Source organism: Loktanella agnita, from assembly GCF_046640325.1.
Taxonomy (GTDB): domain Bacteria; phylum Pseudomonadota; class Alphaproteobacteria; order Rhodobacterales; family Rhodobacteraceae; genus Yoonia; species Yoonia agnita.
The window spans coordinates 222488-278677 of sequence record NZ_JBJMBF010000001.1; the positions used below are offsets into that span (position 1 = coordinate 222488).

Here is a 56190-nt window from a genome sequence, read left to right on the forward strand (position 1 = left end):
GCCAAGGATTTCATAATGTGTCTTGCTCCCGCGAAAGCTCAGCCCCATCGGGGCCACAGTTGCCACGATGTCAGCGGTCACGCCACTTGCGAGAATTCCCTGCGCTTCGATGGTGAAGACTGGTGCCTCGGCCCCGCCCAGCCAGACCGTCGCCGTACCAAGCTGCGGCAATGACATCCCGTTGCGCCGTCGGTCGAGTATCATGCGCACATCGCCTGGTCCGATACCGGGCACAGCCGCAAGGACCGACGCCGACGCGGTGGCAAGGTTGATCTGCGCTGTGCCGCTATAGGTGGTCAGCGACTGCCGCGCGCGTCGGCTGGCATCCTGTGGCAATCCGAGCGAGGTCAGTAGTTGCGGCAAGGGTTGCATGTTTTCCGCTACCTGTCCGTCGCCCCGCTGTGAGACAATGGCCTGCGCAATCGTGGCCGCATCAAATGCATCAATCCCGCTGTTTTCTCCCAAATGCCGCAGCATCGGCACCAATAGCTGGGTGGGCGCGTGGTTAATGTCCAGCTTGCCGCCCTCGTCCCAGATCCGATATGTTGCTCGGCCTTCCGCCATCGTCAGCGTCATCGGTGTCCCGTCGCGCAGGGTGCGGGGGGCGTTTTCATCGGAGCGCCCAAGATCGGCAAGGGCGACATTGACCGCACTGCGTGCCAGTTCAACCGCCCGGCTTGTTTCCAGCTCTGCCCGTGTCGACAAAACGACCTGCCGCTGGGTCACCAGATAGCTGGAGGCCGCAAGCAGTAGACCCAGCCCCATCCAAAGAACCGTAAGCAGGACAAAGCCGCGCTGCCTGCGTCGTGATAGGCGCGCTATTGCAATGTGCATTCGCGATCCCTCAACCCTGCCTCGCCCAGCCGCGAGACGCATAAAGCGCTCAACGTCGCAGAAAGCTGGGCAACAATCATCCTGTCGCTACCTTGCTCTATGGCAATCGCAAAGGGTAGCCCATGCTCTGGCCCCGGCTCGTACGTCCATGTTTGCCCCGGAATGTCATCGGCCCGCGCCACCAGATAGCGGAACCGCAAGGGCGCGTCAGAGACGATCAGGCGGCTTTGCCTTGGGTCGTCGGCGGCAAGACGAATGTCGCGCACATCGAATACCCGCGAGGCGGACAGGTGATAAAGGCCCGCCTCTTCGACGATATCAAGCCCGACCATCATCGGTCGCGCGGTACTTGTCGTTCCATCATCTAAAATCAGACGGACCCGCGCCGGTCCGCCCAGAAACCTGCCTTCGCTTTGCTTGTAGCCCGCAGCGGTGGCCGAGGCTGCCCATGCCTGCAGAACCCGGCGCGCTGTCAGCCAATCTGTCGCCTCTTGCTGCAACGCATCAGGCCGCATCGCAGTCTGCCGCAGACCCCAAGTCGCGCTGGCCAGCAGTGCTAGGGTGACCGCCGCAATCGAAAGCGCCACCAGCGCCTCTGCCAAGGCAAATCCGCGGGCCTTGTGGCCCCGTCTGTACCGACGCCGGATCAAAGCGGCGTCTCGCTATAGCGTATGCCGCGCAGGACCAGTGGGTCTGCCGTGCTGCCCGCCCTTGCCACTGTCACGTAAACATAGACCAGTTCACCCGCTTGCAGCGGACCCAGCCGCATATCGTCGGTGCCCCGTTCCGATATGGTCAGCGACCAGTCTAAGCCGCGCAGGCTGCCGCTATCCTGCACGCCGGATCGTGGCACAATATCCACGCCGACCCGGTCCATGATTTGCGTTGCGATCAACATCTGCTCTGCCTGATCATTCGCGCGCCGCTCCATTGTGAGCCCCAGCGACAATGATGAATAGAATCCGGTGATGGCCAGCGCCGCGATGGAAAGCGAGACCAGTGTCTCGATCAGGGTAAACCCGCGCTGTCCGCCCCTGCGTCTCATTGTACCAGCCTTACTTGGCCGGTGAGCCAGTCCAATTCCACCTCGCGCGACAGATCACCCGAGACGAGCACCAGCACCAGCCCGTCATTTTCGCCGGACGGGCGGATCGTCAGCTCTGCATCGTCATTGGGGCTGCTGACCCTGCTGCCAAGCGTGTGGCTTTGATAAGGTGTGGTCAGCGTCTGCGTGCGGCTGGCATAGCTGATCGCGACCGGCCTGCCCCGTTCTGCCGCCAACAAACGGGCCTGTTGCAGGACCAAGGCGATATCGGCCACCTCAGTCTGTAATCTGGCGCGGTCCGACCGGCCCAGCGCAGTGATCGAGATCGTGCTGACGATGACGACGATTGCCACCGTGACCAGCACCTCGACCGTTGCGAAGCCAGCGTCGGACCGCCTGCGCGGGCAGCGTTTAGCCTTCCACGTCGGCATCATTACCTGTCCCGCCGGGCCGTCCGTCCGCACCCAACGAAGAGATACGTACCTGCCCGTCATTCAGTGAATAGAGATAGGTACCGCCCCACGGGTCGTTCGGGATTTGCCCATCCCGCAGATAAGGGCCGTTCCAGCCGGGGATCGCGCCGCCGTTTGCAAGGACCACCAGCCCCTCATCCTCGTTCGGGTAGCGGCCAGTGTCGATCAGGAAAATATCCAGCGCGCTACGCAGCTGGATGATCTGGGCCTCGGCCGCCGTCACACGGGAACCTTGTAATTGGCGGATCGCCGAAGGACCGACAAGCGCCACCAGCAGGCCAACGATGGCGACTGCAACCAGCATCTCGACCAGCGAGAAACCCTTCGCGCTGCCGCGTCGCCGCGTGGGCCGACGCCTAGAACGAGATGGAATTGACAGAAACGATAGCGGAAAAGAGGGCATAGAGGCTGACTCCGATCATGAGGCCGACACCTACAATCAGGGCCGGCTGGAACAAAAGAAGGAAACGCTCAAGGTCGCGATCTGCGGCCTCGCGCATATCAAGAGAAGTGCGGCTTATCATGCCGCCAAGATCGCCGGCTTCTTCACCGATGCGGATCATTTCGATAGCTTCGCGCGGCAGCAAATCCTGCGCACTTAGCGCAGAAGACAAGGCAGCGCCGTTTTCAACCTGCTGCGTTGCTTCCAGCATGGCGGCGCGTAGGGTACCCGCAGGCGCCGATTTTGAGACGACGCGCAGGGCACCGCTTAACGTGATCTCGCGACTTAACAACGCGCCCAGCACATGCAGGATTAGCATCACCTGATTGCGCAGCAACAGGCGGCGCACGAAAGGAATGCGGTTGCCGATGGTTAATAGCCCGCTCATCAACACACCGCGTTTCGCGGCGATATATGTTGCACCGCCGGCCGCCAGTAACCCCGTGAGCAATAGCGGCCAGAGCGAGGTCAACATCGCCGAAAAGGCAAAGACCGCACGCCCCATGGCGGGGACCATTTCCATCCGGTCTTCGACCAGCGGGCGGAACTGCGGGATAATGGCAATCATGATCAGCCCAACCGACATCAGTGCCACGAAAAGCAGGATGGAAGGATACATCAACCCGGTCATGATCCGACGCCGCACGGCCAGCTTGTTCTGCAATATTTCCGCAGAGGTGGCGAGTGCGCTGCTCATTTCGCCAGAAACCTCGGCCCCGCTGATCAGGGAAAGCGTCACAGCATCGTCAATCCCTGCCTTGTCGTGCAAAGCCTTGGACAGCGGCGCGCCCTCGCGCAGGCTGTCACGCACCCGCAACGCGGCCCGTGCGATCGGGCCATCGCCCCCGTCGCCCATAATCGCCAGCGCACGTTCAGACTGGATCTGACGCCCCGAAAGCTTGGCCAGACGGGCAAGGAAATCGCTCAGCTCTTTCGCGCTCAACTGATCGCCGCCGCGTGTCTTGCGGCTGCGCACCTGAATGGGGGCGGCGGCACTTGCCTGTTCCAGCGTAATCGGAAAAAGGCCCTGCGCCCGCAAGGCGCTGGTCGCCTCGCGCAGGTCCGCCCCTGCGATCTGACCCGAACGGCGTGCGCCGCTGCTATCCCGCGCCGTATAGCTGAATGTAAGCTGTGCTTGTTCCACCTTTACCTACATTCAAAAATGGTTGGCGCCGAGGACGCGCAAAATTTCTTCCACCGTGGTCTGCCCCGCCGCGATCAGCCGAATACCTTCCGAGCCCATCGTCTGAAGCGCACGGGCTTGGGCACTGCCCTCTGGCAAAAACAGCTGATCCGGGGTCATTGCCTCAAACAGCGCGGCACGACCGCGAAAGCCTGTGTGATTGCAGGCATCACATCCGACTGATTTCACAAGCGTCCACGTCTTGGGGTCAGTTTGCGACCCGGTACGCTGGTCCAACTTGGTGAAGGTCTCGCGCAGTCTGGTATTAGATGACAGGTCAACCGGCTTGGCGCAGGCCGGGCAGACGCGCCGCACCAGACGTTGCGCAGCCACCAACCGGGTGACGGATTTCATCAGATATTCTGGCACACCCAGATCAATCAGCCGTGTCCCGGCCTCTGTCGCGCGGTTGGTGTGCAGGGTAGAAAAGACAAGGTGGCCGGTCATGGCAGCCCGCACGGCGAGCTCTGCAGTCTCGCTATCCCGAATTTCGCCTACCATGATCACGTCAGGATCATGGCGTAGAATAGTGCGTAGCGCGGCGGCAAAGGTCCAGCCTAGCTCTGGGTTCACCTCAATCTGCTGCAACCCCGGAGTTTGGATTTCGACCGGGTTCTCGATGGTGACGATCTTGCGTCGGGTATCGTTCAACTCGTTCATCGCAGCATGAAGCGTCGTCGTCTTCCCGCTCCCGGTGGGACCGGTGACAAGGATCAGGCCATTGGGTTGTTTGATCGCCGAACCCAGCCTTTTGGCCACATGCGCGGGCAGTTTCAGATCGGCGAGCTTTGACAGGCCTTCATGATTGTCGAGCAGACGCAGCACCATCGTTTCACCGTGGATCATCGGCGCGCTGGCGACACGCATGTCAATTTCGCGGCCTGCAAGCTTCTCACGCAACCGTCCGTCCTGCGGCAGACGGCGTTCGCTGATATCCATCCCCGCGAGGATTTTCAAACGCGAGACGACACCTTCATATAGTCCGCGCTCTGGCGGTTGCGCCTCGACCAGATCGCCATCAACCCGCATCCGCACGCGCGCCGAGTTCGCGCTGGGCTCCAGATGGATATCCGTGGCGCGCAGTTCGACGGCCGTATCAAAGAGCGTATCAAGATAACGCACAGTGGGTGCATTGTTGGCAAGTTCGGTCAGCTTGTCCGTATCAAGATCAAGCCCGGCCATGTCCCGCGGGCTGACACGTGCGCCAGCGATATCCTCACCGGCAAGCGCCTCTGCGCTGCGGGCCATCGCCAATGTAATGTCACGGTCAGTCGCCACCGCCAGTTCAAGCGCCGTGCCGAAAATCATCTCAAGCGCTGCGATGGCGCTGTCATCATATGGGTCCGCCACCGCGAAATAGGCGCGGTCTTCCGCGATATGCAGCGGGGCGATGGCGTTACGCTCCAGATAATCGGCTGACAGGCGGGGATCCTGCGGCAGCCGTTCGGGCATATCGTCCAAACCAACCAGTTGCAGACCAAGATGGCTGGCGCTGGCGCGGGCCCATTCTTTTTGCGGCACAAGACCAAGGCGATCCAGCACGACGCGTACCGACTGACCTGTATTCGCCGCCGCATCCATGACCTGTGTCAGGTTAGCGTCGGACAGGGTTCCGTTTTCCAAGAAAATCGTGGGCAGTTGGTTGCGCTTTTCTACATCTATTAACACGTGTCATCGCTTTCAGGTTTTGCGCCGCCCCCAGCGCGTCGATTCTCTACCCCAGAAATAGCAGCACCATCCACGTAACCCTAGTCATGGGCCCATCCGATATTATGGCGAATTCAAGGCATTGACGCCCCTAACAGAACATATGTCCAAAGTTCCGCAAGAATGTTCCCAACCCTGCAACCAAGTTAAGCACATTTACGCCGATTCTGACGCAGGGTCAGGCGTTTGTTGTGTGGAAACAAGAACTTCGCGCAAATCAATTTCGACAGCGGACATCCGTCCACACAACCTAAATTGAGAGAGCCTGATAATGAATGACACTGGTAGAAGACTTCTCACTTTAACGCCGCTGATCTTGGCCACTGTGACCGGGACAGCGTTTGCACAAGAAACATCAATCGCGGCGATCAACGCGCGGTTCAATAGCAGCGCGTTGCAGCAAGAGGCTGAAACAAAAGCCTCGCTCAACCTGAACGCACCTGTCGCAAGCACCTATTCTTTCAGCGCACCGGCAAATGCGGCCCTGCAACTGCGCGTCGATGGTGACATCGTGCTTGACCTGTCTGCGCCAAGCAACAGCAGCGAAGCGGTCACCGCATTGGTCAGCTTGTCCGCCGGCGATCATGTAATTGAAGTGAGCGGGACGGCGATCACTAACGCCAAACTGGCAACCGTTCAAATCAATCAGGTCGGCATGGCGCCGACCAGTTTTGCCACACTTCTTAGTGTCGCGAATGAAGAGAAACAAAACAACGCACAGATCTTTCCTAGCCCACAAAGCAGCGTGGCCTCGGTCCTGAACTCTTCCAGCGCGCTCAGCACCACCAGCAAGGCGAGTCTGTCGCAAACCCTATCAACCATTGCCGCATCGGCAACGCTTACCAACCGTGAGAGCAGCGAGCCGAACACCGGTAGCAACAATCAACAACGGAGCAGCTCCGGTGGCGTTGCCCGGTCAGCGATCAGCGGTGCAGTTGGGGCAATTCTTGCTGCGCGCGAAGCACAATCAAGCGGCGGCGGTGGCGGCGGCGGTGGAAGCGCGCCCGATGTTCCGGTCGACATTCCTGCTGGTGCGGCGATCTCCAGCCCGCTCAGCCCTCCGGTCTCAGTCGATCTGACTCAAGCTGTTGAAATTGTGGCCGGACCGACGGACGAAGGCATGGTCGCTTCAAACGGTCAGACTTTGTTTGGTGGGGTCATGGACCCTGAAACCTATGACACCGTTACGGTGACGATTGCAGAGTCCGAAAGATCGTTCGATGTTGATGTCGGACCAACGACAGGTCAATTCGCGGTGCGTCTCTTCCCCGAGGACCTGACAAGCGGTCAAGCCAGCCTGACACTGACCGGCACCTCCAGCAGCAATGACGAAGTCATGACGATGCCAGTCAGCTACACGTTCCAAGCCGCGACCGTGAATGACGGGCTATCGCAAGCGCTGTCACGTATTTCTTTTGGACCCGAAGCGGATCTTTACAACCGTGTGCGTATGATTGGCTTCACGGCGTATGTTAACGAACAGCTCAATCCGGGCAGCATCAACGACTCATCCTTCGAAAACACCGATCCGGATGGCATGCTAGAGCTGACAACACGCAATGTAGGTGTGATGAACCGTAGCATCATGCGCCACAATCTTGCTTATGCGGCCTTTTCGGACAAACAGCTGAACGAGGTGATGGGCGAATTCTGGAACAACCACTTCTTCGCCTCGACCAAGGGGACAGATATCCGGCGTCAGAATTTCGATGATCGCGATTTCTACCGCGACAATGCGATGGGCCGGTTCGAAGACCTGCTGCTGTATTCCGCTCGCAGTCCGCTCATGTCGCAATTCCTTGACAACGATCTGAGCCGCCGCGGAAACATCAACGAAAACTACGCGCGAGAAATCTTGGAACTGCATACGGTCGGCGTCAATGGCGGCTATAGTGCGGAAGATGTGATCGCAGTGGCGCGCGTCTTTACCGGTTGGCGCTACCGCCGGACAAATTCGGGCGATGTGGCCAGCATCTACGAATTTGAATTCCAGCCGGACCGACACGACGCTGACGACAAAACCATCGCGTTTCTGGACACGACCATCGCTGGACGCGCTGGTGACGCAGGGGTGCAGGAAGGCGAAGAACTGATCGCCCTGCTCGCCGCTGATCCGCGGACGCAGAACTTTGTTTGCGGCAAGATCGTGCAGCGGTTTGTGGCAGATGTCCCACCGCAAGAGTTCATCGATCTGTGTGTCGCAGCATGGGAAGCCAGCGATGGCAGCAGCCGCGAAATGCTGCGCGCTATCCTGACGGCACCAGCCTATATCGAGAACGCTGAATATCAGCGCAACAAGACCAAGACACCCTATGAACATGCTGCATCAGCAATCCGCGCCCTTGGTGCCCGCCCTGCGGCTAATGATGCCGACGGTAACTTCTACCAGCGTTTCGTCGAGGTCAGCACAGACGGTGGTTACGACCCGCTGGAATTCGACTTGCCGACTGGTTTGCCTGAAACAGCCGACGCGTGGGTCAGCTCTGCCTCTCAGATCGCACGCTATCGCAAGCTGACAGACATCGTGGAACGTCAGGACGAATATAACATCGATATCGGTGCTCAGATTGAAGATGCTGGTCTGGAAACGGCTGAAGAGGTGGCCGCTTATCTGCTGACCATTGCAACCGCCGATCGCTTTACCCGCGAAGAGTACGAAACGCTTGTAGGTGTCCTGAAGGGTGAAGACGGCATCTTTGAGCCCAACATGACGAACGAAACAAGCGCCTTCAACCGTGCGACGGGCATGCTCGTCGTCATGCCAAGCTTCGAACTGCAGTAATGTCAGCTCTTCCAAATTCTGAAAGGTATCCACAGTGAAAACGCGTAGAGAATTTCTAAAATCATCCGCCATGGCCGCAGCAGCAAGTATGGCTGGTGTCGCAGGCGCCCCGCAGTTTGCCTTTGGTCAGTCGACAGGCGGCAAAACTTTCGTAAAGGTCTTTATGCGGGGCGGGGCTGATGGCCTTCACCTGTTCCCCGCAGTAGGCGATCCCATCTACTATCAACACCGCCCGAACATCGCAATCGAACCCCCCATGGGCAATGATGGCAACCGGGCCATTGATATTGGCGATAACTATCGCGGCATGAACCCGAACCTTGCACCACTGATGGAAATTTGGGACGCGGGACGCATGATGGTCGCACCGTCCACCGCAATGGACGATGGCAACCGGTCACACTTCGACAACCAGCGCTGGATCGGCACCGGGGCCCGCAACGACCTGATTGATGGGTATCTCAACCGGTATATGCAGAACGTCGATGGCCCTAATCACCCGCTGCGCGGTGCCGTGCTCGGTAAAAACTCCATCAGCACTGAAGCCAGCGGTCAAATCGTGGTACCCGCGATCAGGGATCGGAACGGTTTCTCGCTCGACAACCGCAACCTATGCGCCGGTAACGGCTGCGAAGATAACCAGATGACTGATTTGATGCGGGAAATCTCTTCGCATGACGTCGATCTGTCAGCGGTCGAAGGGCAAGTGCGCGACAACCAACTGATTATGCTCGACTCGATTGCAGAGGTACAGGCAGCCGGTGCGGACTACACCACACAAGCTGGCGGTCTGGAATATTCAGGTTCGTCGCTGGGCAGAGGTCTGAGACTCGTGGCGCAACTGCTCAAGGCTGGCGTGCCACTGGAAGTGGCGGCTATGGATTGGAACATTGGCTGGGATACCCACGCCAACCAGATTGCCGGAGGCAACAACCCCTTCAGTGATCCGAATTTTGGCTACCACCGCCGCATGCGCGAGGGTGCCAACGACTTCCTGACCTTCTACCGCGATATGGGCGCTGAGCTTGATAACGTGGTTGTGCTGGTTGTGACAGAGTTCGGACGGACTGTGATCGAAAACGGCACGCAAGGTACCGATCACGGGCATGGCTCTACCTGGTTCTCCTTTGGTGGACCCACCGCAGGCGGCGTCGCCCCGGATATTTCCACCCTTGCGGTCAATCAGCTGCGCAACAACCGATACGTGCCGACAGTCACGGAATACCGTGATATCGTTGCAGAAATTATGGTGCGTCACATGGGGATGTCTGAAAACCTCATTTCGACGGTCTTCCCAAACCACAACTTCGTGAACCACAATTTGTTCAGCAGAATGTCCTGACCAACGCTCACATGTTGAAAACCGATGCGCTGAAGGGCTACATGTCCTTCAGCGCAATTTTTTTCCAAGGATCTCTTCCGGCATGACCAAATCCAGCGATGCGTCAGCCACAACATCCGCCACCCAGCGGTCCGTCAATACGTTGACCAAACTGCGCAATCTTGCTTCGGCGGCACTTGCCGCGCTTGATGCTGCGGCACAATTCAAACCCAAGGCCCCGCCCCCACAGATCGTGATCAACGATGACGGCTTTGCCGTGGCGCTTGATGATGAGATGACGCAATTCAGCGACAGGTCTGCCTTGGCCGCACAATTGGCCGCATTGCCCGAACGTCGTTTGGATATTGTGTTCGCGGGTCGATCGGCGCTGGACCTGAACTTTACGGTCCCAAATGGCCCGTTCCGGGATGTTGAGGCGATGATCGACAGCGAGCTTGCCTTCCGATCCCCGTTTCAGCGCGATCAATGCCGTTGGTTCTGGGTGGCCCATGAAACAGATAATGGCGACTGGCAGGTGCAGGCGGCCATTGTGCTGAACACCTCAATCGATTGGGTGCTCGACGCGTTTTCCGCCCATAAAAAGCAGGTCTCAACCGCCCGGCGCCATGCGGCAGACGGATCCCCGCGTCTGACCGTGCATCCGGATTGGGCCACCGGCAAAGCCTCGCATACAGATTTGAGCAAGCCCGCACATATCTGGCGGACGATCCCGCGCGTTCTGCGGCTTCCGGTCATCAGCTTTATGCTTCTGGCAGTCTCGACCCTCGTATGTGTCGTGGCGCAGAGCGTCCGCTACAATGACGCCGAAAACAGAGCCGTCGCCGCCAATGCCACGATCAGCAGGCTGGCCGCCTCTCAGGCTGCCACCCGTGCCTTGCAAGACACGCGCATGGCGGGCAATGCCAAGCTGGCTCTTTTAGGCAATCTGGCGGTGTTGCTGCCCGATGGTGTCTGGCTGGAACAGATCGCGATTGAAGATGACCGTTTGACGATCACCGGCTACGGCCCCTCGGCGGCAGAGGTCACGCGCCTGCTTGCTACGCTTGACGGGCTAGCCGAGATTGAATTCGGCTCGCCCGTAACCCGTGACAACACGCAAAATCTGGAACGCTTCCGGATCAACGCCACGCTGACGGGCGCGCTATCATGACCGGATTTATCTTTCGCGATACCGCGGCTGTGTGGCGCATGGCGCAAATCATCGTTCTGGGCAGTTGCGCGGGGTTGATCGTGCTTGGCTTTTGGGTCTGGGGCATGGCCGCAGACCGCCAATCAGAGATTGCAACGTTGGAAGCGCGGATCGCGCTCGCCGCACAGGTCGATACGCAGGCCACAGCGCTAGGCGACGGGATCAGCTTTTATGAAAGCGAAACCTCGCAGCTCGCCCAGTCTGAAATGCAAAGCGACATGCAGGATCTGGCCGAAGAAAATCAGGTCAGCCTCGAAGTGATCCGCGCCGATCAGATCGAAAGGGTGGGCGCCAATGTCCGTATGACGCTGACACTGAACGGTGTCGTCAATGAAACCCAATTGGGCGGCTATCTGCGCGCGCTTGCCGATCATAACCCAATGATTGTCGTAGACGCGATCAGCTTGCGCCGCGCACGGTCTGTGGGGCGTGGCAATGACCAAAGGCCGCTTGCGATCCAGCTGAAACTGATCGGATTTGCCAAGCAATGACACCTTATGTCGATCATATCCAACGCTGGGCACCAACCGCCACAACTGTGATCTGCGTCGCGCTTGCGCTCGCGCTTTGGCTGCCATCCGGCGATGATACCGCATTATTGAACCGAAATGCGACACCCGCTGTGGCCGAGGAAGGACCAGAGATCGAGCAAGTCCTTGCCATGGGGGCCGAGGCGCTTTTGGCCCGCCCGCTCTTTCACGTCACACGCCGGCCGCCAGTCCAAGCCGCCACGGCGGCACCCGCCGCACCAGCAGAGCTGACGCTCAGCCTGATGGGAATTCTGAACAGCGATGACGTGCAAATCGCACTGATGCGCCTGTCAAACAGTCCCGAACTACTGCGCCGCCGCGTCGGAGAGCAGGTCGGCCCGTGGCGCGTGGTTGAGATCACCCAAAGGGCGGTGACCGTGCAATCTGAGGACGGCAATCTGCAAGCGCTGAACCTGACCTCTGGCAGGCCCTGAGCGACTATTCGGCGATGTCGGTCGCTGGACGCCGCCGCTGTTGTGTCAGCGCGGCAAGGATGGACAGGGCAATCTCCTCGGGCGTGATCGCGCCGATATCCAGTCCGGCAGGGGCTTGCACGCGGGCGATCCGATTTGTCGGGACATTCTCCGTGGCGAGCTTGGCCGAAAGTGCCGCAAATTTCAGGCGACTGCCGACAAAACCCACATAGCGGGACGGGCTGGCAAGCGCTGTTTGCAGCGCCTGCAAGTCGCCCTGGCCTTGGGTCGCGATGACGATTGCGCGCTGGCGGCTCGTCACGTTCTGCGGCACCTGCCCTGCATCAAGACAGCGCGTGGCCCAGTCAAATCGCGGGGCTAGATCGGCGAGTGCTTGTGCCACCGGCGATGCCCCAAAGACCACAAGTTCCGGTCGTGGCAAGTAAGGCTCGACAAACATATCAATCGTGCCGCGCGATGGGCAGCCATTGCGGGCGAATGCCACCCCGTCGACGATTTCCCCAACCTTATGCCCCTTTTCGGACAGTACATCGTCTGGCGCGATCGAGATCAGCTGCGGTTCACCTTTTTCCAGTGCCTTCAGCACCGCAGCTTTCACCGCGCCACGGATGCAGCCCCCCCCAGCCAACCTTGCATGATCGTTCCGTCGCCGCGCAACAGCGCCTTCGCCCCCGGCTTGGCCGCCGTGAGACCCGCCGTACGAATGACCGTGGCAATGGCAAAAGGCGTGTCCTGCGCGCGCAGCGCCTCTACTGCTTCGGCCAAGCTGGGATCAAAAACATATTTGCTCATCATAGGCGCGCAAGCTCCGGTTCTAATGCCGCCAGATCGGCCAGCATGTTCGCGGCGGCGAACAGGTCCAAATGCGGGCGGGCCGCCTCCATGCCCCGCGCCGTTGCCGTGTAATCGCGCCAGCCCTTGAGCGGGTTCAGCCAAATCACCTTGCAGCCCCGTTTTTTCAGCCGCGTCAGCGCAGCATCAATCAGTTCCGGCGGGTCCGTGTCATACCCATCCGACAGGATCAGCACGACCGTGCGCCCATCGACGAACTGTCGGGCATAGCTGCGGGCAAAGTGATCCAGGCTGCCGCCGATCTTTGAACCACCCGCGAACCCATGCGCCATCAGTGACAATTTCGCCAGTGCGCGCATCCCGTCTTTTTCACGTAAGGCGTCGGAAATACGCACTAATTTTGTATGGAACAGATATGCATCCGTCCGTGGATCCACCCGCATCAGCCCTGTCAGAAACGCCAGAAATATCCGCGCATAGACGCTCATTGATCCAGACACATCGCAAAGTGCTGCGATTTTGCGTGTCCTGTCCGGGCGGCGCTTTTTCGGCAGGTGGATCGGATCACCGCCACTGGCCAGGCTCTGCCGGATGATCTTGCGAAAATGCAGTGTGTCGCCCTTGCGTGCGGCGATCCGGCGGCGCGAGCGGCGGTCGCGCAATGCTGCGCCCAACCTGCGTGCAACCTCTTCTGCGGCAAGGATATCTTCGGCCTGCACTAGGTCGCGCAGATCCTTGCGCATCAGATTTTCCACCTCTGTCGCGACCAGTTTGCCTTCACCGTCGCTTTCTGCTTCGCCTTGGGCCCCATCAGGTGCTGTGGCCTGTCCTGCGCCGCCAGAAACGCCGGGAGTATTGCGCGAGGAATGGACGTAATCGCTGCCGCGATCACTAAGCTTCGGGACCACTTTCTGCCGCACTCTGCCCCCGTTCATCCAATAGGCATCGAACAGCGCGTCGAACCGTGTGGCCTCTTCCTTGGTGCCGGTACAGACCGCCTTTAATGCGCGTCGGACTTCTATCGGACTTACAGCGGACACATGAGACAAAGCATCAAGCGCCAGCCCCGTTTCGGCAACGCCCAATCGCAGGCCATTTTCACGCAGATGCGCCAGAAAACCGCTGACCCGTGCTGCCGGGCCGGGGTCGCGTCCGGCGAAACGGGTGACCCGGCTCATGCGGCGCGCCCCGCGATCCGCTGGGCCACCTCGGTTGTGATGTGCGACCGGTCGCTTTGCGTTTTCAGCAGCGTCGTGAGCGTACCCTGCAACACCGCAGGGTCACTGGTCAGATCGGCGATGCCAAGCCCCATGAGTGCCGCAGCGAAATCCAGCGTCTCGGCAATGCCGGGCACTTTTTCCAGCGTTTCTTCACGCAGTGACTGCACAAAGCCCACAATTTGTCCCGCCAGACGGGCGGAAACATCAGGACAGCGCACGTTCAGAATGGCAAGCTCTGTCGCCCGGTCGGGATAGTCCAGATAGGTGTAAAGGCAGCGTCGGCGCAGCGCGTCGGACAGGTCGCGCGTCCCATTCGAAGTCAGCACGACAATAGGATGTGTTGTGGCAGTGATCGTGCCCAATTCCGGAATTGTGACCTGATAATCGGCGAGCACTTCCAGCAGGTAAGCTTCGAATTCTTCGTCAGCGCGGTCAACCTCATCAATCAATAGCACTGGCCGGGTCTCTTGCCGGATCGCGGCGAGCAGCGGGCGTTCCAGCAGATAGGTTTCTGAGAATATCCGCGCTTCGACGTCGTTCGCCGTCTCGCCTGCCTCACCGGCGGCGCGGATGGCGAGCAACTGGCGCTGGTAGTTCCATTCGTAGATTGCCTGCTGCGCATCCAAGCCTTCATAGCATTGCAGCCGGATCAGCCGCGTGTCACGGACGGTGGCGAGCACACGGGCGACCTCTGTCTTGCCCACGCCTGCGGCCCCTTCCAACAGGATCGGGCGGCCAAGAGATAACGCAAGATGCAGCGCCACCGACAGATCGTCAGATGCGACATAGCCATGGGTCGCCATGGCGGATTGCAGTTCGGTCCAGTTCATCAATACCTCCTCAAAAGGGCGGGGCGCTATCGCCCCGCCCTCCCTACTGCTACCCATGCAGGCCCAGATCTTTGGCGATCTTCCAAACCCGCCAATGATCGTGGGGCATATGGGCCTGCCGCAAGCCGAATGCGCGGAACGCATCATGCACCGCATTGGAAAACGCGGGCACGCCGCCGACATTCGGGCTTTCGCCGACCCCCTTTGCACCGATGGGGTGGTGCGGGCTGGGGGTAACTGTGTGATCGGTGGTGTAATGTGGTGTCTCGACTGCGGTGGGCAGGAAGAAATCCATCAGCGTCGCGGTCTTGACGTTTCCCATATCGTCATAAGCAATTTCCTGGCCCATCGCGATGGCCAGCGCCTCTGTCAGGCCGCCGTGCACTTGGCCTTCGATGATCATCGGGTTGATCCGGGTGCCGCAATCATCCAGCGCATAGAACTGGCGGATTTCGTGTTCGCCAGTGTCCACGTCGAGTTCCATCACACAGATATAGGCCCCGAACGGGTAGGTCATATTGGGTGGATCGTAATAGCTGACGGCCTCTAACCCCGGCTCCAGCCCCGGAATGGCTTGGTTATAGGCGGCAAAGGCAATTTCTTTCATTGTCTTGAACCGCTCTGGCGCGCCCTTGACCATGAACCGATCCACGTCGAATTCCACGTCATTGTCATGCACTTCGAGTAGATAGGCCGCGATCATCTGCGCCTTGGCGCGGATTTTGCGCCCAGCCATGGCGGTTGCCGCCCCAGCGACAGGGGTGGAGCGTGACCCGTAGGTGCCCAACCCATAAGGCGCTGTGTCGGTATCGCCTTCTTCAATTGTGATGCTATCCGCAGGCAGCCCGATTTCAGTGGCGAGGATCTGGGCAAAGGTCGTGGCATGCCCTTGTCCCTGACTGATCGTTCCCAGCCGCGCGAGGGCGCTGCCGGTGGGGTGGATGCGGATTTCGCAACTGTCGAACATGCCAAGCCCAAGGATATCGCAGTTCTTGACCGGACCGGCCCCGACGATTTCGGTGAAATGGGTCAGACCGATGCCCAACAGCTTGCGGGTTTTCCCGGCTTTGAAGTCAGCCACGCGCTGCGTTTGTTCGGCGCGCAAGCCGTCGTAATCGACCGCCTTTAACGCCTTGTCCCATGCTGTGTGATAATCGCCGCTGTCATATTCCCAGCCCAGCGCCGATTGATAAGGAAACTGATCGGCCTTGATGAAATTGATCCGCCGCAGCTCTGCCGCGTCCATGTTCAGTTCAATCGCCAGCACTTCGATCATGCGTTCGATGAAATAGGCGGCCTCTGTCACCCGGAAAGAGCAGCGATAGGCGACCCCGCCGGGGGCCTTGTTCGTATAGACCCCATCCACGGCCAGATAGGCGGTCGGAATGTCGTAGGACCCGGTGCAGATATTCATGAAACCGGCGGGGAATTTTGTCGGATCAGCGCAAGCATCAAAGCCGCCGTGATCCGCCGTGGTGTGGCACCAAAGCCCGGTGATCTTGCCTTCTTTCGTTGCGGCGATCTTGCCCTGCATGTGGTAATCGCGGGCGAAGGCGGTGGTCATCAGATTGTCCATCCGGTCTTCGATCCATTTGACCGGTTTGCCCATGACGATGGAAGCGACGACAGAGCAGACATAGCCCGGATAAGCGCCCACCTTGTTGCCGAAACCGCCGCCGATATCAGGGCTGATCACCCGGATGTTGTGTTCTTCAATGCCAGAGATCAGGGAGATGACCGTGCGGATCGCATGGGGCGCCTGAAACGTACCCCAAAGGGTCAGCTTGCCATTCACCTTGTCCATGCTCGCCACGCAGCCGCAGGTTTCCAAAGGGCACGGATGGGTCCGATGGTAATAGATCATCTCTTCGGCGACCACATCCGCCTCTGCCAGAACCTGCTCTGTCGCGGCTTGGTCGCCTGCTTCCCATGTGAAAATATGGTTGGGGTGTTTGCGCGGCCCATGTGCGCCGTCAACGGTCGGGTCCAGATCTTCACGCAGGACAACATCGGATGTCAGGCTTTCGAATGGGTCGATCAGCACGGGCAGTTCTTCGTAGTCGACCATGACCGCCTCGACCCCGTCGGCGGCGGCGAAACGATCCTCTGCCACGACAAATGCGACTTCCTGCCCTTGGTAAAGCACCTTGCCATCGGCCAGCACCATCTGCTTGTCCCCGGCGAGCGTGGGCATCCAGTGCAGGCCGAGCGGTTCCAGATCTTTCGCCGTCAGCACGGCCAGAACACCGGGGATCTGAAGTGCTGCCTCTGTGTCGATACTGGTCACACGGGCATGCGCGTAGGGTGAGCGCACGAAGTCCCCGGCCAGCATCCCATCCAGCGTGAGATCGTCGACATAGTTGCCTTTGCCTTGGGTGAAGCGGGCGTCTTCCACCCGTTTACGCTTGCAGCCCAGCCCCTGAAGACCATCGATACGCGCTTCGCGTGTTGTCACGTCGTCTTTCATTCTGCGGCCTCCTGCGATGCATTCATCACCGCCGCAGCGGCGAGAACGGATTTCACGATGTTCTGGTAGCCGGTGCAGCGGCACAGATTGCCTGCCATGCCGAAACGGACCTCTTCCTCAGTCGGGGTTGGGTTTTCCTCTAGTAGCTTGACCGCGCGGGTGATCATGCCCGGGGTGCAAAAACCGCATTGCAGCCCGTGGTGTTCGCGAAACGCCTCTTGCAGCGGGTGCAGCGCGTCCGGGTTGCCAACCCCTTCGATTGTAGTGACATCGGCCCCGCTGGCCTGTGCGACGAACATCGTGCAGGATTTGACGGATTTACCGTTCAGCAGCACCGTACAGGCCCCGCAATGAGAGGTTTCGCAACCGATATGTGGGCCGGTCAGGTTCAGCCGTTCACGCAATGTGTAGATCAGCAATTCGCGCGGCTCTGCTAGGAATTCTTCGGCTTTGCCGTTCACGGTCATTTTGATGTGCATTTTGTCAGACATGAGCTTCCCCCTTAGCAGTGCGACCAAGCGCGTGTGATCGCGCGGGTCAGGATGATGCCAGCCACGTGGCGCTTGAAGGCGACCGGGCCGCGATTGTCTTCTGCCGGATCAATATCGCCAAGCATCGCGGCGACGGCGGGTTTGATCGCCGCGTCATCGACGGCGGTACCTATCAGCGCTTCGCCTGCGGCTTCAGAATAGACCGGCACATCGGACAGGTTTGTCATGGCGATAGAGGCCGCCACACATTGCCCACCATCCTTGCGCAGCTGCACCGCAGCGGCGGCGGTGGCGTAATCGCCGATTTTGCGTTTTTGCTTTTCATAAGCGTGGCCACCCGATGGGGCCGTAAAGCTGATAGCGGTCAGCACCTCATCATCTGCGCGGGCGGTCATATAGGCTGACTCGTAGAAATCCCGCGCTGCAACGCTGCGTTCGCCATCAGCCCCGACAAGCGTAAATTGCGCATCCAGACATTGCATCACAGCCGGCATATCGTTGCCAGGATCGCCATTGGCCAGATTGCCGCCCAATGTCCCCATCGCACGCACCTGCGGATCTGCAATTTGCAGAGCGGCAGCGCGCACGATGGGGGCAGCGGCGGCTAACCCGTCATCGGCAATCAGATCGGCTTGCGTGACCATCGCCCCGATCCGGATCTGATCGCCGTTTATCTCAATCCCTGACAACCCTGCAACATCCTGAAGGTCAATCAGATGCGGCACATCCGCCATGCGCAGCTTCATCATCGGGATCAGGCTGTGGCCTCCGGCCAACACCCGTGCATCATCCCCATATTCGTGCAGCAGGGCAAAGACCCCTGCAAGGTCCGTGGGCCGATGATAATCGAACGCCGCTGGTATCATTTGCTTTCCTCCCGATCAGCAAAATGTCTTGTGACGGGATTAGCTTGCCTGCGGACCAGCGTGGGACCTTGCGTTAATCAATGAAATTCGGCGAATTTGCACGAATTGCATCAAGCGGCGCACGAAATACGATTGGTCATACGCCAAGCGCGGCGCGGATCACTTTCAGATTCGCGCGGCTGACCGGGACTGGTGGCAAATCAGGAATGTCGAAACGGCACAAGCCGTTGTCTTTCAATCGTTCGAACTGCTGAACATGGGCAGGGTTGACCAGATAGCTGCGATGCACCTTCAGAAAACCCTGTGATTTCAAACGCTTTGTCGCTTCAGTCATGGACCATATGCAGAAGTGATGGGCTAGGTGGGTATAGACTTGGGTGTAATGCCCCTCTGCCCTGAGAAAGGCGATATCAGCGGGGTCGATGAATAAGGTCCGCCCGTCTTTTTCGCAGGGAATACGCAAAGGCCGCGGGGATACGATCAGATCATGCGCGGGCGTCGTTTGCGGCACCAGAAAGGCGATCCCCACCCATAGGAATGCACCGAAAATCACAAAGCTGGACATGATCACGGCAAGGGCGAGCACTTCATTGCTTATGACCGGGCCGACCTCGTCGAAAGACGGCACAGTGACAAAGTTTGTTCCGCCAACCGCAGTAAAATGCACAGTAAATACCGCCGTCGCAAAGCAGAGCGTACCGAGCAGGATATTCCACCGCGATAACTGCCCATAGGCGACCCAGAAGGCGGCAATGCATAAGACCACGGCGACCATGGTCACAAAACCAAGCCCCCACGGCGTATAGACCGCCTGACAAAGTTCCAGCCCTGCCATGCCCAGATAATGCATCGATAAGACGCCAAGCCCGACGATGCCCCCGGAAATCGTGATCACCAGCGGTGTCCGTTCCAGGAAATGCAACAAAATCAATGCCGTGCCCACCATCAGGACCGCCAGCAAAGCAGACGCCAGAGTAAGCGCCGAATCGTAATAGAATAGAATCGGCAATTGCAGCCCCAGCATAGCCACGAAATGCATCGACCAGATGCCACCACCAAGCGCGATGGCCGCCATTGCAATGGCTAACTTGCGCTGTCCTAAGGTTTTAGAGGACAAATCCCGTGTCAGCGTCAGCCCTGTAAATCCCGCCGCCAAGGCCACAATGAAAGAGGCCGCGACGAGGCTTGGATGATGGCTTGCCTCAAGAAATCCCATGGCGACAATTGACCACAATGTGCGCGATCTGCATAGCAATAACACAACCCTTGCAACGCATCTGGTCTGAAAAAATCAACCGACCCGCATACACCGCAGACGTCAGCGTAGACTTTCCCCCGTCGTGCAGATCATACTCTGGCCAAGAGTGTGAAAGGGAATGAGTGTCATGGAAAGCCTGTTTGCGGCAGAGTGTGTGGAAACTGTCAGCATTCTTTATGCCATTGTTTTCGGCGCGGACGGGGCCTGCGTTCTGATCAGCACATGGTCTTTGCTGACCGCCTTTGCCGCCTTCATGGTGCTTGTCGTGATCGCGCAGTTTTTTGCGCGCAAGCTTTGGGCGCGCCTTACGCGGCCCACGCCCCGGCCAGCCACACAGGATGAGACGCCACGTGGCGCAATCACTGATGACCCCAATTATGCCGACAGCGCGATCCGCTCTTCCCGTCGTTAACGCGGTCTCTTTACCCTTGCCAATGCCAGACGCGGCCACCTGTGCAGGCGGCCTCATCCATTCCCATGCCGGCCTCGGTCAGATTGACGAACTTGTCCATACCGGCTCCTGATCTGGGTTTGGTTGCGGTGCTGTGTTTAGCTAGCTGGTGGAACCGACTGACGCAACGCTCTCGCCAAGGGCGATTGACTGACTGCAAGGCATGCTGAAAGGTAGATACGTGGCGCCGAGAATTTACTACTCGCAGGTGGAGAGTTGCGTTTGGAGGAGGCTCGTCATTGAGCGATTTTGCATCACGATATGGGTATGTGCCGGTCGCCGTCGATCTGGCGGAAACTGAAATGCCTTCTAGCCTTCGCTCCGGTCTTTGGGATGTAGTTAGTAATTTCTACTTTTCAGACATTCACGCTCAACATAGTATTGTCGGCGGCACTTACTCTAAATACTTTAGCAACTTAACCAATGATATTTGGTTCAACTACTTTCGAGAACCCGCCGACTCGAGACCGAAGTATTGTGGGGATGCGGTAAAACTCATTCGTGGCCGCTTTTTTGAATGGAAGTTCTATGAGGTATACGAATTTGTAGAGTTTATTAGCGCCCGGACACCAGTAAACGGGAAAAGCAAATCGCGCTTCACTGAGTCTGCAAATTTCATACTTTCCAGAGAAAAGTCAGCCTTCAGGTTCGCGGGAAATTTTTTGGTTAAGTTGTCTGATGAAAATCAGCTGGTGGAAGTTGCCGCAGCATCACAATCGGCCTCTGAGGCAGTCAACGAACACATCAAACTGGCAGCCAAACACTATAGCAACACAAATAGTCCCGACTACCGAAATTCCATTAAGGAGTCCATTTCAGCCGCCGAGGCAGCAGTATCTTTCGTAACAGGCCGCAAGCCCAGTGGAATAAGCAGACCGCTCAAAAACATTGCAGCCACATACCAAATTCACCCTGCACTGCGGGATGGTTTCGAAAAAATCTACGCTTGGACTTCGGACGACTCCGGCATTCGTCACAGTCTCATGACAAAAAGTACAGTCACTCAAGAAGAAGCGCGTTTCATGCTTATTTCATGTAGTGCCTTTGCAAATTACCTCCTTGCATTAAGAATAAGGTTTGGCGAGATCAGTGAAGAGTGACACTTTTTTTGCCTCGCCCGGCATCGCCGGGCAGCGCCCGGGCCGGGACCTCGCAAACTGCATGACTTTTGCCGATTGTTGACAGGCTCCGCAATGCGGATAGGAAGGTGCGCCCGCCCCTAGGTCCGGGCGCCACCCTATGTCGCGCGAGAGTTTCGTCGCCCCCGACATCATCGGGGGCCGTTTGGTCACTTATGGCCAGCCATACCGCCCGAGATTTCATCGGGGCCGTCGATATCCTCTGGCAGGAGCAGGTTCAGCACAATCGCGATCAACGCCGCAGGCAAGATGCCAGAGGCCGCCAGCACGCGCAGCCCGTCAGGCAGGAACTGCAACGCATTCGGCGCGCCGGGGGCGAGGTTCATCACCTCGAGCTGCAAACCCAGCCCAATGGACAGCGCAATCGCGAAGATCACCATGTTCCGCTTGTTCCAGACCACGTCGGACAGCATTGATACGCCCGCTGCCACAACCATCCCGAACATGACGATTACACCGCCGCCCAGCACTTCGATCGGCATGGCACGTACCACGCCGCCCACCTTGGGGATCAGCCCGCATAGGATCAGGAAGAGCGCACCAATCGTCACCACGTGGCGGCTCATCACGCCGGTCATCGCGATCAGCCCGACATTCTGGCTGAAGGACGTGTTTGGCAGCCCGCCAAAGATGCCGCCCAGGGCGGTCCCCAGACCATCCGCATAGGTCGCACCCTGAATTTCCTTATCTGTCGCCTCGCGGCCTGCACCGCCTTTGGCGATCCCTGAGACGTCACCCACGGTTTCTACGGCTGAGACAAAGGCCATCAGGCAAAAGCCCACCAACGCGGCAAAAGAGAATTCGAACCCGTATTTGAAGGGCATCGGCACCATGAACCACGCCGCGTTGTTCCACTGCTGTGCCACAAAGCTTGTGGTCTGCACCGGCGTTTCCCAGAAAAGCGGCGTGATAAACAGCGCATAAAGATAGCCTACGATGATCCCGATTAGCACCGCCGAGACCGCAAGCATTCCGCGCGCAAAGAATTTGAGCGCCAGCGTCACAACGATCACAACCAAGGCCGCAGACCAGTTCATCCAACTGCCATATTCGGGGTTATCAAAGCTTTTCGCGGGGACCCCACCGGCGGCATATTCAATGCCGACCTTGACCAGCGCCAGACCGATCATTGTGACCACCAGCCCGGTCACAAGCGGCGGCAAAGCAAAACGGATTTTGCCAATCACTGTGCCCAGTAAGGCGTGGAACAGCCCCCCCAGAAAAACGCCGGTCAGCAGCACGCTCATCGCTTCTGGCCCTTTGCCCGCAGCCAGCGGGATCATGATCGGAATGAAAGCAAAGCTGGTGCCTTGCACGATGGGCAGCCGTGCCCCCACAGGCCCCATGCCGATAGTCTGGAACAGGGTTGCGATGCCAGCAAACAACATCGACATCTGGATCAGATAGGTCATGTCGGGAAAGCCCAGCGCGCCCTGATCGGACCCAAAGCCGAAGCCCGCTGCCCCCGCGATGATGATGGCCGGTGTCACATTGGACACGAACATGGCCAGCACATGCTGAATGCCCAACGGCACTGCCCGTGCCATGCTGGGGAAATAATTTGGATCCCGTAATTGATCCGGCGTTCCGATGCTTCTGTTTGCCATATTGTCTTTGTCCCTTGTTGTTTGCCGGTCTTTTGCGCCGGTCCATCTTTATGAAATCACGCGATAAGGCGTTTCGAAATAATGCTCTTCCAAATTGGGGCCGTCATTGATCCGGTCCACCACCGCAAACAGACCCGGCCCGGAGAGCGGCGTCAGCACCCCGTGCCAAGTGCCACGGTGGAAATTGATCGCCTCACCCGGTGCGGTGACAAAAGCGCGCGGGATCAGGTCATCCGCCGCGACGATGACCAGAAACGGGTCCATGCTCATCGGGATAAAGGCCTGACTGCCTAGCGGGTGCCGTTCCACCATGTCCAGCGTATAGGGCAATTGCCGCAGTTCAGACCGGAACAGGCTGATCCCAACCTTCCCGTCGTCATCCAGATCAAGCTGTGCGCGGTCGTGAAACCGCCCGCAAAGTCCCGCATTGATCATCTTGTCGGGCACACCGGCGCAGTTCATCACATCGCCAAAGGGCGCAAAATCCTGCACCGTCAAAGGCGCTATGCGAATATCGCGGCTCATCGCGGCAGCATATCCTTCAATCGGTGCAAGGCAATGCGTTCAACTTGGCGACAGGCTGTAGTGAACTCTGTCGCCCGATCATTTTCCAGCCGTGTTGCGAATGCAGCTTTAATCGACGCTTTGTCATGGTCGCGCACCGCAATGATGAAGGGAAAGCCGAATTTTTCCACATATGCCGCATTCTGCGCCGCAAATTCCGCGCGTTCATTGTCTGTCAGCGCGTCCAGCCCGGCGCTGGCCTGCTCTGCCGTGCTTTCCGCCGTCAGCCGTTTTGCCGCCGCCAGCTTGCCCGCCAGATCGGGGTGCGCGATCAAAACGCCCAAACGCTCTTCTTCGCTTGCGGACCGGAACGCCCGGCAGAGCGCGTTATGCAGCCCCACCACGCGATCATGCGCCGGACCCAGTTCAAGACCATGGGCGCGTTCGGCCACCCATGCTGAATGCTCAAACACACCGCCATAGGCAGCCACGAATGCCGCCTGATCCATCTGCGAGGGGCGGGCATAGCGTTCATGCGGATGGGCTGTTGCCCAGTGATCGGCGATCCGTTCACGAGTCGCGAACCAGACATCTTCATGCGATTTCACGTATGCGATGAACTGGCGCAGCGCCTCGACCCGTCCGGGTCGCCCGATCAGCCGACAATGCAGCCCCACCGACATCATCCGCCCGCCTTCGCGGTAAAGCGCATCAAAGCTGGCCTTGAGGTAGTCAAAGAACTGTGTGCCGGAATTGAACCCCTGCGGCGTGGCAAAGCGCATGTCATTGGCGTCCAGCGTGTAGGGCACGATCAACTGGTCGCGGTCCCCAACTTCAGCCCAATAGGGCAGGTCATCATCATAAGTATCGGCGACATAGGCAAATTGCCCGCTTTCGGCGGCCAGCCGCACGGTGTTTTCCGAACAGCGCCCTGTGTACCAGCCGCGTGGTGGTGCGCCGGTCACTTCGGTGTGCAGCCGGATCGCCTCGGCCATATCTGCACGCTCTTGCGCCTCTGACGCATCTTTGTATTCGATCCACTTCAGGCCGTGGCTGGCGATTTCCCAGCCTGCATCCTGCATCGCAGCGACCTGTTCAGGGGATCGCGCCAGCGCGCTGGCCACCCCGTAAACCGTGATCGGCAGATCCTGCATCAGCCGGTGCAAGCGCCAGAACCCGGCCCGTGCACCGTACTCATAGATGCTTTCCATGTTCCAATGCCGCTGCCCCGGCCATTGCGCAGCGCCGACGATTTCGGACAGGAACGCCTCTGACGCGGCATCGCCGTGCAACACGTTATTTTCGCCACCCTCTTCGTAATTCAGAACAATCTGCACCGCGATCCGGGCATTGCCCGGCCATTGTGCTGCCGGTGGGGTGGGGCCGTAGCCGATCATGTCGCGGGGATAACGGTGCAAGATTTCTCTCCAGTCTTTAGGGTGCTTTGGGGGGATCATCCTGCCTTTGCCTGGGAATGTCACGCCACAGCTTTGCGCTGCCTGCAATCATGCATACGGGCCCCGACAGAGCGGAAAAATCATCAAGCGACGCCAAAATCTGCTGTTATTCCGGTGGCAGATCGCTTTTATCAAAAGCACGCAACACGATCTGTCGGGGAAACCATCATGTATGATATCGCAATTTTATGGGATTGGATCGCCTTCGCCCTGCGCTGGCTGCATGTGATTACAGCAATCGCCTGGATCGGATCGTCGTTTTATTTTATCGCCCTTGATCTGTCGCTGAACCGCGATATCGACGGCCCTGCCGATGGCGAAGAATGGCAGGTCCATGGTGGCGGTTTCTATCACATCCAGAAATATCTGGTTGCCCCTGACGCGATGCCAGAGCATCTGACCTGGTTCAAATGGGAAAGCTACGCCACATGGCTTTCCGGTGCGGCGATGCTGGCCGTCGTCTATTGGGCAGGGGCAGAGCTGTATCTGATCGACCCCAGCAAAGCTGACTTGGCGATCTGGCAGGGTATTTTGATTTCTGCTGCCTCGCTTGCCGTTGGCTGGGTTATCTATGACCAGCTATGTAAATCGCCACTAGGCGAGCGGCCCACCGTGCTGATGCTGCTGCTGTTTGTGCTGCTTGTGGTGATGTCATGGGGGTATAACCAAGTCTTCACCGGTCGCGCTGCACTCCTGCATCTGGGGGCCTTCACTGCCACGATCATGACCGCGAATGTGTTTTTTATCATCATGCCCAACCAGCGGATCGTTGTCGCTGACCTGAAAGCTGGCCGTGCGCCTGATCCCAAATACGGCAAGATCGCCAAGCTGCGGTCCACCCATAACAACTATCTGACCTTGCCGGTCATTTTCCTGATGCTGTCGAACCACTATCCGCTAGCCTTTGGCACGCAATATGCGTGGATCATCGCATCACTGGTCTTTCTGATGGGGGTGACGATCCGGCATTATTTCAACTCTATGCATGCGCGCAAAGGCAAGCCAAGCTGGACCTGGGCGGTCACTGTGATCCTGTTCATCATCATCGCGTGGCTGTCCACAGTGCCCGGCCATGACACCTATGAAGAGGCCGAGGCGCGAGCGCTGACACCCTATGAACAGCGTTTTGCCAGCGCTGCCGGGTTTCAAGAGGCCCATGACATTGTGATCGGGCGCTGTTCCATGTGTCACGCCCGCGAACCTGTCTGGAACGGAATGCATTGGGCGCCCAAGGGGGTCTTTCTGGAAACCGAAAGCGATATCGCGCATCACGCCCGCCAGATTTATTTGCAGGCCGGTGTCAGCCACGCCATGCCCCCCGCCAATATCACCAATATCTCTGCCGCCGACCGTGCGGCGCTTATTGAATGGTATCGGGACGGGAGCTGATCCGCGCCCGCCACCAGCGCCAGACTACCAAAGCCGCCAGATTGATCACCAGCAAACTGCTGAGCGAGGGCACAACCGCCGCCTGCCCCGCCGTACCGCCTGATCCCAAGCTGACCACGATCTTGAGCAAGGTGCCAAGGTTAATCAGCAAAAGCCCGTACCACAGATTGCGCTGCCAAAATGCATAGAAGAACAACGCCAGAAACACGACCACAGCAGCAACAAGCGCCACAAGCGGTGCCTTGTTTTCATTGACGAAAAACATCTGTTTTTCCCAATCCAGATAGCCGCTGATCGCCGCAGGCACCTGGTCAGGTGGCGCAAACCAGAACAGGCTGGTGCCCATCAACGCCATAAAGCCAATCACATGCCACAGCTTGCGCCGATAGGCGTAATAGGCCGCTGGCAGGATGAACAGCGGGCGCGAATACCACGAAAACTGGTTTTGATGCCGTTCCCAAACCCAAGCCCCCATGTCCTGCCCGGCGAGTGCTGCTTGCATGAAAATAGCCGCTGCATAGGTCAGCATGGCACCGATCAGCACCAGCACAATCCGATCCACTACCGCATGGTTCATTGGCTCTGCCCTCTGTCCGCTTGTTAGAACGTCACCTCAAACATTGTACTCGGCCCATCAAGTAACGTAATCTCTGCCCCCTGCCCTTGCAACATGCGCCGCACAATGGGCAGTCCCATGCCCGTGCCCCCCGCATCGCGGCGGGTGGTAAAGAAGGGGTCGAATATGCGGTCGCGATTGCCTTCGGAAATGCCCGGCCCGTCATCACTGATCAGCAGCCGCGTGTTCTGCAAATCAAATGTCACCGCCTGCGCCCCATGGGCGCGCGCGTTCCCGATCAGATGGGTCGCCAGCAGTTCCATCACCGCGCCAGGCAAGGGCACCACGCCATCACGCGGCAGGATCACGTCATGACCCCTCAGAACCTCTGACAGGCGGCAATCGCCGGGCGGCATCGGTTCCTGCGCCTGCGCCAATGCGCGCTGGCTATCAAGCAATGCCTGCATCCGGCCGACCGCCTCTGTGATACGCGAGAGCATCAAGGCACGGTCCGCATCCGCCAGCCCCGGCCCGTCCAACAGCTCTGCCGCGCCGCGGATCACGCTTAGCGGTGACTTCAGTTCATGCGTGACATGATCCGCATAAGACCGCAGCACCGCCTCGCGGCTTTGCAAGGTGGTCGTCATTGCGATGACGGCTTGCCCCAGCTGCGAAAACTCTGGCGTGCCGAAATGGGTGGGCACCTCTTCGGCCCCTTCGCTATGCGCGTAGCCTGTCAGTGCGCGGACCGGCTGCAACACCAGCCGCCACAGCAGATAGCCCAGCACCAATGTCGCGACCAAGGCCATCCAGCCAATCATCCACGCGGTTTCCGCCCAGCCGAGGACTCCGCCCGCCACCCGAAAATAGGCGATCCCAATAAGGGGTAGCAAAAACACCGTCATCAGCGTGCCCCCCAGAACAAAGCTGAGCGGGGGCCGCCATTTGGCGATCACGCGCCGCGACATGCACCCATCCGGACGCCGACGCCATGTACCGTATCAATTGCATCGGCACAGCCCGCCGCCGCCAGCTTGCCCCGTAGATTGCGCAGATGGCTGTCCATCGTACGGTCGCTGACATGCACATTGGTGCCATAGATCGCATCGACCAGTTGCGGGCGTGACATGACATTATCCGGGCGGCTCATCAGCCGGGTCAGCAAATCCATCTCGCGCGCCGTCAGGGTGACAGGCGCGTCATGCACATGGCAAAGATGGCGGTCAGGATCGACGCTTAACATACCGCGCCGCAACAGCCCCCCGGCCACCGTCTGCACCGGCGTGCTGCGTTTGAGGATCGCCTTGATCCGTGCGACCAGTTCACGCGGCGAAAACGGTTTGGACACGTAATCATCCGCCCCCAGTTCCAGCCCGACGATGCGGTCCACCTCGTCAGTTTGGGCGGTCAGAAACAGGATTGGCACGTCCGAGGATTTGCGCAACGTGCGGCACACTGCCATCCCGTCCATTTCGGGCATGCCAATATCCAGAACAATCAGATCGGGGCGCAGGCTTTGTGCCATCTGTAGCGCGGCCTGACCATCTGCAGCCTCGGCCACGGAAAACCCGCTTTGTGTCAGGGCAAGCCGGACAACATCCCGGATTTGCCCGTCATCATCTGCAATTAGGATCTGGCCCGTCACGCGTCACGCTCCTTTGTCTTTGGCGTCACGTTAGAAGGAATGCGTGCGGACTTAAAGACGGGGCCCGGCGCATCCAGCCACCATGCATCGTTTGCGAGTTTCTGAGGCACACCACGTATCACCATTTCCTGTCCCTTTTCTTATCAGGTTTTAGGCAGGGATACGGGGCAGTGGTGCAGCTTTCTGCGGCGTAGACGTGCAGTTTTTGCACAGGCTAGATCGCGTCGCGGATAGCGCGCATATTGGCACCATAAGGCGCAGGATCACTGACCGACCCGCCCCGGAACACGGCAGAGCCTGCGACCAGTACATCAGCACCCGCCGCAGCCACCAGCGGGGCAGTTGTCGGATCAACACCGCCATCGATTTCGATATGGATCGGGCGGTCGCCAATCATCGCGCGCAGGGCGCGTATTTTGGCGGTCATATCGATGAACTTTTGCCCGCCAAAGCCGGGGTTCACCGTCATCACGCAGATCAGATCGACCATATCCATCAGGTCTTCGACCGCTGCGGCTGGCGTGCCGGGGTTCAGCGCCACACCCGCCTTGGCCCCCGCCCCGCGGATGGCCTGCAAGGTGCGGTGAATATGTGGGCCAGCCTCGACATGGGCGGTGATGATATCAGCCCCTGCCTCAGCAAAGGCGTCAATATAAGGATCAACCGGCGCGATCATCAGATGCACGTCCATCACTGTTTTGATATGCGGGCGGATGGCGGCACACATTGCCGGGCCAAAGGTGATGTTGGGCACGAAATGCCCGTCCATCACATCCACATGGACCCAATCCGCGCCCTGCGCCTCTATCGCTGCGCATTCCGCACCGAAATTGGCGAAATCCGCCGCCAGAATAGAGGGGGCAATTTTGATGGAACGATCAAAGGACATCGGCAACGCTACCTTCTGAATTGATAATGCAGCCAATAGCGCGCATTCTTGCGAATGTCACCCAAGGAAGCGTTTCACCCATCCATCATTGCTGGTCCACGGGTTTACGGCCCATCTTGATAGTTTTTTGTAAAAATGCGCTGTTTTATGTGTTATCATAACATATGACTTTTACCCTTCTCCACCGCGATATCTTGTCAGACGGCAGTCAAATCCATCTGGCACGGGCCACGCTGACCAACGCGCGCCCGAAATCGCTGCATGATCACGACTTTTACGAACTCATCTGGGTCCAGAATGGCAAGGTCAGGCATCACCTGCCCGATGGTGGCAATACACTGACCGAAGGCGATCTGATCTTCTTGCAACCGGGTCAGGCCCATGCCCTGCAAGGGCGCGGCGCGGATGCGCTCGTCGTCTCACTTTGCATCCATCCGGCTATCATTGATGGGCTTGGCCAGCGGCACCCCCAATTGCAGGGCCATCTTTTCTGGTCGCAAACCCGATATACACGCACCCGGCGGGATATCAGGCAGCTGGCCGCCCTCAATCACGCGGCGGTTTTGTTGGAACGCAGCGCGCGCAACACCCTCGAGGCCGAGGCATTTCTGCTGCCGCTTTGTGCCGATCTGACGCAGGATAACCTACCCAACGATACGCCCGCATGGCTGGCCGATGCATGCAGTAGCGCGCAGGACCCGCAAGTCTTCCGTTATGGTGCCGCTGGCATGGTCGCACTGACAGGCAAGGCGCATGCCCATGTCAGCCGGTCCATGCGCAAATATCTGGGCTTAACCCCGTCAGATTACATCAATCAAATCCGCATGGCCCATGCCGCGCGGGTCCTGATCACCGACGCCGAGTCTATTGCGCAGATCGCAGCCGATTGCGGCATTCCGAATATGTCGCATTTCCACAAACTCTTTCGGGATGCATATGGGCTTACCCCGCTACAATACCGACAGAAATATCAACGTCAGGTCATTCAGCCGACATAGTATTTGACCAAATAGTCAAAACTTGCCAAGACCCTGACAGCATGCCACGCTGACCCGGCAATGCAGGAGGGCACCTTGCAAACGACTCAATCCACCGCGCCAACCGCGACGCAACTGCCGCAGGTTCACGAACAGCGCAATGATGGCATGCCGCTTGATCTTGATTGGGTCATGGCGGTGCAGGCAAACACATCTGCTATCGAACGGCGCGCCAAAACGCTGCCCGGCCGCCGGTCGGTGAAGAAAGATTATCAGGCTGCGTGGCTTTGCAAAGCGATCAGCCTGATCGACCTGACGACGCTGTCCGGTGATGATAGCGCGGGCCGCGTGCGCCGCCTTTGTGCCAAAGCCCGCCAGCCGGTGCGCGCTGATATCCTTGAACAGCTTGGCATGACCGGGCTGACCACTGGTGCTGTCTGCGTGTATCACGACATGGTCGAAACGGCTGTCGACGCGCTTCAAGGCACAAATATCCCCGTCGCCGCCGTCTCGACCGGCTTTCCTGCGGGTCTTTCCCCGTTTCATCTGCGCATCGCCGAAATCGGCGAAAGTGTGAACGCCGGTGCGGCCGAGATTGATATCGTCATTTCCCGTCGCCATGTTCTGACCGGCAATTGGCAGGCGCTATATGATGAGATGCGCGAAATGCGCGACGCCTGCGGTGATGCCCACGTCAAAGCGATCCTAGCTACTGGCGAACTGGGCACGTTACGCAATGTCGCCCGCGCGTCGCTGGTCTGCATGATGGCCGGGGCCGATTTCATCAAAACCTCCACCGGTAAAGAACCCGTCAACGCCACCCTCCCCGTGACCCTGACGATGATCCGCGCCATTCGCGATTATCAGGACAGGACAGGGATCAAGGTCGGCTACAAGCCCGCTGGTGGGATCAGCAAAGCCAAAGATGCGCTGGTCTACCTGTCGATGATCAAAGACGAGTTGGGCGACCGCTGGCTGCAACCTGACCTGTTTCGTTTCGGTGCATCCAGCCTGCTGGGCGACATCGAACGGCAACTCGAACACCACGTCACCGGTGCCTATTCGGCATCATGGCGGCATGCGATCGGATGACGATACGCGCGACATCTCTGTCACGCCCGGCGGCACGCCGGGCAGCCCCCGACCGCCCCCATGGGCGGGGGCTTTACCCCCACCCGCGGCCGGAAGCCGCCCTAAGCATATGGGCAGCAGCAGAATGACCATCAAAGAAATCTTCGACACTATGGATTACGGCCCCGCCCCCGAAAGCAGCAAGGAAGCCTTGCAGTGGCTGGCTGATAACGGCGGCATCGCCGGGCATTACATCAATGGCAAATGGGGCGCGCTGCGCGATGATTTCGCGTCGAACAACCCTGCGACCGGCGAAAAGCTTGCTGGCGTGACCAAAGGCACGGCAGATGAAATCGCCGAAGCCGTCGCCGCCGCGCGCAAGGCCCAGCCCGCTTGGGCCAAATCCGGGCACAAGCGCGCACGCGTCCTTTATGCCATCGCCCGGCTGATGCAGAAACATGCACGGCTGCTGGCGGTGATGGAAACGCTCGACAACGGCAAACCGATCCGGGAATCCCGCGATATCGACGTGCCGCTGGCGATCCGGCATTTCTATCACCACGCGGGCTTTGCCCAGCTGATGAAATCCGAACTGCCCGACCGCGAGGCCCTTGGCGTCTGTGGACAAATCATCCCATGGAATTTTCCGCTGCTGATGCTCGCCTGGAAAATCGCGCCCGCGCTGGCGATGGGTAACACGGTGGTGCTGAAACCCGCCGAATATACGTCGCTCAGCGCGATGGTCTTTGCCGATATCTGCACCCAGGCGGGCGTGCCCCCGGGCGTCGTCAATATCGTCACCGGCGATGGCGAAACAGGGGCCGCACTGGTCAATGCAGAGGTCAATAAAATTGCCTTCACCGGCTCTACTGAGGTTGGGCGCAAAATCCGTGAGGCCACCGCTGGGTCGGGAAAGGCGCTCTCACTCGAACTGGGAGGTAAATCCCCCTATATCGTGTTTGAGGACGCCGACATCGACAGCGCGGTCGAAGGGTTGGTCGATGCAATCTGGTTCAATCAGGGTCAGGTCTGCTGCGCAGGCTCGCGGCTGCTGGTGCAAGAAGGCATCGCCGACCGGTTCTATGCCAAGCTGAAATCCCGCATGGATACGCTGCGCATCGGCAACCCGCTGGACAAATGCATTGATGTGGGGGCCATTGTGGACCCGGTCCAGCTGGAGCAGATCACCCGCATGGTCAGCGCCAACACCGAAGGTGACACCTACCAAACAACCGCCCCCGAAGGCTGTTTCTATCCCCCGACCCTGATCACCGGGCTGTCCGCCGCATCAACCCTGATGCAAGAGGAAATCTTTGGCCCCGTGCTTTGCGCCACCACTTTCCGCACCCCGTCCGAGGCCGTAGAGATCGCCAATAACACGCGCTATGGGCTGGCCGCATCCGTCTGGTCGGAAAACATCAACCTCGCCCTTGATACCGCGCCAAAGCTCGCCGCCGGGATCGTTTGGATCAATGGCACCAATATGATGGATGCCGCCGCAGGGTTTGGCGGGGTCCGCGAAAGCGGCTTTGGGCGTGAAGGCGGCTGGGAAGGGCTTTCTGGCTACACCAAACCCAGCGGCACGGCCAAACCGCTCAAGAAAATCACCGCCTTCACCACCGAAGACGGCACACCCGCCGACCCGCTTGACCGTACGGCCAAGCTTTATATCGGCGGCAAGCAGGCCCGTCCTGATGGCGGCTATTCCAACCCGGTTTTTAGCCCCAAGGGCAAACTTCTGGGGCACACGTCCATCGCCAACCGCAAGGATATCCGCAACGCGGTGGAGGCCTGTAATGCGGCCAAAGGCTGGTCCAAAACCACCGGCCACCTGCGCGCGCAGATCCTTTATTACATCGCAGAAAACCTGTCCGCCCGGGCGGATGAATTCGCCACACGGATCAACACCATGACCGGCACAAAAACCGGCGCGGATGAGGTCGAAACCGCGATCCGCGCGCTTTTCACTTATGCGGCCTGGGCTGACAAATATGACGGTCAGGCCCATGGCGTCCCGATCCGGGGTGTTGCTTTGGCAATGAAAGAACCGGTCGGAAATATCGGCATCCTTTGCGATGATGCCCAGCCGCTGGCAGGTCTGATCAGCGCTATGGCCCCAGCCATTGCAATGGGTAACCGGGTGATCCTTGCCGCCAGCGAAGCCTTCCCACTGGGCGCCACTGATTTCTACCAGATCCTTGAAACCTCTGACGTGCCAGCAGGCGTGGTCAATATCCTGACCGGCCCACATGCGGATCTCGCCAGCCCACTGGCCAGCCATATGGACATCGACGCGGTCTGGTCCTTCTCTTCCAGTGATCTCTCAGCCGAGATCGAAAAGGCCAGTGCTGCCAATCTCAAACGCACATGGGTCAATCACGGTAAGGCGCTTAACGCCGACAGCCACAGCTACCTGCAAGCCGCGACAGAGGTCAAAAATATCTGGATCCCCTACGGCGAATAGGCATCCAAGCTTCTTTTGGCCAAAAATATCCTGGGGGAGTCCCGGTACGGGACGGGGGTGAAACCCCCACCCCAAACATGGAATCGGCGCAGCCGTCATTTAGGCTGCACGCACATCACATCACTCAGCACGCACATTACTCAGGTGGCGTGCTGCGATTTTCCTTCTTGCGCCAAGTATCCATCCAACGGGACATACGACCGCGACGCTCTGCGACGCCGGCCTGCACCTCGTCCACGCGGTGTTCTGCCTTACCCATCAGCGGATCAATCGTACGCTCACGGAACTGACGCCACATAGCGCGCACAAACAGCAGCAGCACCGCCAGCGTGATAAAGAAGAAGATATTAAACCATGGGATCACGGTGACATTCGGACCATCCACCGGACGGATCGCAATCGCATTCGGAAAGGCCGAGAAATAGGGATTGCGCCAGCCATAATGGGTCAGCACCGCCCATTTCGGGTTTTCGACGGTCGAGCGCAGATCATCAGCCTCGGTCTGCAAATTGGCCGTGTCGAACTTGAAATAGAAAGGCCAGGAAAACCCGGTATCCTCGTTGCGATAGACCATCGGCTCTGTCGCATCACGCGGGATAAACCCTAGCAGGAATGTCCGCTTCTTGACCGTCTGGATGAACTGCACATCGCGATTGATCAGCGTCTCTGACTGATCATCCGGGCTGGCCCAGAAAATCCGAGTCCAGTCGTTCAGATCCTGCCGTTCCTGATAGGTGTTCACGACACGCACCACATCGTGCTGCGGCAATCCATAGTGCAGGATCGTCGCAAAAAAGAGGACTAACAGGATCCGGAGTGTGATCTTGATCTTACGCATGGGCTGCCTCTCAATTCTCATTTATAATGTAGATGATCGCGGACATCACGATAATCGGCACCGCATAGACCAGCGCAATCAGCTTTGGCCGGATAGAATTCTTATACGCCACCATACCCTGTTCCACATAGGCATCGCGAGCGCCCGGTGCACCCCCATCGGGATGGTCTTCTGCAAACTGATCTTCCAGACGTTCGCGCCGGACAGATTTTGAATAGATTGAAATTGCGAAATAGACCACGGTCATGGCGATAAAACCCAGCACCACAAGTCTGATAAAACCAAACATTCTTACCCTCTCCGACCGATCGCGCCCCACGGGCCCACACGGCTGATCAGATCCGGCTGCCCTATTGGCATTGCCCGCTCTGTCACAGCGTCATGACCATACAGCGCATTCCGCATCCCCGCCTTGTCGACTTGATACTCACGGTCAAGAAAATCAACGACATAGGCCTTCTTTTCATCTGGCCAGCGGGCATAGGCCCGATAAAAAACCTCCTTGTGGCAGATAAACAACTGCCGCGCATCCAGCGGTGTCATCTCGGCCAGCAGCATATTCACAAGGCTCGCATCCGGGTGGGCCTTGGCCCGCAATGTATAAAAATAGGCCGGGTGTTCTGACGTGATCCGTGGCCATGGGCCATCTTCCTCGGCCCAGCGGACCAGCGCGGCCAGCCCATGCCAGGCTTCGGGCAGCAGTTTTGCATGTTTGCGGCCCAACACGCGCAGGTCGCGTTCGCGCGCGCCAGTCAGCTGCTCATTCATCGACGCCGCAACCGCGACCACAATAAAATCCATCTTCTGACGCAGGATCGCCGCCGCATCGGCACCGCGCGCATCGGTGATCGGCTCCACCAGATCATTGAGGTTCAGAAACTTCGCAATGGCCGAGCGTTCGCTGAAATCAAAGGTAAAGGGGATCGGCAGCGCGCCAACCTTGGCCTTGTTGCCCGCGACAATAGCTGCCGGATGCTCCACACCGCGAAAGACGTAAAGCCCGCCGAAAAGTGCTGTCCAGAAATTCTCTTGCCCGAATTCCATGTGGCGCAGGTTGACCGGGTTGCGGGCTACATCACCGGTCTGTTTAGCCATGCCGATCATCTCAGCAATGAGCATATCATCATGCCAGGCATCCGGTTCGGTCTTGAACCGGTCAATCAATTGACCCAGCTTTTTGGCCGTGGCCACCGTGCCACTGGTCGTATCCGCCTCTACCGTGACTTTGAGGATATTGAACAGATCAGCAGGTGCCTGCACCCCATAGATCGAGTTGATCAACTCCCCCGCCACCGCATCACGTGCAGTCAACGCAAACAGCTCGGACCGATTTTCGTTGATAAACTGGCGTAGAATTTCGCGCGCTGTCGAGAATTTTGCATTCAACAGCGGCGCATCCGCCTGTTCGGTCGTCAGCAGAATGAACTGACGGTTCACACCCGCATGGTTCAGGTAAAGCTCATCGCCCAGTTCATCCCCGACCTCAGGACTATAGCCCGAAATATCGACATGAAAGTCATCCAACGCCGTTTCGCGACCCGTCAAATGCTTCAGCGCACGATTATACCGCTCCACCAGCACCGGGCTGTCCACCCGGATCAAGTTGCCAAACATGAGGCCCTTTTCGATCAGTCGGTGCACGAAACCCTCCGTATGATGGGTGATTTCACCCATCTTGTCTTCAGAACCCTCACCATGTCTTCTTCACCCATTTCCGCGGCAACCCCGCCACCGAAAGCAACAAAATCGGGGCCCAAATCATCGCAGAGGCCAATCCAAGTCGGCCAAAGAACACCACCGTCGCAGCGACACCCGGAGCAAACAGCTGCGCCGCAGTAGCCCCCTGCCAAAGGTAAAGACAGACGAACATGCCCCCCGCCAGCAGAAAAATCAGCATGGTGGATAGAAACGCATTCAGCAAAAGCGGTTTCACCCCTTCGGGCAGAACACGCGCCAGCAAACGGGGCACAAAGAACGCAAGCGCGGCGAGGGCCAGCGCAGGCAGAAACAGGCTGTCGGAAAACAGCGCCATCTTAGACAGGCCTTATGTCATGAACTGACACCGATAAATTCCCTCTGGACCGTAGCCATCTCGCCAGACGGCTCTGAATTTTCGTGCGCTCGCAACCAACCGTCAGGCTGCTACCTGTAATATCAAGCACCTGCTCGCTCCGTAAAAATAGGTACTATGACATCATACAAGTCCCCCACCAAATAATCGGGCAACTGATAACAGGTTTCTTTCATATCATTTCGCCCAAGAGGAACAAATATCAGACCGTGCGCAAATCTTGCATGAATGAGAACCAAGGCGTCGGTCATCTCAAGACACCAACCAAGCCAATCATTGAACAGTCGATCTCTCTCCTGCTTTTCCGGAATATTCCTCCACTTTCGATTTAGCCTCGCATTAAACATTAGCTCTTCTCCTATCGGGAAGAAGTCGTTCCCACCGAAATTGTGCGTATATAAGTTGAAATCTCCGTCTTCAGAAATATGAGGATAATTCTTTATTGCTGCATCAAAAGAGTAATGATTTGCCGTTTCGTGCCGCAAGCAACGAGCCACCTCGTAACCCTCCCCCTTAGCTAGATTATTAACTTGGTGTTGAGAATCTCGCGAAAGTTCAGAGATGATCGCGTCATTTTTTCTCTTTTCGATCGATTTTAGAAACTCCAAAAATTCAAATAGTTTCGCGCTCCAAGTTCGAAGCAAAACGAAGCGAGCAATATTTCCCGCACTGTCTATCGATGGAATTTTCGTGTAAGGGTGGTTCTGTGCCAAAAAAAGCTTTCTTAGAGCATTCACCTCACTTACCGCGAAGCTAACGACAGAGAACACTACAAGGTGGTTTTTTGGCAAGCCTTTCAATGTGTTCCAATCAAGATCAAACTCTTGAAACTCGATTTTTGCGTCACTCATTCCTTCCCCTCCAGATACCGCCGCTTCGCCTCTTCCTGCCGCGCAAAATCACGCACCATCGCGTCAATCGCCACCGCGTCGGATTTATCCGCGTAGCGGAATTCGCTATCGGCGTAGCGGTTGATCTCCTGCACCACCATCTCCACCGTGATCGGCTGACGTAGCTCAGAGATCATCGCCTTCTTCGTATCGTAATCCTTGAACATGAACAGATCCGGCTGTTCCATCCATTCATCGGGCAGCTCGAAATCCATCGCGCGGACTTTCACCGCATCGGTGATATTCTTGATCGCACGCCCGGTGAAGCGTTCATCCGCCTCCTGAATACCCTTCAGATAGGTGCCAATCTTGGCAATCGTATCCAGATCGCCCACCTGACCATGCACCCGTTCAAAGACCCGCATCAGCCCTTCTTCATGCGGGCGGGCATGGCTTTCAAAACTGGCGGCGACGGCTTTCTTGATCTCCTGCGCGCTGAAAACCTCATGTTCGCCCACGGGGATGTCGTGGTTCTTACCCATCAGCAGATACAGGATGTCGATATAATCATCGCGGGTCTGCGGCCCATCCACCAGAAACCGCGCCCCGGCGCGCTGGCGCAGCGCATCATCGACATTTTCGGGATAGTTCGAGAACATCCCAAAGGTACAATTGCCCCGCACCACCGTATTGGCCCCGGCGAAGCTTTCCATCAGCACAGCGGTGATTTCCAACTGACCGGCAGATGATTGACGATCCCCGCGCTTGCCCGCCAGTTGGTCGATATCATCAATCGTGCCAAAGCCAATCACATGCGGGTCCAGCACATTGCGGATAAACGCCTTGGCGTTCTGCCCTGATTTGCCCTGATAGCTGTCGATATTTTCGGTGCTCAGATTCTGATAGCGAAACGGATAGCCCGCAACCTGACAATAATCATGGATCAGCCCGGCCATCATCTGGATCAGGGTCGTCTTGCCCGTACCCGGCTTGCCGTCCCCCATGAAGGTGAATATGAACCCGCCAAGTTCGGCAAAGGGGTTCAACCGGCGGTCAAAATCATAGGCCATCACCATTTTGGCCAGCTTCATCGCCTGATATTTGGCGATATGGTTGCCCACAACCTCATTCGGTTTCTTGAAGCTCATGGTCAGGGTGGACCCTTTGGCTTTGCGCGCCGGGCTAAAGCCCTGCACCGCAAAATCATCCGCATCCACCCGCCAACTGGCGGCGTTGAACGGTTCCAACCGGCCCGCACCCGCGGCACGGGCGGCGACTTTTTCCATCAGGGTTTCGGCAAAACCCAGCACAGTCGCCACAAGCTTTGGCTCTGATGTGGCATGGGTTGCGATATCCTGATCCAGTTCCCACAATGCGCCATGCAGGGCAAGCTGGCCGTTATCCAGCAACACCTCATCAATCTCACCCAGCTCCACCACCTCTTCGGTCGCATGGGAGGCCAGATAATAAGCGGTCGCAGAGCCGAATACATAGAGCATAATCAATGCTTCGGCTGTCAGATATTCGCTGAAATCCGCGCGGCTGGTATCAGGCAAGGCCCCTTCCAGATTGGCGCGTTTCAGATCTTTCAGCGGTGTGCGCTCCGCATATTGCTCGGCCACAGCCAGCGCCACGGCAACGGCGCGGCGCAGCGATTGCAGCACGCTGGCCTGCAAGGGCGAAATCAGACCATCGCCCCCCTCCACAGCCTCAACCCGCGTGGTCAGTTGTACGCCTTCCTGACGGGTGACGCGGCGAGTGACCAAGCCCGGGGTCGTCGACCGGAACGCGCGGCGCGTGCCGATACCAGACGAGCGTTCAGGTGCCGCAGCCGGCGCCGCGTCAGCCTTGGCGATCCGGGGCGCATGATCGAACCCATCGATCAAATCCAGCGCCGCCGCGTAATGCTTGCGGATTTCCTCCTCGCGCAGCTCCATCTGATCGCTTGTCTGGCTCATGCTCTCTCCTTCACGCGGGTCGGCCACCCACATTTCCTTCCGTAAGGTGGATCTTGACCCACCCTACCTGTAACTCAACACCCGGCCATTGCGGCTGACCACAAATTTGCGCACGTCACGAAAGCCGGGCGGATTGCGCTCGGCCAGCGCCTGATAAGGGCGCTCTGGCATAATCAGTGACCGCTCCATGCGGGTCGCGCCACTCTCCGCCCCGCCGCCTTCGAACGGGTCGAGCGCGAATATCTGGCGTTCTACCGTGCCGAACCAGCCCGATTTTACATTTTCCACACGTGCGGATTTCAGCTCTTCCTCGGTCCAGACCAGCGCCCAATCTTCGCCCACAGGGGCATTGGCGGCCTGCAACACATCGCGGAGCGGACCGGACTGGCGGGTAAAGGCCGAGGAATACATCGGCCCGATATGAAACCGGCGCAGGCGGATGGGGTGCAGATCGTCGAAATCTTCGTCAAACCCTTTGGCGATGGTCACCAGTTTCAGATGAGCCACCGATTGCGCCATTAGATGCGCCTGTGCTTCAGGCCAGCGTCGTTCATCCTTGGGCAGGCCCACGCGCCCGGTATCTTCAACGTCCATCAGGTATATCGTGGGCAGGTTCACCTGGCTGTCATAGACCGCCCAATGCACCAAAAACCGGCGGCGATCCGCGACGTTTTCAATCCAGACCGCCTGCGGATCATTGCGGGCCCAGAACTGATCGCCGCGCGCCAGTTCCTCGTAATACATCCGTTGGGACAGCGCATATTGCAGCTTTGTCGGGATCTGCTGTTCGGCCAAAATAACGCGCACCATCTGATCCTTCAGCGCCGCGACCGAGGGCTGCGATTCCAGATGCCGCGCCGCCTGCTGGGCGTCATTGGCCATCTCCAAAAGCTCCTGATACACAGGAAACCCGCTTTCACGGCGATCAAATGTCAGCGCACCCGCATGAGCATAACGCCCCGCAAAATGGTATTTGTGGGACAGGGCGGTAAAAGTCCAGTTGAGCCCCACCAGATAGCGGGCCAAGGCCTCGATATCATGCCGCGAAAATCGGCCCTCCGCCTCCATCGTTGCGGCCACCTTGGTCAGATAGCCGGTGATTTTGGAGAACTTGCCGAAATACCTCCGGGTGGTGCGGGTATCTTCCAGCTTGATATGATCGGCTTGGAGGTCAGTCTGGGTCATGACGTCCCTATAACGCGGATCGCAGTCCCGGACGTGATCCGGGACCCCAAACAAGCCGCAGCAAGAGGTCCCGGATCATGTCCGGGACTGCGGCAGATCACAATTCGGCCCCATAGGCATTGCTATCATGCTTTTCCACAATCTTCTGGAACCGGCGAACAAAGCGTTCATCGGCTTTCGCTTTCTGCTCCAGCACCTCGCGGGCAAAGACCATGTGGTCCTCATGGGCCTCCAGCATATCGGTCATCCGGGCGTTGGTGGCAGAGCCGATGGCCGCCATTGCTGTCTGCGCTTCCTGATCAGTCTGCACCCCGATCTCGTTGATCTTGTGGGCCACGTCCTGCTGCTGCGCCGTCTTCAAAGATTTTGACAGAGCGTCATATAGCACAACACGTTGCTTGGTGTCTGTTTGCAGCTTGTTGATCAGCACCATCTGGGTCGCCGCCTGGTTCTGCAAACTGTCGATCCAGGTCTTGCCCTTCTCAATGTAGCGTTCCAGCGTCTGGGATTTCGCGATCTTGACCTGCTCTTGCTGCACCATTTCATTATACTGGCTGTTCAGGCCCGCAAGTTCAGTTTCCAGCTTGGTGCGGGCGGCGGCGTCCTGTTCCACGGAAATCTTGCCTTCAAGGTCGATGATCTTGGGATCCATACCCAGAATATCGGCCTTCAGCGTTTCCAACTCGCCCACCACGGCCTCACGTTCCTGCAACGTGCCGGACAGGTTTTGTTCGACGCTGACCTTCTGCTCATTCAAAACAGCCAACTGCCCTTCGAGCAGCTTCATGATCACGTCTGATTTGCTGATCAGGTCCTGCAGTTTGTCGTCAATGCTGGCTGTCCGCATCCGCTCTTGCCGCATACTGTCGGCCTTGGCTTTGCTAAAGAAACCAATCACCGTCTCCATCCCGGTCTTCGACCGCATCTGGTCGAAATCACGCGAAAAGGCCGATGTCACATCGTCCAGCCCCATAATCAGCTCGGCGATATTGGCATTCATCACTTCAGTATGCTGATGCACGTCATCCAGTGTTGCGTTTTCAATATCCACGGCCACATCCGTGCCCTGCGCCATTTTCGTGCGCGCGGTCTCGATCCGGCCGGTCAGCTCGGAAATTTTGCTCTGGGCCTCGGCCACCTGGGCCTGAGACTCCTGAATCTGCGTTTCAAAATCCGCCATTAGGGCACTCCTCAATAAACCTGTCTTACAACTTATATGGCCACGTTAACGGCGATGTGAATAGGGGGGCGTGGTCAGAGCCTGTTTGAACGCAGGTTGCAGCACATCCGCCACGGCGGCGCTGCGTTACACGGGCATGCGATGGCAAGCACCTGTAGCGAAACAGGCGAAGCGGCCGCGACCACCATGACGTGTGATCAGGGGTTAGGCGTCGACCGTATCGTCCTGCTCTGACGAACGGTCCAATGCGTCGGGGTCCGGTCCAAGCAGTTCTTCGGGGTCGATGATCTTGGGCGGCAGTTCCACGCCACGCTCAAAATTCTCGGGGTCGACGCGCAGCGATTCCTCGCGGCCACGAATATGCACCTGCATCGGCGTATCAACCTGATCGTATAGGTCAATGATATCATGGTTGAACATACGGATGCAGCCAGCCGATCCGGAGTTGCCGATTGATTCCAGATCATTGGTGCCATGAATGCGGTAATAGGTGTCGCGGCTGCCCCGATATAGATAGAGCGCACGCGCGCCCAACGGACTGCGCAATCCGCCGGGGATCCCGCCGCGAAAAGCGCCGTAAACTTCGGGTTCGGTCCGCAGCATGTTCTGCGTTGGTGTCCAGCCTGGCCATTTGCGTTTCAGCTTGATCGTCGCCCCGCCCCGGATCGACTTGCCCGCACGACCAACACCCACCGGGTAACGGGTGGTCGTCCCGTCTGCGCGCACATGGTACAGAAACTTTGCATAAGGGTCGACGTCGAGCGTGTTCGGCGGCTGCTCACCATTATAAATACCCGACATGCGGCGGTTGACGCCTTGCAGGTATTTGCTGGGAATGCCGGGCAGTACATAATCGGAATCTGGCAATAGACCATAACCGGGCAAAAACTGCGCCACCTCTGGCTCTGTCAGGCCGGGGATTTGCACAGGGCGCGCGCAGCCAGCCACGCTGGCCAGCATCATAGCCCCGAAAGAACGACGTGTCAGATTAATCATAAGACAGGCAAACCCCGATATTCACAACGAATCTCCTCTTATCAGGGTGACTGATTGAGATAAAATGCCCAACAGGCGGTTTCTTGCAGAAGCATTACAAAACGTGACAATCGCGCCCGGCGGTGCGGGTGGTCAAACTGCGCAGACCGCAAAAGGTTCCGATAAATGGCGAGAATGCGTGCCGCGCTTGACGTCAGGCCGATATTTCAGTCAGCTTACATGCAATAATTGTATTTTTGGATCATTGATGTGCTGGATATTACCTACGGCAACCCCGCGTGGAAGGACGATAGCGCTGCGGCCAATGCAGAGGCGCAGCACCGCGCCATCCTGACCCGTGATGCAGAGGGCCCTGACGACCGGCGCGCCATCTGATTTTCGGATCTGGGCGCGCTAACGGCCTCGCAGGAAGAGCTGGCGCAAATTCCCGAATTGGAACGGCTGATTGTTGGTCTTGCAAGAACACCTGATGGAAAGCATCACGGACCGACGCAAAATCTTTCCGATCTGGGGCCGCTGCCAAGGTTGACCAATCTGCGCGCACTCAACCTTATGGACACAGGTGTAAAGACGCTTGACTTTGTTGAGCACCTCTCCGCGCTGCAAAGCTTCAACCTCAGCCACACAGGGATCACCGATCTTTCATTCCTGCTGCAATTACCGCATTTTGCCGGGCTCACCGCGCAGTTTCTTTCGTTTTTCGACACCCCCCTTGCCAGAGAGGATCGGCGTTGGGAAATGCTGTCGGGACTGTCACCAGAGGTCGCTGCCAAGGATGTGATCCTTTATCTGCGCGGCGAACATCCCGACCTACAGCCCCCGGCCGAAGGCGCGCAGGTTGCAACGGGCGCGGCGGGGATGCTGGCCACCAGCCCGGTGCAATTGGAAGAGCGTGACGGCAAGGCCGAGATTGTCGATGCGGAAATCTTTCACCCACCAGTCCCGATGGATGGTGGCAAAGGCCAAGACACTTTGGAAGGGTTGCACGTCACGGCCGACAATCTGCTTTCCGAATTGCAGCACGGGGTCAACGTCAGCCCCAGACTGTTACGCCGGGTCGAACGCTATGCCATCGCCGCCCACCCGTCCGGCACCCCGTCTTTTGCCCTGCTCGAAGGGGCGATGGTCCTGCTGCGCCCACTCGTGACGGACCCCTATACCCGCGAGCCACTCGACCCCGGCCTGATCGCCGGTCTAGAACAGTTGGTCACCCTTCATGACAGCTTTGGCGGCCCCAGCGCCACGCCGGACCCGCTGCCCGTACTGCCCCATCAGCCTGACACGCCCGATCAGACGGCGCAGGCAACCGAGACCATCGAAAAGCTAGCCGAAACGATCAAGGACGCCACGCAAGCGGGGTTTGTCGGTAACACGGTCGTCTTTGCGATCAACTCGACGGTCGAGGCTTCCAATGCAGCCGCCGCGCCTCTCCACCGGGATGCGCCGGCGGAAGAGGTCGAACAGCGCAAGGGATTTTGGTCGTGGGCGCTGCGCATGAGCGGAGGGCTGGCGAAGGGGCTTGAACAATATATCAAGACCCACCGGCTAATCGCTTCTCCCGAAGTGCAGGCATTGCTGATGCGGCTTACCGAACTGATCTCAAGCTTGGCCCCCTATTTCAACGTCTGATCACCCCACCACGTTGTGATCCGGCCCATAGGGGAAGCCGGTGATGTTTTCATTGCCGTCATCCGTGACGATCAGGATATCATGCTCGCGGTAGCCACCTGCCCCCGGTTGGTCGTCGGGGATCGTCAGCATCGGCTCCATGCTGATCACCATGCCCGGTTCCAGCACCGTGTCGATATCCTCGCGCAGTTCTAACCCGGCCTCGCGCCCGTAGTAATGCGACAGCACGCCGAAAGAGTGCCCATAGCCAAAGGTCCGGTATTGCAGCAGGTCGCGCGCGGCGAGGAAATCATTGATCTGCGCGGTCACGTCAGAGCAGCGCATGCCCGGTTTCAGCAGTGACATCCCGAATTCATGCGCCGCGACGTTTGCCTCCCATATCTTACGCGACGCCGGATCAACCGCGCCTACGAACAAGGTCCGCTCCAACGCTGTGTAATAACCGGAAATCATCGGAAATGTGTTCAATGAAAGGATATCACCGTGTTCCAACGCGCGCGATGTCACCGGGTTATGCGCCCCATCGGTGTTGATCCCTGATTGAAACCAAACCCAGGTGTCGCGATATTCCGCATCGGGAAAACGCGCGGCGATCTCCAGCTCCAGCGCGTCACGGCCAGCCATGGCTACATCAATTTCGCGCGCGCCGGGCCGGATTGCATCGCGGATCGCATAGCCCCCCACATCGGCCACGGCGGCACCCGCGCGGATCAAATCCCGTTCGGCGGCTGATTTATGCATCCGCTGGTGCATCGTAGCAGGGGCAATGTCGGTCAGGCTGGACGGGTGCAAAAATGCGTTCAGCTTGTCATACTGTGCCAGCGTCAGATGATCGGCCTCATACCCGATGGCGGCATTGGGTCCGGTAACGGATAAGATCGCGCGCCAATAATTGTCACGCTCCCAATCGGTATAGGTGATGTTATCCCCGTGACAGCGCCGCCAAGGCTGGGCGGCATCAATACCCGCGCTGATCGTGACGCTTTCCGATGCTGTCACAACCAGCCCATAGGGCCGTCCAAAGGCGCAGTACAGAAAGCCAGAATAATAGGCGATACTGTGCATGGAGGTAAAAACGCAGGCACTGACACCCGCATCCGCCATGATCGCGCGCAGCCCCGCCAGCCGTGAGTCATATTCCGATGACGCAAAGGGCAGCACCTTTTCACTCTGATGGAAACGATAGAATTGTGGACGTGCAGTCATGTCAGACCCTCGCGAAAAGGCCCCGGCGTTCAGGACAAAATAATGGGAATCACAACGACGCCATCGTTGCTGAGGCAAAGCTAGGCCGCACAGGGCCGCAAATCAACGCAAATCCCGCTCGGAGCAAGGCGCAGCTGTGGAACGGCTGATGAGATTGACTTTCACATCACAATATTGAGCAAAAATGGGAACCGGAAATTTGCGCGGATCGCAGCGATGGTGTCAAGAGAGCCCATATTGACCGATGCTGCGCGTTGCATGAGCGGCCGCAATCTGAGCAAATGGGTTATTCGCTAAATTGGAAGACAACTCTTAGAGTGCGCATCATGAATGAAATCGGACCCTTAGTTTACCTGAAATTCAAGCCATGAAGGGTAGAGGCCGAAATGCCCCGTGCTGGTGCGGCTCTGGCAAGAAGTTCAAAAAATGCCATCTCGGTCGAGATGCTCAGCCGAAGGGGAATCCCTGGGATGCTGTGAATGTAAACCGAAAAGCCTTTTCCCAAAAGAAGTGCTGTGCGCGCGACGTAGGTTTAGGTGATTGCGATGGCAGCGTGATCAAAGCTCACACTGTCTCGCGCGGACCGAACCTGACCAAGATCGCCAAAGATGGCCACGTGCTGCACTATGTTGCGAGCATATCGGACATGAACAAGAACGGCGGAAAGCTATCTGTGAAGAAGATCGGCATCAAAGATGCGTCAGTTTTCCACGGCTTTTGCAGCAAGCATGATCGAGAGCTTTTCTCCTGTATCGAGAATGAAGTGTTTACGGGACGACCCGATCAGTGCCTTGCTGTGGCCTATCGCACAATGAGCAGAGAACTCTATGAGAAGGATGCTGGAGCGCATTTGCGTGAAACGTTGCGGGAGGCCGACAAGGGTTTGAAACCTTTCGAGCAATTCATGCTTCAGCAGATGCTGGACGAGATTGACACAGGGAATGAAGCTGCACGACGCGAACTAAAGGCTACGCATGATGCGTTGACCAATGCACTGGTGGATGTCCGTCTCGATACAATTAGGTCGGTTGTCTTTGAATTTGCGGCACCTTTGCCATTCATGTTTGCAGGTGCTTGGTCGCCCTTTACCGACCTCCATGGGGGAGAGCTTCAGAAAGGGTATGCGGACGAACTTCTTGAACAGATTTTCGTTTCTTCGTTTGCTGGTAACTCCAGCGCTACGATTTGTGTTTCTTGGCGAAATATTGACGACGCGCCCGGGCATGTCATCGCAGATCAGCTTTTGGCGCTGCCGGATGATCAACGAGCTTTAGCGTGCCTTCAGTTTGTAATGAAGCATGTGGAGAACGTCTTTTTCAATCCCGACTGGTTCCAAGCTTTGGATGTCAAACAGAGAGAGCGGCTCAACCAGCTTGCAGCCGACGGTCTCGATCCGATGGGAAGCGTCCCATCAATGCCTGTTCACTTGGATGTAGATTTTCAACTGCCTGCGTCAGCGAGATCGTTTCAAGTTTGACCACGAAATGGCGTTTCGCCTTAGCGATTTTGCTATTTGCGGTCATTGGAGTAACCGCAGCGAATGGTCGGTTTGTCCCGCACTGCGGACCTTGGGCAAAACCATCCTCAGGGTCCGGTATAGGACCGAAGTGCGCGACGTCTATACCAACGTGTCGTTGCGCCGACCTTGATCAAATTCAAAGAAACCCCCTCCACCCAGTAAAAGCCGCCGGCGTTCCACCGCAGGCGCCGGGCCACCGTCGGCCCGCCCCGTGGGGCGGGCAACGGTTGTGATCACCGCCCGTCCGGGTATTCCGCTGGTCCTTTGATCTCTAGCTTATTGCCGAATGGATCAAAGATATAAAACGAATGCCCCATACCCCGCGCGCCGCCGTGGGTGGCTTCGCGGTCGATCTGCACCCCGTGTGCGGCCAGATGTGCGCGCATCGCATCAGGCGCAAAGGGGCTGGTGGCAATGCAAACATGATCCACGTTGCACCCGCCCGATACGGGCGGCACAGCGCTGGCCGCCCCCGGATGGGTGATGTCCCACAGCACGATCAAGGCTGCCCCCGCCCAGACCTGTTCCATCCCCAATGCAGGATAGGAATAGCCCGGCACGCAGCCCAATACGTCTTGATAAAACGCCAAAGCGCGCGGCATGTCATCAATGGTGAACACCACATGATCAATGCCGACCAGGGTGAAGGGCGGTGCCATTACGCCGTATCCCAAACCGGGCACCACGGCCCATCGACAAGGCGCAAGCCGCGCTCCAGCCCCTCGATCCGCTTCAGTTCTTCAGCTGTCAGCTCCACCTCAACCGCAGCAAGGTTTTCGCGGATGCGGTCAGGATGCCCGGCGGATGGGATCACCACATGACCTTCGGCCAGTAGCCACGCAAGCGCCACCTGACTGGCCGTCGCATCATGCGCCGCGGCAATCGTCGTCAGCACCGGATCATCCACCACCGCACCGCGCGCCAGCGGCGAATAGGCTGTCATGCGCAGCCCCAAATCGCGGCAATGGTCCACGATGGGCCGGTTTTGCATAAACACGTGTAGTTCCACTTGATTGGTCAGCAGCTTGCGATCACCCAGCAGCGACACTGCGCGATCCATATAATGCTTGGTGAAATTCGATACACCGATATGGCGGCAGAGCCCGGCGTCGTAAACTTCGGCAAACTGCGCCATGTAGTCTTCGATCGCGTATTCGTCCTTTATGGACGGGTAATGCAGCAACAGCAGATCGACCGGGCCCACGCCCAGTTTATCCAGCGAAGCCTCTACATGGGGCCGCACCTGACCGGGGCCAAAGCTTTCGGGGGCGACCTTGGTGGTCACCCACAAGTCTTCCCGGGGCAGACCAAAATCGGCAATTGCGCGGCCGACGTGTTCTTCGTTCTCGTAACCTTCGGCCCCGTCAATATGGCGGTAACCCGCCTCGAGTGCCGCCAGCGTGCCTTGATAGGCCGCATCGCCGGGCCGGTTCCAGGTGCCATATCCAATGCGTGGTATGTCTTGCATCATGCTAATCTCTCTCCCAAATTCAGACCGCGCAGCGCGTCTTCGGCGACCATCGCCTTTTTGCCCGCACGCTGCGCCCGTGTAATTGTGACCGCACCGTCGCCGCAGGCTATGGTAAAGCCCCCCAGCACCGTACCCGGTTCTGCTTTCGCGTCAGCCAGACAACTGCCCAGCAACTTGACGCGTTCCTCACCCACAAAACACCACGCACCCGGGGCCGGTGACAGCCCTCGGATCAAGCGATCCACCTCTGCCGCGCTGGCCTGCCAATCGACCCGTGCCTCTGCCTTGTCGATCTTGGCGGCATAGGTCACGCCCGCCTCTGGCTGCACCTGTGGCACCAGTTCGGGCAGATCGGCCAGCGCCTGCACAATTAACCGCGCACCCATCGAAGACAAGCGATCATGCAAAGCGCCGGTTGTTTCTTCCGCGCCAATCGCGGTTGCCTCGCGCAGCAGGACCGGGCCGGTATCCAGACCTGCCTCCATCTGCATGATGCACACGCCGGTTTCCGCATCCCCCGCCATAATCGCGCGGTGGATTGGGGCCGCCCCGCGCCAGCGCGGCAAAAGCGAGGCATGGATATTCAAGCAGCCATGGCGCGGCGCATCGAGCACCGCTTGCGGCAGGATCAGCCCATAGGCCACGACCACTGCCACATCCGCCTGCAACGCTGCGAAGTCTTCCTGCGCATCTGCATTTTTCAGTGAAACCGGATGGCGTACTGTCAGACCCAATGCCTCTGCCCGCTGCTGCACCGGGCTGGGACGGTCTTTCTTGCCGCGTCCCGCCGGGCGCGGCGGCTGGCTGTAGACCGCCACGATATCGTGGCCTGCATCCACTAAAGCCTGCAAAACCGGCACCGAAAAATCCGGCGTTCCCATGAATACGATCTTCATCGCGCACCCCCGTCAGTTCGCGGACAGAGCTACGCGATTAGCCCGCGCCCTGCAAACCAGATGGCAGAGATTATTGTGTGATGCCGCTGACCCATGTCAACGACAACTACGGTGCCAGCTTGCGCGCCTTTTTAATCAGCATATCGCGTTTCACCCGACCCAGCCGGTCAAAGAACATCTTGCCCGCCAGATGATCAATCTGATGCTGCACCGATGTCGCCCAAAGACCCACAAAGTCGCGCTCCTCAACCACACCAACCGCGTTCAAAAACTGGACAGTGACTGCGCGCGGACGGCTGAGCTTTGCCCAGACCCCCGGCAAATTGGGCGAGCCTTCCTCATGTTCGCGGAATTCCATACTGGCGTGCAAGATTTCCAGGTTCGCCATGCGCACCGCCTGCCCGCGCTTTTCGGAGGCATCCACCACGGCCAACGCCAGAGGGATGCCCAGTTGTGGCGCGGCCAGCCCGACACCGGGCATGCTGTCCATCGCGCGGATCATCTCATCCCAGATCGCGCGGGTTTCATCGGTCACCGCGTCAACAGGGGCCGCAGCTTGGCGCAACACCGGGTGCGGCCATTTCACATAGGGGCGGTGGCTCATACCTCGGTGCCGTGATCGGTGATCAGCACGCCGTTCAGATGATCCAGCTCATGCAGCACACAAACAGCACCCATCCCGTGAAACCGAGCGGTCTGGCGAATGCCTGCGGGGCTGGTCCAGCCCAGATCAACCCAGACCGGGCGCATCACGTTAAAACTGCGTTCTGGGATCGACAGGCAGGCCTCTGGCCCCATTTGCGAAAACGGCGCCTTTTCGACAATCTCGGGATTCACAAAGGCGATCGGATGCGGCTCCGCCTCTTTCCATTCCGTGTCGATCACGAATACCCGCGTCGACACGCCCACTTGCGGGGCCGCCAGCCCACGTCCGGGGGCGGCATACATCGTCTCGAACATGTCCGCGACAAGGGTCTGTAGCGCGTCACCGAAATCAGTGACCGGGGTCGCCACCTCGCGCAGGACCGCATCACCGTCCAGCCGGATGTCGCGCAGCGCCATCAGGCGCGGGCCTTTTCGCGCTTTAGCTTTTGCATCTTGCGGGTGATCATCTGGCGCTTTAACGGCTTGAGGTAATCAATGAACAGCTTGCCATCCAGATGGTCAATCTCGTGCTGGACACAGGTCGCCCACAGCCCGTCAAACCGTTCGCGGCGGGTCTTACCGTCCAGCCCCAGCCATTCCACCTCTACCTCTGCCGGGCGCTCTACCTCGGCATATTGTTCGGGGATCGACAGGCAGCCTTCTTCATAGACGGACCGCTCTTCAGACTCCCAGACCACAGCAGGGTTGATCAGCACCATAGGATCAGGCGTTGCGTCTTCTTCCTTTTCGCAATCCATCACCAGCACCCGCGACATGACCGCCACTTGCGGGGCCGCCAGCCCGATACCGGGGGCGTGATACATGGTTTCCAACATGTCATCGGCCAACCGACGCAGATCATCATCAACCAAAGCCACAGGGGTAGCCGATTTGTTCAACCGCGGGTCGGGATGGATCAGGATATTACGTAATGTCATATGCGGCATTTAGGGGGCTGTGGGAAAAAATGCAATAAGACAGACATGTAACCTTGAAGTTACATCGCGCCACCACCAAGTAACTTACAGGTTACACGTAAGGAGGTGCCAGAATGTCCACAAACCCACTAGCCCTAACCCGATTTTGCGCCAACGCCGCGCTGGTCGCGGTCTTGCTTGCCTTTCTCGTGACAATCCCTGCTGGTTATGGTGATCAATCATTCTGGGCATGGCTGATCGGCGCAATTGCCATCGGCGGGGCCATCGCACAATTCATCGTCTCGATCTTTGCACCCCGGTCCATCCGACCTGCTTGGGACGAACAAGTCGTTGCCAGCCACCGCGCCTCACTTCAATTCGGCTATTGGATGGCGCTTTGTGCATTTGTCGTCCTGTTCTTGCTCACCCAATTCGGCAGCCTGTCAGCGGCTTCCGCATTTTTCGCGATGGCCCCCATTCTTGCGGCGGCGCCATCTGTCTGGATGATCGGGGCGGCCTTGGCAGGGCGTGCGGGATGATCCTGTTGCATAACCAATTGCGCGCGCATCGCACGGCGGCAAATCTGACACAGGCCGCCCTTGCTGATCAGGTCGAGGTCAGCCGCAAAACAATCAACACGGTGGAAAACGGCGTCTTCATCCCCTCCACCGTGCTGGCGCTGAAACTGGCGCAGGCCTTGAACACAAGCGTTGAAACCCTGTTCCAACTGCCCGATTAAGGCTTGCCTCTGGCAGATGCTCCGTTAGCTTGCCGCAAGAACCCGAACCGGAGCCTGCCATGACATTCGACACTGCCCCCGACCGTCGCAACACCCACTGCGTGAAATGGGACGCGATGGAAGACATCTATGGCGTCAGCCCGGATGAGGGGCTGGCGATGTGGGTGGCCGATATGGAATTCGCCGCGCCCGACCCGATCAAACAGGCCGTGCAGGTGATGGTCGATCACGGGGTCTATGGGTATTTCGGCGATGAAAGCCGCTACCGCGCGGCGATCCAATGGTGGATGGAAAACCGCCATGGCTGGAAAATCGACCCCGCATGGATTTTCACAACCCATGGGCTGGTCAATGGCACCGCCATGTGTATCGACGCCTTCACCAAACCCGGCGACGGGGTTGTGATCTTTACCCCGGTTTATCACGCTTTCGCACGGGTGATTGCCGCCGCCGAAAGGCAGATCGTGGAATGCGAACTGGTCAATAATGATGGCCGGTACGAGATGGACTTCACCGCCTATGATGCACAGATGACCGGCAATGAACGGATGCTGATCCTCTGCTCGCCGCATAACCCCGGCGGCCGGGTCTGGACCCGCGCCGAACTGCAAGCCGTCGCCGCATTCGCCAAACGGCATGAGCTGATCATCGTCTCGGACGAAATCCACCACGACCTGACCATGCCCGGCCAGACACATATCCCGATGACGCATATCGACGGGATCACCGACCGGCTGGTGATGATGACCGCGACGACCAAGACCTTTAACATCGCGGGCTCGCATTCCGGTAACGTCATTATCGAAGACCCGGATCTGCGCGCACGTTTTGCAGCCCGCATGGCGGCACTCGGGATTTCGCCCAACAGCTTTGGCCTGCACATGGCCACCGCCGCCTATAGCCCCGTAGGGGCCGCCTGGGTGGATGAACTCCGCATCTATCTGGATGGTAACCGACAAGTTTTTGATGCGGGCGTGAATGCCATTCCGGGGCTGAAATCCATGCCGCTGGAATCCACCTACCTCGCTTGGGTCGATTTCGCGAATACCGGCATGAACCGGGAAGAGTTTACCAACCGGGTCGAACAGACAGCCAAGATCGCGGCCAATCACGGACCCAGCTTTGGCAAGGGCGGCGAAACCTACCTGCGCTTCAACCTCGGCGCGCCGCGGTCCCAGATCGAAGAAGCTGTGGTACGGCTACAAAAGGCGTTTGAAGATTTGCAATAGAGAGTGCGAAGCCGCTCGACCATTTTGCTTGGGCCGATGGCCGACAAAGTCTCTTTATGGCAGAAAGTACCGAAGCGCGTAGTGCCGCGCTCCGGTTACGCGGCTGCAAACCGCGCATGAACAATTCTCGAACACAATTGCAATGTAAAATGGCGTTCTTCGGCGCACAGATGCACAGGTCACAACGCCCTTGCGCTCAGACGGAACCAAAGCACGGGTTGGCCACTGCAACCCGACACCGCTGACACACAGGCGGCCGTGATGCCGTCCGCGACGGATCCAGCCCGTCAAAGGCACGTCGGGCTTGGGTGTGGCGTTGATCCGAAAGTGCCCGCATCTGCGCGGCCAGTGTCGGAACGATATCCAAAGCGGCCCCGTAAAAATCCCCCAGCACCGGCAGAAAGTCGACCACCGCGCGCATGGCGGTGATGGCATTGGTGAACTGCTCTCCGCCGGCCACGCCACGCATCGCATCAGACATCTCGATATTGATGGTCGCAACAGCATCGATGCGGCCAATGATATCAGTAAATCGGCCCATCGCCCCAGTTCCGACCGCAACATAACGAGATGTCGCAGCCAGAAACGCCTGCGTCTGCGGGCTGCGCCCCAACGCAGCCGCATCCAATAGCCACAGATGGCTACTGATACGGCTGCCAATGTTCGAAATCTGGGTCAGATTACCCTTCACTTCATTCCAGTTCTCGGCCTGAACATTCCGGTTGGCCGCATTCGCCGCCTGCATATGGCTTGTCATTTGCGCGGCAAGCTCCGACAATTGCGTGTCCAGCGCATCGGCGAAATTTACAAAGGCCTTCGGGGCCGTCACGCTGCGCGGGAAAAGCTTGCTCGGCGACCCCGAATACCGCTCTTCGGCTTCGTCCGACCAAAGTGCCGTGCCCCTATCAAGATGCGACAGCGCCTCGTTGAAATCATCCGGCCCGGTGCTCATACTCCAGCCGACGCTGGCAATTTCATCCATCGCCCGGCGCATCTCCAGCGCGCGGGCACTGTCCGGGGTGTGTTCGATACTCTGAATTGCCTTGTAGAATACGCACAGGCAGCGATTCATGAAGCCCACAATATTGTCTATATCCGATTTCGCCCGCCAATACGGCGACATGTAGCGCTGGGTGATGAAAATTCTGTTGCGCGATGACCAACCCGATGTTGATGTCATAAACCGTACCCCATTAATAAAAACACAATGTCACCAAGCTTGCATAGCGTGATTTGCCATAATAGTCTGGAATGCCCCACCTTTCGGGCAGCCGTACGCTTCACCTGGCGGCGCGACACCAAGTGGATTAAGCCGCTTTCGTCACACCGCCGATGAAGCCCAAGGTGGTCCAAGAGAACGCAACATCCCGCCACAATCGCACGCTTTGATTTACGAGCGTGGACTACCAGACGCGCTATGGTAGCTATCTCGCAAAACAGGCGAGGATGATGAAATGTTGCGACATGGTTTTCTGGCGTTGGGTGCTGTGCTGACACTGACTGGCTCGGTCTTGCTGGCGCAAGAGGATGCAGAGGGCAGCGCGGATCACCCGCTGCTGACCCGCTATCCGGGCTTTCACATCGCCGAGGTCAACGGCAATGACTTCAACCAAGCCCGCATGATCGTCGGACCGATGCAGGACGGCGCACTGTCCCTGATCGACCTGACAGGCCAGGTTAGCAATACCACATACCTTAGTGAGGACGGTGCGGTCTCCGGGTTCCAACTGATTGCCAACTACAAAGAAGCACTGGACCAGCTGGGTGCAGAGATCCTGTTCTATTGCACCACCCCGGCGGACTGCGGCGGTAGTAACACAGATTTCTACAATGCCGCCGCACAAGAGCCGTTGCTCTTTGGCGGCCCGCGTATCGAATTCTTTGCAGACTACGGCATTCTTACAGCACGGGTCACACAGGACGGCCAGTCCGCTCATGTGATGATCGTAGCCTCTGCCTCGGATTTCAGCACGGACCGGGCCGTCTATCAGGCTGTTGTCACAAACAGCGATATGGAAACCGGCAATATCGGGATCGGTTTGGTCGAAGATATCACCGCCCGCGTCAACGACAGCGGCACCGTGGTGCTGGACGGCGTGCATTTCGATTTCGACACCGCCAGCCTGACCGCGCCCTCCGCTGCGGTGCTGGACACCATCACGGACTACCTGCAAGAAAACCCGCGAAGCAGCTTCTTTGTTGTCGGCCATACCGACAGCGCGGGCAGCTACGATTACAATCTGACCCTGTCACAATCACGGGCCGAGGCGGTGGCGGCAGCGCTTGTCACACGCGGCATTGCGGCTGAACGGCTGCAAAGCGTAGGCATCGGACCGGTGGCACCAGTGGCAAGTAACGAGACCGACCAAGGTCAGGCGCAGAACCGGCGGGTGGAGCTGGTTTTACGGCCATAACCGGCTGGGGCGTTTTCCGGGCGCAGCCTATCACAAGACTTTAAACTGAAACAAAAAACGCCCCCGGTTTCCCGAGGGCGTTCTGCATTGCAAACCGTAAGGTGGATCCAGATCCACCTTACTTGTGGCTTATCCGCGCTCTTCGACGATCTCGACGAGGTGCGGAATGCTGTTGACCATGCCGCGCACGGAAGGTGTATCTTCCAGCTCGCGGGTCCGGTTCATCTTGTTCAGGCCCAGACCGATCAAAGTCGCGCGCTGTTTTTCGGGGCGGCGGATCGGGGAACCGATCTGCTTGACGACGATTGTTTTAGCCATGGTTTAAGCCTCCTCTGCGACTTGGGCAGAAGCGCCGGGCGCTTCATCCCGCTTGGGCAGGATATCAGCGACCTTCTTGCCGCGACGCTGTGCGACGTTGCGAGGCGACTGCTCT

59 protein-coding genes (2 of these 59 only partly in view) are annotated in these 56190 nt (G+C 58.3%); 18 read left to right on the forward strand and 41 right to left on the reverse strand.

Features of this window, described 5'->3' with window-relative positions:
• The 7 genes in view from ACJ5NV_RS01170 to ACJ5NV_RS01200 are tightly spaced (at most 44 nt apart) and all read right to left on the reverse strand, a layout consistent with a single transcriptional unit that may run on beyond the window.
• Positions 1–834, reverse strand: the 5' portion of a protein-coding gene (locus tag ACJ5NV_RS01170) for a type II secretion system minor pseudopilin (protein WP_411641659.1). The gene continues 18 nt to the left of window position 1, outside the view; only the first 834 of its 852 coding nucleotides appear in the window; the start codon lies at positions 832–834; the stop codon falls past the left edge of the window.
• Entirely contained in the window at positions 819–1436 is a 618-nt protein-coding gene (locus ACJ5NV_RS01175) for a hypothetical protein (RefSeq protein WP_411641661.1), read from the reverse strand. Before ACJ5NV_RS01175 ends, ACJ5NV_RS01170 begins: the two co-directional genes overlap by 16 nt.
• A 44-nt stretch (positions 1437–1480) precedes the next feature.
• On the reverse strand, positions 1481–1879 hold the full coding sequence (locus ACJ5NV_RS01180; protein WP_411641662.1) for a PulJ/GspJ family protein: 399 nt from the start codon (positions 1877–1879) through the stop codon (positions 1481–1483).
• Positions 1876–2313, reverse strand: a complete 438-nt coding sequence (locus ACJ5NV_RS01185; RefSeq protein WP_411641664.1) for a pilus assembly FimT family protein — start codon at positions 2311–2313, stop codon at positions 1876–1878. Before ACJ5NV_RS01185 ends, ACJ5NV_RS01180 begins: the two co-directional genes overlap by 4 nt.
• Positions 2291–2755, reverse strand: coding sequence for a type II secretion system major pseudopilin GspG (gene gspG / locus ACJ5NV_RS01190; protein WP_411641666.1), 465 nt, complete (start codon positions 2753–2755; stop codon positions 2291–2293). The genes ACJ5NV_RS01185 and gspG overlap by 23 nt, the downstream gene beginning before the upstream one ends.
• Positions 2709–3938: a type II secretion system F family protein gene (locus tag ACJ5NV_RS01195; protein ID WP_411641668.1), complete on the reverse strand. Its 1230-nt coding sequence runs from the start codon at positions 3936–3938 to the stop codon at positions 2709–2711. Before ACJ5NV_RS01195 ends, gspG begins: the two co-directional genes overlap by 47 nt.
• A gap of 12 nt (positions 3939–3950) precedes the next feature.
• Positions 3951–5645 carry a GspE/PulE family protein gene (locus ACJ5NV_RS01200; protein WP_411641670.1) on the reverse strand — a complete coding sequence of 565 codons (1695 nt, stop codon included), beginning with the start codon at positions 5643–5645 and terminating at the stop codon, positions 3951–3953.
• A gap of 310 nt (positions 5646–5955) precedes the next feature.
• Here ACJ5NV_RS01200 and ACJ5NV_RS01205 point away from each other — a divergent pair, with 310 nt between their 5' ends.
• The 5 genes from ACJ5NV_RS01205 (at position 5956) to ACJ5NV_RS01225 (ending at position 11961) form a co-directional block, all read left to right on the forward strand.
• Positions 5956–8466, forward strand: a complete 2511-nt coding sequence (locus tag ACJ5NV_RS01205) for a DUF1800 domain-containing protein (RefSeq protein ID WP_411641671.1) — start codon at positions 5956–5958, stop codon at positions 8464–8466.
• A 34-nt stretch (positions 8467–8500) separates the two neighbouring features.
• On the forward strand, positions 8501–9808 hold the full coding sequence (locus tag ACJ5NV_RS01210) for a DUF1501 domain-containing protein (protein ID WP_411641673.1): 1308 nt from the start codon (positions 8501–8503) through the stop codon (positions 9806–9808).
• Positions 9809–9890: 82 nt separating this feature from the next.
• A complete protein-coding gene (locus ACJ5NV_RS01215; protein ID WP_411641675.1) occupies positions 9891–10958 on the forward strand; it encodes a PilN domain-containing protein in 1068 nt (355 codons plus the stop codon).
• Complete coding sequence (locus ACJ5NV_RS01220) at positions 10955–11488, forward strand: GspMb/PilO family protein (RefSeq protein ID WP_411641677.1); 534 nt, start codon at positions 10955–10957, stop codon at positions 11486–11488. The genes ACJ5NV_RS01215 and ACJ5NV_RS01220 overlap by 4 nt, the downstream gene beginning before the upstream one ends.
• Positions 11485–11961 (forward strand): hypothetical protein, encoded by a 477-nt coding sequence (locus ACJ5NV_RS01225; RefSeq protein WP_411641679.1) that lies wholly within the window; start codon positions 11485–11487, stop codon positions 11959–11961. Before ACJ5NV_RS01220 ends, ACJ5NV_RS01225 begins: the two co-directional genes overlap by 4 nt.
• A 4-nt stretch (positions 11962–11965) precedes the next feature.
• Here the strand turns inward: ACJ5NV_RS01225 and ACJ5NV_RS01230 are convergent, their stop codons facing one another.
• From ACJ5NV_RS01230 to ACJ5NV_RS01265, 8 genes are all read right to left on the reverse strand, one after another.
• On the reverse strand, positions 11966–12547 hold the full coding sequence (locus tag ACJ5NV_RS01230; protein ID WP_411641681.1) for an XdhC family protein: 582 nt from the start codon (positions 12545–12547) through the stop codon (positions 11966–11968).
• Between the two features lie 8 nt (positions 12548–12555).
• The gene (locus tag ACJ5NV_RS01235) at positions 12556–12756 is read right to left on the reverse strand and encodes an XdhC family protein (protein WP_411641683.1); all 201 of its coding nucleotides are present in this window, start codon (positions 12754–12756) and stop codon (positions 12556–12558) included.
• Complete coding sequence (locus ACJ5NV_RS01240) at positions 12753–13931, reverse strand: vWA domain-containing protein (protein WP_411641685.1); 1179 nt, start codon at positions 13929–13931, stop codon at positions 12753–12755. The genes ACJ5NV_RS01235 and ACJ5NV_RS01240 overlap by 4 nt, the downstream gene beginning before the upstream one ends.
• Entirely contained in the window at positions 13928–14803 is an 876-nt protein-coding gene (locus tag ACJ5NV_RS01245) for an AAA family ATPase (protein ID WP_411641686.1), read from the reverse strand. The genes ACJ5NV_RS01240 and ACJ5NV_RS01245 overlap by 4 nt, the downstream gene beginning before the upstream one ends.
• A 49-nt stretch (positions 14804–14852) precedes the next feature.
• Positions 14853–17270 carry an aerobic carbon-monoxide dehydrogenase large subunit gene (locus ACJ5NV_RS01250; RefSeq protein WP_411641688.1) on the reverse strand — a complete coding sequence of 806 codons (2418 nt, stop codon included), beginning with the start codon at positions 17268–17270 and terminating at the stop codon, positions 14853–14855.
• Complete coding sequence (locus ACJ5NV_RS01255; protein ID WP_411641690.1) at positions 17267–17761, reverse strand: (2Fe-2S)-binding protein; 495 nt, start codon at positions 17759–17761, stop codon at positions 17267–17269. The genes ACJ5NV_RS01250 and ACJ5NV_RS01255 overlap by 4 nt, the downstream gene beginning before the upstream one ends.
• A gap of 11 nt (positions 17762–17772) precedes the next feature.
• Positions 17773–18627, reverse strand: coding sequence for an FAD binding domain-containing protein (locus ACJ5NV_RS01260; RefSeq protein WP_411641692.1), 855 nt, complete (start codon positions 18625–18627; stop codon positions 17773–17775).
• A gap of 136 nt (positions 18628–18763) precedes the next feature.
• A complete protein-coding gene (locus ACJ5NV_RS01265; RefSeq protein WP_411641694.1) occupies positions 18764–19843 on the reverse strand; it encodes an MHYT domain-containing protein in 1080 nt (359 codons plus the stop codon).
• 169 nt (positions 19844–20012) lie between these two features.
• Here ACJ5NV_RS01265 and ACJ5NV_RS01270 point away from each other — a divergent pair, with 169 nt between their 5' ends.
• Together ACJ5NV_RS01270 and ACJ5NV_RS01275 are read left to right on the forward strand one after the other, a co-directional pair.
• Positions 20013–20297: a hypothetical protein gene (locus ACJ5NV_RS01270; protein ID WP_411641696.1), complete on the forward strand. Its 285-nt coding sequence runs from the start codon at positions 20013–20015 to the stop codon at positions 20295–20297.
• 278 nt (positions 20298–20575) lie between these two features.
• A complete protein-coding gene (locus tag ACJ5NV_RS01275) occupies positions 20576–21436 on the forward strand; it encodes an AbiJ-NTD4 domain-containing protein (RefSeq protein ID WP_411641697.1) in 861 nt (286 codons plus the stop codon).
• A 188-nt stretch (positions 21437–21624) separates the two neighbouring features.
• On the opposite strand, the gene ACJ5NV_RS01280 is transcribed toward ACJ5NV_RS01275, so the two are convergent.
• The 3 genes from ACJ5NV_RS01280 to puuE are packed head-to-tail and all read right to left on the reverse strand — an operon-like array spanning position 21625 to position 25004.
• Positions 21625–23082, reverse strand: a complete 1458-nt coding sequence (locus ACJ5NV_RS01280) for a uracil-xanthine permease family protein (RefSeq protein WP_411641699.1) — start codon at positions 23080–23082, stop codon at positions 21625–21627.
• Between the two features lie 48 nt (positions 23083–23130).
• Entirely contained in the window at positions 23131–23607 is a 477-nt protein-coding gene (locus ACJ5NV_RS01285) for an ureidoglycolate lyase (RefSeq protein ID WP_411641700.1), read from the reverse strand.
• Complete coding sequence (puuE, locus tag ACJ5NV_RS01290) at positions 23604–25004, reverse strand: allantoinase PuuE (protein WP_411641702.1); 1401 nt, start codon at positions 25002–25004, stop codon at positions 23604–23606. The genes ACJ5NV_RS01285 and puuE overlap by 4 nt, the downstream gene beginning before the upstream one ends.
• Before the next feature lie 207 nt (positions 25005–25211).
• Between puuE and ACJ5NV_RS01295 the strand changes: the two genes are divergently transcribed.
• The gene (locus ACJ5NV_RS01295; RefSeq protein WP_411641704.1) at positions 25212–26432 is read left to right on the forward strand and encodes a urate hydroxylase PuuD; all 1221 of its coding nucleotides are present in this window, start codon (positions 25212–25214) and stop codon (positions 26430–26432) included.
• Here the strand turns inward: ACJ5NV_RS01295 and ACJ5NV_RS01300 are convergent.
• From ACJ5NV_RS01300 to rpe, 4 genes are all read right to left on the reverse strand, one after another.
• On the reverse strand, positions 26404–27009 hold the full coding sequence (locus tag ACJ5NV_RS01300; RefSeq protein ID WP_411641706.1) for a hypothetical protein: 606 nt from the start codon (positions 27007–27009) through the stop codon (positions 26404–26406). The two genes, ACJ5NV_RS01295 and ACJ5NV_RS01300, sit on opposite strands and share 29 nt — an antisense overlap.
• 23 nt (positions 27010–27032) lie before the next feature.
• On the reverse strand, positions 27033–27956 hold the full coding sequence (locus ACJ5NV_RS01305) for an ATP-binding protein (protein WP_411641707.1): 924 nt from the start codon (positions 27954–27956) through the stop codon (positions 27033–27035).
• The gene (locus tag ACJ5NV_RS01310) at positions 27941–28633 is read right to left on the reverse strand and encodes a response regulator transcription factor (protein ID WP_411641709.1); all 693 of its coding nucleotides are present in this window, start codon (positions 28631–28633) and stop codon (positions 27941–27943) included. Before ACJ5NV_RS01310 ends, ACJ5NV_RS01305 begins: the two co-directional genes overlap by 16 nt.
• Positions 28634–28847: 214 nt before the next feature.
• A complete protein-coding gene (gene rpe / locus ACJ5NV_RS01315; RefSeq protein ID WP_411641711.1) occupies positions 28848–29522 on the reverse strand; it encodes a ribulose-phosphate 3-epimerase in 675 nt (224 codons plus the stop codon).
• Positions 29523–29686: 164 nt separating this feature from the next.
• Here rpe and ACJ5NV_RS01320 point away from each other — a divergent pair, with 164 nt between their 5' ends.
• From ACJ5NV_RS01320 to ACJ5NV_RS01330, 3 genes are all read left to right on the forward strand, one after another.
• On the forward strand, positions 29687–30520 hold the full coding sequence (locus tag ACJ5NV_RS01320) for a helix-turn-helix transcriptional regulator (RefSeq protein WP_411641713.1): 834 nt from the start codon (positions 29687–29689) through the stop codon (positions 30518–30520).
• A gap of 60 nt (positions 30521–30580) precedes the next feature.
• Positions 30581–31591, forward strand: coding sequence for a deoxyribose-phosphate aldolase (deoC, locus tag ACJ5NV_RS01325; RefSeq protein ID WP_411641715.1), 1011 nt, complete (start codon positions 30581–30583; stop codon positions 31589–31591).
• Between the two features lie 124 nt (positions 31592–31715).
• The gene (locus ACJ5NV_RS01330) at positions 31716–34034 is read left to right on the forward strand and encodes an aldehyde dehydrogenase family protein (RefSeq protein ID WP_411641717.1); all 2319 of its coding nucleotides are present in this window, start codon (positions 31716–31718) and stop codon (positions 34032–34034) included.
• Between the two features lie 136 nt (positions 34035–34170).
• Here ACJ5NV_RS01330 and ACJ5NV_RS01335 read toward each other — a convergent pair whose 3' ends face one another.
• The 9 genes from ACJ5NV_RS01335 to ACJ5NV_RS01375 form a co-directional block, all read right to left on the reverse strand.
• Positions 34171–34872, reverse strand: a complete 702-nt coding sequence (locus tag ACJ5NV_RS01335) for a DUF1523 family protein (RefSeq protein ID WP_411641718.1) — start codon at positions 34870–34872, stop codon at positions 34171–34173.
• Positions 34873–34882: 10 nt separating this feature from the next.
• A complete protein-coding gene (locus ACJ5NV_RS01340; protein WP_411641720.1) occupies positions 34883–35161 on the reverse strand; it encodes a hypothetical protein in 279 nt (92 codons plus the stop codon).
• 2 nt (positions 35162–35163) lie between these two features.
• A complete protein-coding gene (locus tag ACJ5NV_RS01345; RefSeq protein ID WP_411641722.1) occupies positions 35164–36513 on the reverse strand; it encodes a DUF6638 family protein in 1350 nt (449 codons plus the stop codon).
• 49 nt (positions 36514–36562) lie between these two features.
• Positions 36563–36904, reverse strand: coding sequence for a hypothetical protein (locus tag ACJ5NV_RS01350; protein ID WP_411641723.1), 342 nt, complete (start codon positions 36902–36904; stop codon positions 36563–36565).
• A 122-nt stretch (positions 36905–37026) separates the two neighbouring features.
• Positions 37027–37794, reverse strand: coding sequence for a hypothetical protein (locus ACJ5NV_RS01355; protein ID WP_411641725.1), 768 nt, complete (start codon positions 37792–37794; stop codon positions 37027–37029).
• On the reverse strand, positions 37791–39731 hold the full coding sequence (locus ACJ5NV_RS01360; RefSeq protein WP_411641727.1) for an AAA family ATPase: 1941 nt from the start codon (positions 39729–39731) through the stop codon (positions 37791–37793). The genes ACJ5NV_RS01355 and ACJ5NV_RS01360 overlap by 4 nt, the downstream gene beginning before the upstream one ends.
• A 63-nt stretch (positions 39732–39794) precedes the next feature.
• Complete coding sequence (locus ACJ5NV_RS01365; RefSeq protein WP_411641729.1) at positions 39795–40916, reverse strand: hypothetical protein; 1122 nt, start codon at positions 40914–40916, stop codon at positions 39795–39797.
• A gap of 97 nt (positions 40917–41013) precedes the next feature.
• Positions 41014–42096, reverse strand: a complete 1083-nt coding sequence (locus ACJ5NV_RS01370) for a hypothetical protein (RefSeq protein WP_411641731.1) — start codon at positions 42094–42096, stop codon at positions 41014–41016.
• A gap of 204 nt (positions 42097–42300) precedes the next feature.
• Complete coding sequence (locus ACJ5NV_RS01375; protein WP_411641732.1) at positions 42301–43092, reverse strand: L,D-transpeptidase; 792 nt, start codon at positions 43090–43092, stop codon at positions 42301–42303.
• 249 nt (positions 43093–43341) lie between these two features.
• Here ACJ5NV_RS01375 and ACJ5NV_RS01380 point away from each other — a divergent pair, with 249 nt between their 5' ends.
• Positions 43342–43467, forward strand: coding sequence for a hypothetical protein (locus tag ACJ5NV_RS01380; RefSeq protein WP_411641734.1), 126 nt, complete (start codon positions 43342–43344; stop codon positions 43465–43467).
• A 177-nt stretch (positions 43468–43644) separates the two neighbouring features.
• Positions 43645–44721 (forward strand): hypothetical protein, encoded by a 1077-nt coding sequence (locus ACJ5NV_RS01385; protein ID WP_411641736.1) that lies wholly within the window; start codon positions 43645–43647, stop codon positions 44719–44721.
• Here ACJ5NV_RS01385 and ACJ5NV_RS01390 read toward each other — a convergent pair whose 3' ends face one another.
• Positions 44722–45927 carry an aminopeptidase P family protein gene (locus tag ACJ5NV_RS01390; protein ID WP_411641737.1) on the reverse strand — a complete coding sequence of 402 codons (1206 nt, stop codon included), beginning with the start codon at positions 45925–45927 and terminating at the stop codon, positions 44722–44724.
• Between the two features lie 367 nt (positions 45928–46294).
• Here ACJ5NV_RS01390 and ACJ5NV_RS01395 point away from each other — a divergent pair, with 367 nt between their 5' ends.
• The gene (locus ACJ5NV_RS01395; protein WP_411641739.1) at positions 46295–47404 is read left to right on the forward strand and encodes a YecA family protein; all 1110 of its coding nucleotides are present in this window, start codon (positions 46295–46297) and stop codon (positions 47402–47404) included.
• A gap of 275 nt (positions 47405–47679) precedes the next feature.
• Here ACJ5NV_RS01395 and ACJ5NV_RS01400 read toward each other — a convergent pair whose 3' ends face one another.
• From ACJ5NV_RS01400 to def (ACJ5NV_RS01425), 6 genes are all read right to left on the reverse strand, one after another.
• The gene (locus tag ACJ5NV_RS01400; RefSeq protein WP_411641741.1) at positions 47680–48105 is read right to left on the reverse strand and encodes a VOC family protein; all 426 of its coding nucleotides are present in this window, start codon (positions 48103–48105) and stop codon (positions 47680–47682) included.
• Positions 48105–48917: an aldo/keto reductase gene (locus tag ACJ5NV_RS01405; RefSeq protein WP_411641742.1), complete on the reverse strand. Its 813-nt coding sequence runs from the start codon at positions 48915–48917 to the stop codon at positions 48105–48107. Before ACJ5NV_RS01405 ends, ACJ5NV_RS01400 begins: the two co-directional genes overlap by 1 nt.
• A complete protein-coding gene (gene fmt / locus ACJ5NV_RS01410) occupies positions 48914–49813 on the reverse strand; it encodes a methionyl-tRNA formyltransferase (RefSeq protein WP_411641744.1) in 900 nt (299 codons plus the stop codon). Before fmt ends, ACJ5NV_RS01405 begins: the two co-directional genes overlap by 4 nt.
• Before the next feature lie 106 nt (positions 49814–49919).
• Positions 49920–50417, reverse strand: a complete 498-nt coding sequence (def, locus tag ACJ5NV_RS01415) for a peptide deformylase (RefSeq protein ID WP_411641745.1) — start codon at positions 50415–50417, stop codon at positions 49920–49922.
• A complete protein-coding gene (def, locus tag ACJ5NV_RS01420; RefSeq protein ID WP_411641747.1) occupies positions 50414–50875 on the reverse strand; it encodes a peptide deformylase in 462 nt (153 codons plus the stop codon). The genes def (ACJ5NV_RS01415) and def (ACJ5NV_RS01420) overlap by 4 nt, the downstream gene beginning before the upstream one ends.
• Positions 50875–51396 carry a peptide deformylase gene (def, locus tag ACJ5NV_RS01425; RefSeq protein WP_411641749.1) on the reverse strand — a complete coding sequence of 174 codons (522 nt, stop codon included), beginning with the start codon at positions 51394–51396 and terminating at the stop codon, positions 50875–50877. The genes def (ACJ5NV_RS01420) and def (ACJ5NV_RS01425) overlap by 1 nt, the downstream gene beginning before the upstream one ends.
• 113 nt (positions 51397–51509) lie before the next feature.
• Here def (ACJ5NV_RS01425) and ACJ5NV_RS01430 point away from each other — a divergent pair, with 113 nt between their 5' ends.
• Genes ACJ5NV_RS01430 through ACJ5NV_RS01440 form a run of 3 tightly spaced genes read left to right on the forward strand, consistent with a single transcriptional unit; the run spans position 51510 to position 53343 of the window.
• Complete coding sequence (locus tag ACJ5NV_RS01430) at positions 51510–51914, forward strand: hypothetical protein (protein WP_411641750.1); 405 nt, start codon at positions 51510–51512, stop codon at positions 51912–51914.
• Positions 51911–52114 carry a helix-turn-helix transcriptional regulator gene (locus ACJ5NV_RS01435; protein WP_411641752.1) on the forward strand — a complete coding sequence of 68 codons (204 nt, stop codon included), beginning with the start codon at positions 51911–51913 and terminating at the stop codon, positions 52112–52114. The genes ACJ5NV_RS01430 and ACJ5NV_RS01435 overlap by 4 nt, the downstream gene beginning before the upstream one ends.
• Positions 52115–52173: 59 nt before the next feature.
• On the forward strand, positions 52174–53343 hold the full coding sequence (locus tag ACJ5NV_RS01440) for a MalY/PatB family protein (RefSeq protein ID WP_411641754.1): 1170 nt from the start codon (positions 52174–52176) through the stop codon (positions 53341–53343).
• A gap of 196 nt (positions 53344–53539) precedes the next feature.
• On the opposite strand, the gene ACJ5NV_RS01445 is transcribed toward ACJ5NV_RS01440, so the two are convergent.
• A complete protein-coding gene (locus ACJ5NV_RS01445) occupies positions 53540–54523 on the reverse strand; it encodes a hypothetical protein (RefSeq protein WP_411641756.1) in 984 nt (327 codons plus the stop codon).
• A gap of 274 nt (positions 54524–54797) precedes the next feature.
• On the opposite strand from ACJ5NV_RS01445, the gene ACJ5NV_RS01450 reads away from it, so the two are divergent.
• Positions 54798–55757 (forward strand): OmpA family protein, encoded by a 960-nt coding sequence (locus ACJ5NV_RS01450; protein WP_411641757.1) that lies wholly within the window; start codon positions 54798–54800, stop codon positions 55755–55757.
• 129 nt (positions 55758–55886) lie between these two features.
• Here ACJ5NV_RS01450 and rpmD read toward each other — a convergent pair whose 3' ends face one another.
• Positions 55887–56075, reverse strand: a complete 189-nt coding sequence (rpmD, locus tag ACJ5NV_RS01455) for a 50S ribosomal protein L30 (RefSeq protein WP_411641758.1) — start codon at positions 56073–56075, stop codon at positions 55887–55889.
• A gap of 3 nt (positions 56076–56078) precedes the next feature.
• Positions 56079–56190 carry the end of a 30S ribosomal protein S5 gene (gene rpsE, locus ACJ5NV_RS01460; RefSeq protein ID WP_411641760.1) on the reverse strand. 467 nt of this gene lie beyond the right edge of the window, so 112 of the gene's 579 nt are visible here — the last part of the coding sequence; its start codon lies beyond the right edge, outside the window — the gene reads right to left on this strand; its stop codon occupies positions 56079–56081.

Coding starts and splice junctions, on each gene's coding strand:
- ACJ5NV_RS01180 (WP_411641662.1), bottom strand. CDS start 1,879: ATGAGACGCAGGGGCGGACAGCGCGGGTTTACCCTGATCGAGACACTG.
- ACJ5NV_RS01185 (WP_411641664.1), bottom strand. CDS start 2,313: ATGATGCCGACGTGGAAGGCTAAACGCTGCCCGCGCAGGCGGTCCGAC.
- gspG (WP_411641666.1), bottom strand. CDS start 2,755: ATGCCCTCTTTTCCGCTATCGTTTCTGTCAATTCCATCTCGTTCTAGG.
- ACJ5NV_RS01205 (WP_411641671.1), top strand. CDS start 5,956: ATGAATGACACTGGTAGAAGACTTCTCACTTTAACGCCGCTGATCTTG.
- ACJ5NV_RS01215 (WP_411641675.1), top strand. CDS start 9,891: ATGACCAAATCCAGCGATGCGTCAGCCACAACATCCGCCACCCAGCGG.
- ACJ5NV_RS01220 (WP_411641677.1), top strand. CDS start 10,955: ATGACCGGATTTATCTTTCGCGATACCGCGGCTGTGTGGCGCATGGCG.
- ACJ5NV_RS01225 (WP_411641679.1), top strand. CDS start 11,485: ATGACACCTTATGTCGATCATATCCAACGCTGGGCACCAACCGCCACA.
- ACJ5NV_RS01235 (WP_411641683.1), bottom strand. CDS start 12,756: ATGATGAGCAAATATGTTTTTGATCCCAGCTTGGCCGAAGCAGTAGAG.
- ACJ5NV_RS01240 (WP_411641685.1), bottom strand. CDS start 13,931: ATGAGCCGGGTCACCCGTTTCGCCGGACGCGACCCCGGCCCGGCAGCA.
- ACJ5NV_RS01245 (WP_411641686.1), bottom strand. CDS start 14,803: ATGAACTGGACCGAACTGCAATCCGCCATGGCGACCCATGGCTATGTC.
- ACJ5NV_RS01250 (WP_411641688.1), bottom strand. CDS start 17,270: ATGAAAGACGACGTGACAACACGCGAAGCGCGTATCGATGGTCTTCAG.
- ACJ5NV_RS01255 (WP_411641690.1), bottom strand. CDS start 17,761: ATGTCTGACAAAATGCACATCAAAATGACCGTGAACGGCAAAGCCGAA.
- ACJ5NV_RS01260 (WP_411641692.1), bottom strand. CDS start 18,627: ATGATACCAGCGGCGTTCGATTATCATCGGCCCACGGACCTTGCAGGG.
- ACJ5NV_RS01265 (WP_411641694.1), bottom strand. CDS start 19,843: ATGGGATTTCTTGAGGCAAGCCATCATCCAAGCCTCGTCGCGGCCTCT.
- ACJ5NV_RS01270 (WP_411641696.1), top strand. CDS start 20,013: ATGGAAAGCCTGTTTGCGGCAGAGTGTGTGGAAACTGTCAGCATTCTT.
- ACJ5NV_RS01280 (WP_411641699.1), bottom strand. CDS start 23,082: ATGGCAAACAGAAGCATCGGAACGCCGGATCAATTACGGGATCCAAAT.
- ACJ5NV_RS01285 (WP_411641700.1), bottom strand. CDS start 23,607: ATGAGCCGCGATATTCGCATAGCGCCTTTGACGGTGCAGGATTTTGCG.
- ACJ5NV_RS01295 (WP_411641704.1), top strand. CDS start 25,212: ATGTATGATATCGCAATTTTATGGGATTGGATCGCCTTCGCCCTGCGC.
- ACJ5NV_RS01300 (WP_411641706.1), bottom strand. CDS start 27,009: ATGAACCATGCGGTAGTGGATCGGATTGTGCTGGTGCTGATCGGTGCC.
- ACJ5NV_RS01305 (WP_411641707.1), bottom strand. CDS start 27,956: ATGTCGCGGCGCGTGATCGCCAAATGGCGGCCCCCGCTCAGCTTTGTT.
- rpe (WP_411641711.1), bottom strand. CDS start 29,522: ATGTCCTTTGATCGTTCCATCAAAATTGCCCCCTCTATTCTGGCGGCG.
- ACJ5NV_RS01320 (WP_411641713.1), top strand. CDS start 29,687: ATGACTTTTACCCTTCTCCACCGCGATATCTTGTCAGACGGCAGTCAA.
- deoC (WP_411641715.1), top strand. CDS start 30,581: ATGCAGGAGGGCACCTTGCAAACGACTCAATCCACCGCGCCAACCGCG.
- ACJ5NV_RS01330 (WP_411641717.1), top strand. CDS start 31,716: ATGACCATCAAAGAAATCTTCGACACTATGGATTACGGCCCCGCCCCC.
- ACJ5NV_RS01335 (WP_411641718.1), bottom strand. CDS start 34,872: ATGCGTAAGATCAAGATCACACTCCGGATCCTGTTAGTCCTCTTTTTT.
- ACJ5NV_RS01340 (WP_411641720.1), bottom strand. CDS start 35,161: ATGTTTGGTTTTATCAGACTTGTGGTGCTGGGTTTTATCGCCATGACC.
- ACJ5NV_RS01350 (WP_411641723.1), bottom strand. CDS start 36,904: ATGGCGCTGTTTTCCGACAGCCTGTTTCTGCCTGCGCTGGCCCTCGCC.
- ACJ5NV_RS01355 (WP_411641725.1), bottom strand. CDS start 37,794: ATGAGTGACGCAAAAATCGAGTTTCAAGAGTTTGATCTTGATTGGAAC.
- ACJ5NV_RS01360 (WP_411641727.1), bottom strand. CDS start 39,731: ATGAGCCAGACAAGCGATCAGATGGAGCTGCGCGAGGAGGAAATCCGC.
- ACJ5NV_RS01365 (WP_411641729.1), bottom strand. CDS start 40,916: ATGACCCAGACTGACCTCCAAGCCGATCATATCAAGCTGGAAGATACC.
- ACJ5NV_RS01370 (WP_411641731.1), bottom strand. CDS start 42,096: ATGGCGGATTTTGAAACGCAGATTCAGGAGTCTCAGGCCCAGGTGGCC.
- ACJ5NV_RS01375 (WP_411641732.1), bottom strand. CDS start 43,092: ATGATTAATCTGACACGTCGTTCTTTCGGGGCTATGATGCTGGCCAGC.
- ACJ5NV_RS01385 (WP_411641736.1), top strand. CDS start 43,645: ATGGACACAGGTGTAAAGACGCTTGACTTTGTTGAGCACCTCTCCGCG.
- ACJ5NV_RS01390 (WP_411641737.1), bottom strand. CDS start 45,927: ATGACTGCACGTCCACAATTCTATCGTTTCCATCAGAGTGAAAAGGTG.
- ACJ5NV_RS01395 (WP_411641739.1), top strand. CDS start 46,295: ATGAAGGGTAGAGGCCGAAATGCCCCGTGCTGGTGCGGCTCTGGCAAG.
- ACJ5NV_RS01400 (WP_411641741.1), bottom strand. CDS start 48,105: ATGGCACCGCCCTTCACCCTGGTCGGCATTGATCATGTGGTGTTCACC.
- ACJ5NV_RS01405 (WP_411641742.1), bottom strand. CDS start 48,917: ATGATGCAAGACATACCACGCATTGGATATGGCACCTGGAACCGGCCC.
- fmt (WP_411641744.1), bottom strand. CDS start 49,813: ATGAAGATCGTATTCATGGGAACGCCGGATTTTTCGGTGCCGGTTTTG.
- def (WP_411641745.1), bottom strand. CDS start 50,417: ATGAGCCACCGCCCCTATGTGAAATGGCCGCACCCGGTGTTGCGCCAA.
- def (WP_411641747.1), bottom strand. CDS start 50,875: ATGGCGCTGCGCGACATCCGGCTGGACGGTGATGCGGTCCTGCGCGAG.
- def (WP_411641749.1), bottom strand. CDS start 51,396: ATGACATTACGTAATATCCTGATCCATCCCGACCCGCGGTTGAACAAA.
- ACJ5NV_RS01430 (WP_411641750.1), top strand. CDS start 51,510: ATGTCCACAAACCCACTAGCCCTAACCCGATTTTGCGCCAACGCCGCG.
- ACJ5NV_RS01435 (WP_411641752.1), top strand. CDS start 51,911: ATGATCCTGTTGCATAACCAATTGCGCGCGCATCGCACGGCGGCAAAT.
- ACJ5NV_RS01440 (WP_411641754.1), top strand. CDS start 52,174: ATGACATTCGACACTGCCCCCGACCGTCGCAACACCCACTGCGTGAAA.
- ACJ5NV_RS01445 (WP_411641756.1), bottom strand. CDS start 54,523: ATGACATCAACATCGGGTTGGTCATCGCGCAACAGAATTTTCATCACC.
- ACJ5NV_RS01450 (WP_411641757.1), top strand. CDS start 54,798: ATGTTGCGACATGGTTTTCTGGCGTTGGGTGCTGTGCTGACACTGACT.
- rpmD (WP_411641758.1), bottom strand. CDS start 56,075: ATGGCTAAAACAATCGTCGTCAAGCAGATCGGTTCCCCGATCCGCCGC.